The 52,232-nt window shown below is 63.0% G+C and carries 61 protein-coding genes and 1 pseudogene (2 of these 62 running past the window's edge); 14 read left to right on the plus strand and 48 right to left on the minus strand.

Annotation, left to right across the window (positions count from 1 at the left end; genetic code table 11):
* On the minus strand, nucleotides 1-702 hold the 5' portion of the coding sequence (locus NKI29_RS02425) for a TIGR02281 family clan AA aspartic protease (protein ID WP_352448873.1). It extends 3 nt beyond the left edge of the window; the window shows 702 of its 705 coding nt (coding positions 1-702); it begins with the start codon at nucleotides 700-702; the stop codon falls past the left edge of the window.
* 13 nt (nucleotides 703-715) lie between these two features.
* A complete protein-coding gene (locus tag NKI29_RS02430) occupies nucleotides 716-949 on the minus strand; it encodes a DUF1289 domain-containing protein (RefSeq protein WP_031193575.1) in 234 nt (77 codons plus the stop codon).
* Nucleotides 950-1,146: 197 nt separating this feature from the next.
* On the opposite strand from NKI29_RS02430, the gene NKI29_RS02435 reads away from it, so the two are divergent.
* On the plus strand, nucleotides 1,147-2,145 hold the full coding sequence (locus NKI29_RS02435) for a nicotinate-nucleotide--dimethylbenzimidazole phosphoribosyltransferase (protein ID WP_023675001.1): 999 nt from the start codon (nucleotides 1,147-1,149) through the stop codon (nucleotides 2,143-2,145).
* Between the two features lie 4 nt (nucleotides 2,146-2,149).
* Here the strand turns inward: NKI29_RS02435 and NKI29_RS02440 are convergent, their stop codons facing one another.
* Nucleotides 2,150-3,664 carry a sensor histidine kinase gene (locus NKI29_RS02440; RefSeq protein ID WP_352698903.1) on the minus strand — a complete coding sequence of 505 codons (1,515 nt, stop codon included), beginning with the start codon at nucleotides 3,662-3,664 and terminating at the stop codon, nucleotides 2,150-2,152.
* Nucleotides 3,665-3,739: 75 nt separating this feature from the next.
* On the opposite strand from NKI29_RS02440, the gene NKI29_RS02445 reads away from it, so the two are divergent.
* The 4 genes from NKI29_RS02445 to NKI29_RS02460 all read left to right on the plus strand — a co-directional run bounded on the left by NKI29_RS02445 (nucleotide 3,740) and on the right by NKI29_RS02460 (nucleotide 6,340).
* Nucleotides 3,740-4,363: a thermonuclease family protein gene (locus NKI29_RS02445; protein WP_352698901.1), complete on the plus strand. Its 624-nt coding sequence runs from the start codon at nucleotides 3,740-3,742 to the stop codon at nucleotides 4,361-4,363.
* A 41-nt stretch (nucleotides 4,364-4,404) separates the two neighbouring features.
* Nucleotides 4,405-5,016 carry a glutathione S-transferase gene (locus NKI29_RS02450; protein ID WP_352681211.1) on the plus strand — a complete coding sequence of 204 codons (612 nt, stop codon included), beginning with the start codon at nucleotides 4,405-4,407 and terminating at the stop codon, nucleotides 5,014-5,016.
* A gap of 13 nt (nucleotides 5,017-5,029) precedes the next feature.
* Nucleotides 5,030-5,647 carry a uracil-DNA glycosylase family protein gene (locus NKI29_RS02455; protein ID WP_502894617.1) on the plus strand — a complete coding sequence of 206 codons (618 nt, stop codon included), beginning with the start codon at nucleotides 5,030-5,032 and terminating at the stop codon, nucleotides 5,645-5,647.
* Between the two features lie 201 nt (nucleotides 5,648-5,848).
* Entirely contained in the window at nucleotides 5,849-6,340 is a 492-nt protein-coding gene (locus NKI29_RS02460) for an Lrp/AsnC family transcriptional regulator (protein ID WP_023675006.1), read from the plus strand.
* Nucleotides 6,341-6,351: 11 nt separating this feature from the next.
* On the opposite strand, the gene NKI29_RS02465 is transcribed toward NKI29_RS02460, so the two are convergent.
* The 11 genes and pseudogenes from NKI29_RS02465 to NKI29_RS02515 form a co-directional block, all read right to left on the minus strand.
* Nucleotides 6,352-6,924 (minus strand): DUF3299 domain-containing protein, encoded by a 573-nt coding sequence (locus NKI29_RS02465; RefSeq protein ID WP_352568651.1) that lies wholly within the window; start codon nucleotides 6,922-6,924, stop codon nucleotides 6,352-6,354.
* Nucleotides 6,925-6,992: 68 nt separating this feature from the next.
* Nucleotides 6,993-7,574 (minus strand): GNAT family N-acetyltransferase, encoded by a 582-nt coding sequence (locus NKI29_RS02470; RefSeq protein WP_352568650.1) that lies wholly within the window; start codon nucleotides 7,572-7,574, stop codon nucleotides 6,993-6,995.
* Entirely contained in the window at nucleotides 7,534-8,238 is a 705-nt protein-coding gene (locus tag NKI29_RS02475) for a DNA alkylation repair protein (RefSeq protein WP_254817259.1), read from the minus strand. The genes NKI29_RS02470 and NKI29_RS02475 overlap by 41 nt, the downstream gene beginning before the upstream one ends.
* Before the next feature lie 9 nt (nucleotides 8,239-8,247).
* Nucleotides 8,248-9,123 (minus strand): annotated as a pseudogene (locus tag NKI29_RS02480) (NAD(P)-dependent oxidoreductase); the annotation flags it as partial.
* 58 nt (nucleotides 9,124-9,181) lie between these two features.
* Nucleotides 9,182-10,009, minus strand: a complete 828-nt coding sequence (locus NKI29_RS02485) for an ABC transporter permease (RefSeq protein ID WP_023675012.1) — start codon at nucleotides 10,007-10,009, stop codon at nucleotides 9,182-9,184.
* Complete coding sequence (locus NKI29_RS02490) at nucleotides 10,006-10,719, minus strand: ABC transporter permease (RefSeq protein WP_352795456.1); 714 nt, start codon at nucleotides 10,717-10,719, stop codon at nucleotides 10,006-10,008. The genes NKI29_RS02485 and NKI29_RS02490 overlap by 4 nt, the downstream gene beginning before the upstream one ends.
* Nucleotides 10,720-10,837: 118 nt before the next feature.
* Nucleotides 10,838-11,620 (minus strand): ABC transporter substrate-binding protein, encoded by a 783-nt coding sequence (locus NKI29_RS02495; RefSeq protein ID WP_023717637.1) that lies wholly within the window; start codon nucleotides 11,618-11,620, stop codon nucleotides 10,838-10,840.
* Nucleotides 11,621-11,833: 213 nt separating this feature from the next.
* Nucleotides 11,834-12,343 (minus strand): molybdopterin-guanine dinucleotide biosynthesis protein B, encoded by a 510-nt coding sequence (gene mobB, locus NKI29_RS02500; protein ID WP_023675015.1) that lies wholly within the window; start codon nucleotides 12,341-12,343, stop codon nucleotides 11,834-11,836.
* Nucleotides 12,340-12,969: a molybdenum cofactor guanylyltransferase MobA gene (gene mobA / locus NKI29_RS02505; RefSeq protein ID WP_352568647.1), complete on the minus strand. Its 630-nt coding sequence runs from the start codon at nucleotides 12,967-12,969 to the stop codon at nucleotides 12,340-12,342. The genes mobB and mobA overlap by 4 nt, the downstream gene beginning before the upstream one ends.
* Before the next feature lie 58 nt (nucleotides 12,970-13,027).
* On the minus strand, nucleotides 13,028-13,948 hold the full coding sequence (locus NKI29_RS02510; RefSeq protein ID WP_352795458.1) for a DMT family transporter: 921 nt from the start codon (nucleotides 13,946-13,948) through the stop codon (nucleotides 13,028-13,030).
* A 122-nt stretch (nucleotides 13,949-14,070) separates the two neighbouring features.
* Nucleotides 14,071-14,427 carry a hypothetical protein gene (locus NKI29_RS02515; protein WP_023675018.1) on the minus strand — a complete coding sequence of 119 codons (357 nt, stop codon included), beginning with the start codon at nucleotides 14,425-14,427 and terminating at the stop codon, nucleotides 14,071-14,073.
* A gap of 260 nt (nucleotides 14,428-14,687) precedes the next feature.
* Between NKI29_RS02515 and NKI29_RS02520 the strand changes: the two genes are divergently transcribed.
* Nucleotides 14,688-15,353 carry a DUF1579 family protein gene (locus NKI29_RS02520; RefSeq protein WP_352795460.1) on the plus strand — a complete coding sequence of 222 codons (666 nt, stop codon included), beginning with the start codon at nucleotides 14,688-14,690 and terminating at the stop codon, nucleotides 15,351-15,353.
* A gap of 51 nt (nucleotides 15,354-15,404) precedes the next feature.
* Here the strand turns inward: NKI29_RS02520 and NKI29_RS02525 are convergent, their stop codons facing one another.
* Both NKI29_RS02525 and moaA read right to left on the minus strand, forming a co-directional pair.
* The gene (locus NKI29_RS02525; protein ID WP_023675020.1) at nucleotides 15,405-15,878 is read right to left on the minus strand and encodes a hypothetical protein; all 474 of its coding nucleotides are present in this window, start codon (nucleotides 15,876-15,878) and stop codon (nucleotides 15,405-15,407) included.
* A 55-nt stretch (nucleotides 15,879-15,933) separates the two neighbouring features.
* Entirely contained in the window at nucleotides 15,934-16,929 is a 996-nt protein-coding gene (gene moaA, locus NKI29_RS02530) for a GTP 3',8-cyclase MoaA (protein WP_352568644.1), read from the minus strand.
* Nucleotides 16,930-17,128: 199 nt separating this feature from the next.
* Here moaA and NKI29_RS02535 point away from each other — a divergent pair, with 199 nt between their 5' ends.
* A complete protein-coding gene (locus tag NKI29_RS02535) occupies nucleotides 17,129-17,482 on the plus strand; it encodes a gamma-butyrobetaine hydroxylase family protein (protein ID WP_352795462.1) in 354 nt (117 codons plus the stop codon).
* A 23-nt stretch (nucleotides 17,483-17,505) separates the two neighbouring features.
* Here NKI29_RS02535 and NKI29_RS02540 read toward each other — a convergent pair whose 3' ends face one another.
* Nucleotides 17,506-17,934 (minus strand): nuclear transport factor 2 family protein, encoded by a 429-nt coding sequence (locus NKI29_RS02540; RefSeq protein ID WP_352615818.1) that lies wholly within the window; start codon nucleotides 17,932-17,934, stop codon nucleotides 17,506-17,508.
* A 159-nt stretch (nucleotides 17,935-18,093) separates the two neighbouring features.
* Here NKI29_RS02540 and NKI29_RS02545 point away from each other — a divergent pair, with 159 nt between their 5' ends.
* Entirely contained in the window at nucleotides 18,094-18,705 is a 612-nt protein-coding gene (locus tag NKI29_RS02545) for a pyridoxamine 5'-phosphate oxidase family protein (RefSeq protein WP_023675024.1), read from the plus strand.
* 27 nt (nucleotides 18,706-18,732) lie between these two features.
* Here NKI29_RS02545 and NKI29_RS02550 read toward each other — a convergent pair whose 3' ends face one another.
* Nucleotides 18,733-19,185, minus strand: coding sequence for a MarR family winged helix-turn-helix transcriptional regulator (locus NKI29_RS02550; RefSeq protein WP_352795464.1), 453 nt, complete (start codon nucleotides 19,183-19,185; stop codon nucleotides 18,733-18,735).
* A 47-nt stretch (nucleotides 19,186-19,232) separates the two neighbouring features.
* Here NKI29_RS02550 and NKI29_RS02555 point away from each other — a divergent pair, with 47 nt between their 5' ends.
* Nucleotides 19,233-20,141: an alpha/beta hydrolase gene (locus NKI29_RS02555; protein WP_352795465.1), complete on the plus strand. Its 909-nt coding sequence runs from the start codon at nucleotides 19,233-19,235 to the stop codon at nucleotides 20,139-20,141.
* 34 nt (nucleotides 20,142-20,175) lie between these two features.
* Here NKI29_RS02555 and NKI29_RS02560 read toward each other — a convergent pair whose 3' ends face one another.
* A complete protein-coding gene (locus NKI29_RS02560) occupies nucleotides 20,176-20,790 on the minus strand; it encodes a TetR/AcrR family transcriptional regulator (protein WP_352568640.1) in 615 nt (204 codons plus the stop codon).
* A gap of 98 nt (nucleotides 20,791-20,888) precedes the next feature.
* Here NKI29_RS02560 and NKI29_RS02565 point away from each other — a divergent pair, with 98 nt between their 5' ends.
* Both NKI29_RS02565 and NKI29_RS02570 read left to right on the plus strand, forming a co-directional pair.
* Entirely contained in the window at nucleotides 20,889-21,635 is a 747-nt protein-coding gene (locus NKI29_RS02565; protein ID WP_352568639.1) for a 3-oxoacyl-ACP reductase family protein, read from the plus strand.
* A 220-nt stretch (nucleotides 21,636-21,855) separates the two neighbouring features.
* The gene (locus tag NKI29_RS02570) at nucleotides 21,856-23,760 is read left to right on the plus strand and encodes a L,D-transpeptidase family protein (protein ID WP_352568638.1); all 1,905 of its coding nucleotides are present in this window, start codon (nucleotides 21,856-21,858) and stop codon (nucleotides 23,758-23,760) included.
* Nucleotides 23,761-23,771: 11 nt separating this feature from the next.
* Here the strand turns inward: NKI29_RS02570 and NKI29_RS02575 are convergent, their stop codons facing one another.
* Nucleotides 23,772-24,248: a hypothetical protein gene (locus NKI29_RS02575; protein WP_352568637.1), complete on the minus strand. Its 477-nt coding sequence runs from the start codon at nucleotides 24,246-24,248 to the stop codon at nucleotides 23,772-23,774.
* A 125-nt stretch (nucleotides 24,249-24,373) separates the two neighbouring features.
* Nucleotides 24,374-24,625, minus strand: coding sequence for a PepSY domain-containing protein (locus tag NKI29_RS02580; protein ID WP_023675031.1), 252 nt, complete (start codon nucleotides 24,623-24,625; stop codon nucleotides 24,374-24,376).
* Nucleotides 24,626-25,267: 642 nt separating this feature from the next.
* Between NKI29_RS02580 and NKI29_RS02585 the strand changes: the two genes are divergently transcribed.
* Together NKI29_RS02585 and NKI29_RS02590 are read left to right on the plus strand one after the other, a co-directional pair.
* On the plus strand, nucleotides 25,268-25,933 hold the full coding sequence (locus NKI29_RS02585; RefSeq protein ID WP_156948025.1) for a hypothetical protein: 666 nt from the start codon (nucleotides 25,268-25,270) through the stop codon (nucleotides 25,931-25,933).
* A 378-nt stretch (nucleotides 25,934-26,311) separates the two neighbouring features.
* Nucleotides 26,312-26,572 carry a hypothetical protein gene (locus NKI29_RS02590; protein ID WP_502896620.1) on the plus strand — a complete coding sequence of 87 codons (261 nt, stop codon included), beginning with the start codon at nucleotides 26,312-26,314 and terminating at the stop codon, nucleotides 26,570-26,572.
* 82 nt (nucleotides 26,573-26,654) lie between these two features.
* On the opposite strand, the gene NKI29_RS02595 is transcribed toward NKI29_RS02590, so the two are convergent.
* Nucleotides 26,655-27,134, minus strand: a complete 480-nt coding sequence (locus NKI29_RS02595; RefSeq protein ID WP_352795467.1) for a hypothetical protein — start codon at nucleotides 27,132-27,134, stop codon at nucleotides 26,655-26,657.
* Nucleotides 27,135-27,389: 255 nt separating this feature from the next.
* Here NKI29_RS02595 and NKI29_RS02600 point away from each other — a divergent pair, with 255 nt between their 5' ends.
* A complete protein-coding gene (locus NKI29_RS02600; RefSeq protein WP_352795468.1) occupies nucleotides 27,390-27,887 on the plus strand; it encodes an SGNH/GDSL hydrolase family protein in 498 nt (165 codons plus the stop codon).
* On the opposite strand, the gene NKI29_RS02605 is transcribed toward NKI29_RS02600, so the two are convergent.
* From NKI29_RS02605 to NKI29_RS02730, 26 genes are all read right to left on the minus strand, one after another.
* A complete protein-coding gene (locus NKI29_RS02605; RefSeq protein WP_352795470.1) occupies nucleotides 27,884-30,772 on the minus strand; it encodes an SGNH/GDSL hydrolase family protein in 2,889 nt (962 codons plus the stop codon). The genes NKI29_RS02600 and NKI29_RS02605 overlap by 4 nt on opposite strands.
* Nucleotides 30,773-30,789: 17 nt before the next feature.
* Nucleotides 30,790-31,500: a hypothetical protein gene (locus NKI29_RS02610; protein ID WP_352795472.1), complete on the minus strand. Its 711-nt coding sequence runs from the start codon at nucleotides 31,498-31,500 to the stop codon at nucleotides 30,790-30,792.
* 9 nt (nucleotides 31,501-31,509) lie between these two features.
* Nucleotides 31,510-34,221, minus strand: a complete 2,712-nt coding sequence (gene gpJ / locus NKI29_RS02615) for a TipJ family phage tail tip protein (RefSeq protein WP_352795473.1) — start codon at nucleotides 34,219-34,221, stop codon at nucleotides 31,510-31,512.
* On the minus strand, nucleotides 34,218-34,649 hold the full coding sequence (locus NKI29_RS02620) for a C40 family peptidase (RefSeq protein ID WP_352795475.1): 432 nt from the start codon (nucleotides 34,647-34,649) through the stop codon (nucleotides 34,218-34,220). Before NKI29_RS02620 ends, gpJ begins: the two co-directional genes overlap by 4 nt.
* The gene (locus tag NKI29_RS02625) at nucleotides 34,646-35,164 is read right to left on the minus strand and encodes a DUF1833 family protein (protein WP_352795476.1); all 519 of its coding nucleotides are present in this window, start codon (nucleotides 35,162-35,164) and stop codon (nucleotides 34,646-34,648) included. The genes NKI29_RS02620 and NKI29_RS02625 overlap by 4 nt, the downstream gene beginning before the upstream one ends.
* Nucleotides 35,161-35,592 carry a hypothetical protein gene (locus NKI29_RS02630; RefSeq protein WP_352451593.1) on the minus strand — a complete coding sequence of 144 codons (432 nt, stop codon included), beginning with the start codon at nucleotides 35,590-35,592 and terminating at the stop codon, nucleotides 35,161-35,163. The genes NKI29_RS02625 and NKI29_RS02630 overlap by 4 nt, the downstream gene beginning before the upstream one ends.
* A complete protein-coding gene (locus tag NKI29_RS02635; protein ID WP_352795478.1) occupies nucleotides 35,589-39,623 on the minus strand; it encodes a phage tail length tape measure family protein in 4,035 nt (1,344 codons plus the stop codon). Before NKI29_RS02635 ends, NKI29_RS02630 begins: the two co-directional genes overlap by 4 nt.
* Nucleotides 39,620-39,985: a DUF1799 domain-containing protein gene (locus tag NKI29_RS02640; RefSeq protein WP_352571319.1), complete on the minus strand. Its 366-nt coding sequence runs from the start codon at nucleotides 39,983-39,985 to the stop codon at nucleotides 39,620-39,622. The genes NKI29_RS02635 and NKI29_RS02640 overlap by 4 nt, the downstream gene beginning before the upstream one ends.
* Nucleotides 39,986-40,023: 38 nt before the next feature.
* Nucleotides 40,024-40,398 carry a hypothetical protein gene (locus NKI29_RS02645; protein WP_352795480.1) on the minus strand — a complete coding sequence of 125 codons (375 nt, stop codon included), beginning with the start codon at nucleotides 40,396-40,398 and terminating at the stop codon, nucleotides 40,024-40,026.
* Nucleotides 40,399-40,450: 52 nt separating this feature from the next.
* Nucleotides 40,451-41,374 carry a phage tail tube protein gene (locus tag NKI29_RS02650; protein ID WP_352795481.1) on the minus strand — a complete coding sequence of 308 codons (924 nt, stop codon included), beginning with the start codon at nucleotides 41,372-41,374 and terminating at the stop codon, nucleotides 40,451-40,453.
* 3 nt (nucleotides 41,375-41,377) lie between these two features.
* On the minus strand, nucleotides 41,378-41,557 hold the full coding sequence (locus tag NKI29_RS02655) for a hypothetical protein (protein ID WP_352795482.1): 180 nt from the start codon (nucleotides 41,555-41,557) through the stop codon (nucleotides 41,378-41,380).
* Nucleotide 41,558: 1 nt separating this feature from the next.
* A complete protein-coding gene (locus NKI29_RS02660) occupies nucleotides 41,559-41,996 on the minus strand; it encodes a phage tail terminator protein (protein WP_352795483.1) in 438 nt (145 codons plus the stop codon).
* The gene (locus tag NKI29_RS02665) at nucleotides 41,993-42,577 is read right to left on the minus strand and encodes a phage virion morphogenesis protein (protein ID WP_352795484.1); all 585 of its coding nucleotides are present in this window, start codon (nucleotides 42,575-42,577) and stop codon (nucleotides 41,993-41,995) included. The genes NKI29_RS02660 and NKI29_RS02665 overlap by 4 nt, the downstream gene beginning before the upstream one ends.
* A complete protein-coding gene (locus NKI29_RS02670; protein ID WP_352546887.1) occupies nucleotides 42,577-43,005 on the minus strand; it encodes a gp436 family protein in 429 nt (142 codons plus the stop codon). Before NKI29_RS02670 ends, NKI29_RS02665 begins: the two co-directional genes overlap by 1 nt.
* Nucleotides 43,005-43,283 carry a hypothetical protein gene (locus tag NKI29_RS02675; protein WP_352795486.1) on the minus strand — a complete coding sequence of 93 codons (279 nt, stop codon included), beginning with the start codon at nucleotides 43,281-43,283 and terminating at the stop codon, nucleotides 43,005-43,007. The genes NKI29_RS02670 and NKI29_RS02675 overlap by 1 nt, the downstream gene beginning before the upstream one ends.
* A 2-nt stretch (nucleotides 43,284-43,285) precedes the next feature.
* Nucleotides 43,286-43,834 (minus strand): HI1506-related protein, encoded by a 549-nt coding sequence (locus tag NKI29_RS02680; protein WP_352795487.1) that lies wholly within the window; start codon nucleotides 43,832-43,834, stop codon nucleotides 43,286-43,288.
* A gap of 95 nt (nucleotides 43,835-43,929) precedes the next feature.
* Nucleotides 43,930-44,103: a hypothetical protein gene (locus tag NKI29_RS02685; protein WP_352795488.1), complete on the minus strand. Its 174-nt coding sequence runs from the start codon at nucleotides 44,101-44,103 to the stop codon at nucleotides 43,930-43,932.
* 105 nt (nucleotides 44,104-44,208) lie between these two features.
* The gene (locus tag NKI29_RS02690) at nucleotides 44,209-45,102 is read right to left on the minus strand and encodes a Mu-like prophage major head subunit gpT family protein (RefSeq protein ID WP_352795489.1); all 894 of its coding nucleotides are present in this window, start codon (nucleotides 45,100-45,102) and stop codon (nucleotides 44,209-44,211) included.
* Nucleotides 45,103-45,115: 13 nt separating this feature from the next.
* Nucleotides 45,116-45,850: a hypothetical protein gene (locus NKI29_RS02695; RefSeq protein ID WP_352795490.1), complete on the minus strand. Its 735-nt coding sequence runs from the start codon at nucleotides 45,848-45,850 to the stop codon at nucleotides 45,116-45,118.
* Nucleotides 45,850-47,007 (minus strand): phage protease, encoded by a 1,158-nt coding sequence (locus tag NKI29_RS02700; protein WP_352795491.1) that lies wholly within the window; start codon nucleotides 47,005-47,007, stop codon nucleotides 45,850-45,852. The genes NKI29_RS02695 and NKI29_RS02700 overlap by 1 nt, the downstream gene beginning before the upstream one ends.
* Nucleotides 47,008-47,305: 298 nt before the next feature.
* A complete protein-coding gene (locus NKI29_RS02705; RefSeq protein ID WP_352795492.1) occupies nucleotides 47,306-48,106 on the minus strand; it encodes a phage head morphogenesis protein in 801 nt (266 codons plus the stop codon).
* A gap of 4 nt (nucleotides 48,107-48,110) precedes the next feature.
* Nucleotides 48,111-48,263 carry a hypothetical protein gene (locus tag NKI29_RS02710; protein ID WP_352453352.1) on the minus strand — a complete coding sequence of 51 codons (153 nt, stop codon included), beginning with the start codon at nucleotides 48,261-48,263 and terminating at the stop codon, nucleotides 48,111-48,113.
* Between the two features lie 11 nt (nucleotides 48,264-48,274).
* On the minus strand, nucleotides 48,275-49,852 hold the full coding sequence (locus NKI29_RS02715) for a DUF935 domain-containing protein (RefSeq protein ID WP_352795493.1): 1,578 nt from the start codon (nucleotides 49,850-49,852) through the stop codon (nucleotides 48,275-48,277).
* On the minus strand, nucleotides 49,852-51,483 hold the full coding sequence (locus NKI29_RS02720) for a terminase large subunit domain-containing protein (RefSeq protein ID WP_352795494.1): 1,632 nt from the start codon (nucleotides 51,481-51,483) through the stop codon (nucleotides 49,852-49,854). Before NKI29_RS02720 ends, NKI29_RS02715 begins: the two co-directional genes overlap by 1 nt.
* 342 nt (nucleotides 51,484-51,825) lie before the next feature.
* A complete protein-coding gene (locus NKI29_RS02725) occupies nucleotides 51,826-52,140 on the minus strand; it encodes a hypothetical protein (protein ID WP_352516675.1) in 315 nt (104 codons plus the stop codon).
* Nucleotides 52,137-52,232: the end of a hypothetical protein gene (locus NKI29_RS02730; protein WP_352516676.1), read on the minus strand. It continues 99 nt past the right edge of the window; only the last 96 of its 195 coding nucleotides appear in the window; its start codon lies beyond the right edge, outside the window; its stop codon occupies nucleotides 52,137-52,139. Before NKI29_RS02730 ends, NKI29_RS02725 begins: the two co-directional genes overlap by 4 nt.

The raw sequence follows: 52,232 nt of genomic DNA on the forward strand, positions 1-52,232 counted from the left end.
ATCCCGCAAAATCATGCGATCGCCACGGACGTCGAAGCCCGATAGCGAGCCGATGAAATTCATGCCGAGAAGGCTCTGGCCGAGCGTGCCTGGTGCGGCGATCATGATGGGCATGTCCTTGCGCACGATGCCGCCGATCGACAGTTCGTCGGTTCGCACCGCCGCCGCGCGTGTCATGCCGTTGGCGGTAGAGATCGGTATGGTGAAGCGGAGAGCCGCCGAATTGAACCCGACCGCCAGAGCGTCCTCGGCGGTCAGCACGGTGCTGGTCGCGCCGGTATCGACAACCGTCAGGATCGGCGTGCCGTTGATCGTGACGCGCGCTTCGAAATGGCCGCTGCCGGCCTTGTCCAGGGTGACGGTGGCATGGCCTTCTTCCACGCCCAGCGCCAGCGGACTGCCGGGAACAAGGCCGGCGGTGACGCGGCTGGCGAAATCCTGCAACTCATAGCGGTACTGATAGCCGGCGATCAGCGCCAGCACGATGGCACCCCAGGCGCCGAGGCTGCGGGCCATGGTGCCTAACGGCCTGCCCGATCTGAGCAGGCCGGCGCCGACGAGCGCCGCTAAAGCGCCAAGCCAGATCAGCTGGCTGAAATCGTAATTCTCAATGCCGAACGTACTGCCGGCGGAATCGTTGAGCATGAGCAGGAGCACACCCGCCCCGATCGCGACGATCAGAATCCACAACAGTCGGTTCATCTCTGCGGCCGGTTCACGAGAGGGCGTCGCGTTCGCGTGCCATGCGGCTGCGACGGGTTTCCCGGCGGGGGCGTCGCTCGACCGTTTCCAGCCTTGCCGGCAGCTCGGCCATGACGCTGCGGCGGGTTTGCGGGGTCATGTCGATCCAGGCGGCGATTTCCTCGCGCGTGCGCCCGCAACCGAAACAGAAGCCGGTTTTCATATCGATCGAGCAGACCAGGATGCACGGGGATTCAATGGCCGTCATAAGGATTTCCTTGGCTAGCCTCCACATGGTGCAACGACAAAGTCAATGCAAGCCCTCCGGGAAGCGCCGCCAACGAATGCTTTCGCGTCAATACCGCCAAGTTGTACCGGGCCTGGAGGTTGTGCCGGCTTGAGGTTGTGCCGGCTGGCCAAGGCGGCTATGCCGCTCACCAATTCACACGGACGATCGCCATCGACATGACCAGCGCGCTGCCTTTCGACGATTTTCGCGACCTCCTGGTGAGCCTGCCGCCGGGAGATATGGCGGCCAAGGCCCGCGTGCGTCAGTTGTTTGCCAAGGCAGACAAGCCCAAAGGCTCGCTTGGCCGCATCGAGGACATCGCCGCCTGGCTTGCCGGGTGGAGCGGCCGCGCGCCGCCGGCGGTGACGCGGCCATTGGTGGCGATCTTTGCCGGCAATCATGGCGTCACCCGCCACGGCATTTCGCCGCGCCCCGCCGCCGCCACGGCAAATGCAGTCGAGCTCTGCGCCGCCGGCGGTGCAGCAATCAACCAGATCTGCATCGCCAACGATCTCGGCTTGAAGGTGTTCGATCTGGCCCTGCACATTCCGACAGCCGACATTACGGAGGATGCGGCACTGGACGAGCGCGGTTGTGCCGCTACCATGGCCTTCGGCATGGAAGCGATTGCCGGCGGTACCGACCTGCTTTGCCTTGGCGACCTCGGCGTCGGCAATTCGACTGTCGCCGCGGCCCTTTGCACGGCACTGTTCGGCGGCACCAGCGCCGACTGGGTCGGCCCTGGATCAGGGGCGGACGCGGCGATGCAGAGGCGCAAGGCGGAGGTGGTCGATGCCGCGGTCGCGTTTCACGGCGCGAGCCTCAAGGACCCGCTGGAAGCGCTGCGCCGGGTCGGCGGGCGGGAATTCGCCGCGATCTGCGGCGCCATTCTGGCGGCGCGGATGCAGAAGATCCCGGTGCTGCTCGATGGGTTTGCGGTGACTGCGGCCGCTGGTGTCCTACATACCGCCAACCCCGCCGCGCTCGATCATTGTCTCCTCGCAAGCCTGTCGCCAGAGTCTGGTCATGCCAAGGCCGCCGAGCGCCTCGGCCTTCGCCCGCTGCTCGATCTGGGCGTCAGTCAAGGCGAGGGGGTAGGGGCGGCGCTTGCCGCCGGCTTGGTCAAGGCGGCCGCGCTGACCAGCTCCGGCATGGCAGCCGCGGTCCGCGGTTAAGCATTCAGCGCCGGCGCGAGGCAACCGCCTTGGTCGGCAGCGCCGGCAGTTCCTCCATCACCCGGCTCAGCGGGAAGATGGCGATCGCCTCGGTGCCTTCGCGCAGCCTGGAATGGAGCTGGAATTCGCCGCCATGCATGGCCAGCAGGCCTTGCACGATCGGCAGGCCAAGCCCGGTGCCCTGTTCGGCGCTCTTGATGGCGATCGAGCCCTGGCCGAAGGCCGAAAGCACGATCGGAATCTCGTCTTCCGGTATGCCCGGCCCATTGTCCTTGACGGAGAGATATTGCCCGCCGCCCGCCGTCCAGCCGACGCGCACGCGGATTTCGCCGCCGGTGGCGGTGAACTTGATGGCATTGGACAACAGGTTGAGCGCAATCTGCCGCACCGCGCGTTCGTCGGCGAACAAGCGCGGCAAGGCGTTTTCGAAATCCTGGACGATGCGGATGTCCTTGTTGCGCGCCTTCAGCTCCATCATGTGGCAGCAATCCTCGACGACGGAGAGCAGCATCATCGGCTCCTCGTTGAGCTGGTAGCGGCCCGCTTCGATGCGCGACAAATCGAGAATTTCGTTGATCAGGTCGAGCAGATGCTGTCCGGAGTCGTGCACGTCACGGGCATAGTCGCGATAGGTCGGGTTGCTCATCGGGCCGAGCACCTCGTTGGCCATCACTTCGGAAAAGCCGAGAATGGCGTTGAGCGGCGTGCGCAGTTCGTGGCTCATCGAGGCCAGGAAACGCGATTTCGCCAGATTGGCGTCTTCCGCCCGCCGCCGTGCCTCGTCCGACATCGATTTCGCCGTCTCCAGTTCGGCGATCAGCGCATCCTTTTCGGAGCGGAACGACAGCAGCATCAGCGAGGAACGGTTGAGCTGGCGCGCTACATAGGCGAAGAAAGGCAACGAGGCGATCAGCAAGCCTGCCATGATCACTTCGACCGGCATCCATAATTTCGCACTGGCATAAGCATAGATGGCGACCGGGAGGGCGAAGGTCGCCAACAGCGCACCGCGCAGGGACGAGGCCAGGATCGCGGTTGCCGACATGGCGAGCAGCAGCACCACCGCCTTGGCGACCTGGAACTGATCCATTTGGCAAGTTTCGCAGCCGAGCCATGCGAACCAAGCCCAGCCAAGCCCGCACAGAAAATGGCCGATCAGGAAATCCCTATGCGTTTCCAGCGGGTTGAGTTCGGACGCTTGAGTGACGCGTCTGGCCATGAATGCAACGATGGTATAGCAGATGAATGTGAACAGCGCCCAGACGCCGATCTCCTTGCCGATGCCCGCGAACAGGCCTGCCGCGGCCGTTGCCAGAACGAGCAGCGGAATGACGATCACGCCGCCGGTCATCGAAAGCGCGTGGAGCTTCAACAGCTCGCGGTCGAAGTCGGGATTTCCGGCTTGCTGCGAAAGACGGTCGCGCGTCTTGCGCACCGCGCGCGCGACATCGCTGTTGCGATGGCGTTTCCTGCGGTCCACAATAAACTTGTCCGCCGTGGTCGAGCGTTGCAGGGGCATGAAGTCTTCAATTTACGCGGGCAGCAATTTCAAATCGTTAAGCTACGTTCGAATGATTAACCAACGGTTTGCCATATGAGCCGTTCGTGGTCGCGATGGCCGCGCCAGCGATACTATGCGCCACGTCCGCGAAGCCTGTGGCGCCGAGTAATGGACTATGGGCTGACACTCATCGTGCTCGGCCTGGCGATCCTCCTGGCGGCGCGCCTCGACCGGATCGAGACGCGCAAGACGGAGGGCGCGGCCACCGTCAATGACGGCGATAGCATCACCCTCGGCAGCGAGCGTGTCCGCATGCGTGGCATCGACGCGCCGGAATATTCGCAGATCTGTCGCAAGGACGGTGCCGACTATCCTTGCGGCAAGCTCGCGCGGCAGTCCCTGGTGCGGTTGATCGGCGGCAAAGCCGTCTCCTGCAGCGGCTGGCAGCGCGACCGCTACGGCAGGCTGCTCGGCGACTGCAAGGCCGGCGGCAAGGATCTCAACCGCGCGCAGGTCGAGGCCGGCTGGGCGGTCGCCTTTGGCGATTTCGAGACCGAGGAAGCTGCTGCGCGCGCGGGCAAAGCCGGCATCTGGGGCGGAACTTTCGACGAGCCGAAGAACTGGCGCGAGAGCCACGGCCACGAGCTGGTCGAAAGAAAGCACGGCACCTTGGCGTCGATCGGCGATGCCTTGCGTGAAATTATTCGCTTCTGGTGAGTTGTGCCTATAGTTCGTCGGGACGGACGAGGAGGATAGAGATGAAGCTGTTCGACGGCGGGCGCGCGCCCAATCCACGCCGGGTTCGGATTTTTCTGGCCGAAAAGGGACTTCAGGTTCCGCTGGTGCCCGTCGACATGGGCGCGCTGGAGCACAAAGAGCAGCCGGTCAGCTCGCGCAATCCGCTGAAGCGTCTGCCGGTGCTCGAGCTCGATGACGGCACCATCATCACCGAATCCGTCGCAATCTGTCGTTACTTCGAGGAACTGCACCCCAAGCCGGCTTTGTTCGGGGATGGGGCGCTCGGCAAGGCAATCGTCGAGATGTGGCAAAGACGTGTGGAGTTCAATCTGTTCGGCTGCGTCGCCGCGGCGTTCCGGCATATCCACCCCGCAATGAGGGAATGGGAGATCCCGCAAATCCCCGAATGGGGCGAGGCCAACAAGCCGAAGGCGATCGAATTCCTGAGGTTTCTGGACACTGAGCTCACCGGCAGGGAATTCGTCGCCGGCGATGCCTATTCGATCGCCGACATCACCGGGCTGGTCGCCATCGACTTCATGAAGCCGGCTCGCATCAAGGTACCTGAAGAGTGCACCAACGTGCTGCGCTGGTATCGAGAAATCTCCAGCCGGCCGAGTGCCGCCGCCTGACAATGAATTCCGAATGAGCGAAGAGTTGGAAGCCTTGACGGCGCGAGTACGCGCTTGCCGCATCTGCGTCGATAACCCGGCCGGCAGGCCGTTGCCGCACCAGCCGCGTCCGGTGCTCAGGCCATCGTCGAGTGCGCGTATCCTGATCGCCAGCCAGGCGCCGGGTACCAAGGTTCACATTACAGGGATGCCGTTCACCGACGCCTCCGGCGACCGGCTGCGAAGCTGGCTGGGCGTCGGCAGCGAGGAATTTTACGACACGGACAAATTCGCCATCGTGCCGATGGGCTTTTGCTTTCCCGGCCAGGACGCCAAGGGCGCCGACCTGCCGCCGCGCCGCGAATGTGCGCCGGCCTGGCGCACATCGCTGATGGCGCTGATGCCGCAAGTCGATATGGTGCTGACGATCGGCATCTACGCGCAAAGCTGGCATATGGGCGCGGCGCGCCGTCCCTCGCTGACGGAAACGGTCATGGATTGGCGTGCCATCTGGGCGGCGGCAATCGACCCGAAAGTCCTGCCGCTGCCGCACCCGTCCTGGCGCAACACCGGTTGGCTGAAGCGCAATCCATGGTTTGAAATGGATTTGCTGCCCTTCCTGAGATCGGAAATCCGCTATCGCCTCGGCTAGGCATTCAGCAAGAAATCACTCGCTTTCGCACTATGCGGCAGAATTTCTTTCTTGTAATAGGCTCGAGCAAGAGGGATTATGGTAATCCATTCCTCGAAGCGCGTCGCGCATGAGGGGACGCGCGTTAAATTCTTGTTTTTATGCATGTCGTTGTGCCAAGGCCGCTGCGCACTTGGACGACTTGCATCAGGGGAGCACCCAATGGACCGCCTTGATAGAAAAATTCTCCGCCTCCTGCAGGAGGATGCGACGCTTGCAGTCGCCGACGTCGCCAAGAAGGTCGGCCTGTCGACGACGCCGTGCTGGCGGCGCATCCAGAAGCTCGAGGAAGAGGGCGTCATCAAGCGGCGCGTCGCCATCCTCGATCATGAAAAGGTCAATGTGCGGGTCACGGTGTTCGTCTCGATCCGCACCAATTCGCACAGCCATGAATGGCTGCGGCGCTTTTCGGAGGTCATCCAGGAATTCCCGGAAGTGGTCGAATTCTATCGCATGAGCGGCGACGTCGACTATCTCTTGCGCGTCGTGGTGCCCGATATCGCCGCCTACGACGCCTTCTACAAGCGGCTGATCGCCAAGATCGAGATCCGCGACGTGTCGTCTTCCTTCGCCATGGAGCAGATCAAATACACGACCGAGATGCCGCTGGATTACATGATGCTCGACAAGGAATCCGGCGCCAACGCCGCCTGAGATTCGTCTGTTTAGTTCTTCTTTTTGTTCAGGAAAGTCCATGGCGAGTTGACCGGCAGCGTGATCGTGTCCGGCACCGTATCGACGTTGACCACCTCGGCCTTGTGCACGGTGTAACCCGACTGGATGACGCTGACGCCGTCAAGAATGAAAAGCTGGCTCTTCTCCATACCCGGTTGCAAGGCGCCGGTCACCGAAACCGGCTGGTAGGCCTCGGACATCCTGTAAGGGTGTGCAGGCGTGACGAGGACGATCTGGTTGGGCGGCGGCGTCGGCATGTGGCTGCAGGCTCCCGTCCACGGCACCAGCAGGAACTGGTAGACGAGATCGCCGTCGCGATCGACTGGCAGCGCATAGCCCGCGAGCTGCACGATCTTGTCCTGCAGATTGAGAGACAGCGTCTCGCCATGATCGGGCATTTTGGCCGCGATCATCGGCAGTCCGACGCTTTCGGCGGCTGCCTGGGTCGCCGGGCGCAGATCCTTCCAGAAAATATGCATCGTCCCGGCGCAAGCACTGTCTGCCACAATGGACACGAACACCGCGGCCGCCAGGATCGCTCCTGATTTGAGACGGTTGCTCATTGCTGCTCCATTGTTGAGCCTTGATCTGCGGCCTATGCCAGCAAGTAAAGCTGCCGCTGCCCCACAGGTCAACGCTCAAGCCGCATCACATGCCGGCGCGAGCCGGTCATGCCGATCTCGCGAAAGCCGCGGGCGACGAACATGTCGCGAAAACCCATGAAGCTGTAGCTCGGCGAAGCCTGGTCGACGGGATAGGCTTCGATCGTCCTGGCGCCTTTGGCAAAGGCGTGATCGATGGCCGCGTCGAGCAATGCGCTTGCCAGCCCGCCGCCGCGCAGCGCTTTCGGTACATAGAAGCAGACGATCGACCAGATGCCCATCTCGCTATCGTCCTGCTGCCGTGACAGCTTGCGGTAGGTCTCGCGCGGCGCAATCGAGCACCAGCCGACGGTCCGGCCATCGATCTGGGCGACAATGCCGACCGGCGTGCCGGCGTCGATCAGCGTCATCATCGCGCGTTTCTTCTCGTCGTTCTCGACATGCTCGCGGCGGTCGAGATTGCGCCAAGCCATACACCAGCAGTATTTCGGCCCGCCGGGTTGCTCGAACAGGTTTTCGAAATCGGCGCGCGTCGATTGCGTCACCTCCGTGAAGCGCACTTCGCTCAGGTCAAGCTTTTCTGGCGGCGAGCCGCTCGAGCGTCTTGGCATCGGAAAGTTCCTTCACGGCGTCCTTGCCGATCCAGCGTGCGGTCCTGTCTGTCGAGGCCGCCAGTTTTAGCGCCACGGCAAGGGCAGGGCCGTGCAAATTCATCGATCGCTTGCCGATCGAACGAAGCGCCCAGTTCACGGCCTTCTTCACAAAATTGCGGCCGTCGGTCGCATGCGCTTCGATGATCGGCAGGAATTCGAGGAAGGTCGTCTCGGGTTCCTTCTTCCGGTGGACCACCGACCAGGCCATCATCGCAAAAGCCGTGCGTCGAACGAATTCCCGTTCGTCGACCGCGAATTCGGCGATCAATTCCTTCCAGCAATCCGTATCGACAAAGAGATCGGAGACCCCGTCGACGATATCCCACGAGTCGAAAGTCGCCGCCCATCGTCTTGCATCCGCGGCGGAGAACCGCTCCGGATCGGCTGTCACGGAAGCGATGAACTGCGCCTCCATGATGCCTGTCTGCCAAAGCTCGAAGGCACGCTCATGGTTGCGCTTGATTTTCTTGGCAATCTGCCGCTGCACGCCATGCGAGATACCGAGCGCACGTTCGATCTTGATACCGTAGCGCAGCATGCCAAGTCGATTTTCCTCTGAGGCGATCGAGCGCAGATGAGCGACGATTTCATCGGCGCTGGATTGAGGCGAAAGCTCGGCCACAGTGAAATCCTATTTCTCCAGCCGCGCCAGCAGCGAGGACGTGTCCCAGCGCTTGCCGCCCATCGCCTGCACGTCCTTGTAGAACTGGTCGACAAGTGCCGTCACCGGCAGTTTGGCGCCGTTGCGGTCGGCCTCGGCGAGGCAGATGCCAAGATCCTTGCGCATCCAGTCGACGGCGAAGCCGAAATCATATTTGCCGGCATTCATCGTCTTGTGGCGGTTCTCCATCTGCCAGGAACCGGCGGCGCCCTTGGAGATAACCTCGATTACCTTTTCGATGTCGAGCCCAGCCTTCTTGCCGAAATGGATGCCCTCCGCCAGGCCCTGAACGAGGCCGGCGATGCAGATCTGGTTGATCATCTTGGTGAGTTGGCCAGCCCCGGCCGATCCCATCAATCCGACCATGCGGGCATAAGCATCTATGACTGGCCTGGCCCTGTCGAAGGCGTCGGGCTCGCCGCCGACCATCACGGTCAGCATGCCGTTCTCGGCGCCTGCCTGACCGCCGGAGACCGGGGCGTCGAGGAACGCAAACCCGAGCGCTTGCGACTGCTGCGCCAGTTCGCGCGCGACCTCCGCCGATGCCGTGGTGTTGTCGATGAAGATGGCGCCTTTCTTCATGGAATTGAAGGCGCCTCCGGCACCGGTCGTCACCGAGCGCAGATCGTCGTCATTGCCGACGCAGGAAAAGACGAAGTCCTTGCCCGCGGCCGCCTCTGCTGGTGTCGCGGCGAAGCTGCCGCCATGCTGGGCAACCCACTGCTCGGCCTTGGCCCTGGTGCGGTTGTAGACGGTGACGTCGTGACCGCCCTTGTTCTTGAGATGTCCCGCCATCGAATAGCCCATGACGCCAAGACCAAGAAATGCCACCGAAGCCATGTTTTCGAATCCCTTAGAAGCCTGCTTTGCGGTCTTCTTACCGGATCAGGCAAGGCGATGGGAGTCAGCGGTGCAGATGGATGGTGATGCGCCGTTCGATCCACTCGACGCCGTGGCGCAATGTTTCCACGATGATCAGATAGATGATCGCCGCCCAGATATACGACTGGAAGTCGAAGGTGCGCGCATAGGTGAGCCGGGTGATGCCCATCAAATCGTAGACCGTGATGATGGCGACGATTGCCGAGCCCTTGATCATCAGGATGATCTCGTTGCCATACGGGCGCAACGCGACGATCAGCGCCTGCGGCAGGATGATCTTCCACATCGTCTGCAGTTTGTGCAGGCCGAGCGAGGCGGCACCTTCCCACTGGCCCCTTGGCACGCTCTCGATCGCGCCACGCAAAATCTCGGCCTGGTACGCGGCCGTATTCAGCGAAAAGGCGAAGATCGCGCAGTTGAACGCTTCGCGGAAGAAGCCCCACAGTCCGACCATCTCGAGCTCCGGCCGGAAGGAGCCGACCCCATAGTAGACCAGGAAGGTCTGCGCCAACAGCGGCGTGCCGCGAAAGAAATAGACATAGGCATAGGCGAACCCCGAAAGGATCGGGTTCTTCGACATGCGTGCATAGGCGATCGGCACGGACAGGATCGCGCCAAGCACAATCGAGATGGCAACCAGCAACAGGGTGATGCCGAGGCCGGATATGTAGCCGGGTGCATATTTCTGGAAGAACTCCGGGTTCCACGCAGCGACCAGGTAGACGACCATGCCAATGCCGAGAGCGATCCACAGGCCGACTAGGACATGGCCGAGGATGCGTTGGCGCGACCAGCCGCGTGCGGGCGGCGGCGGCCGGTCGACTTTCAGCGTGTCGGTGGCAAGGCTCATCTCTTGACCTCGCTGCCGCCGACCGCTCGTTCGATCGCGTTGATGCCGAAGGAGGAGACGATCGCCAGCAGGAGATAGATGAGGCCGGCGAAACCGTAAAACACGAACGCGTGCTTGGTGACGCGAGCGGCAACCCCGCTCTGCCGGAGGATCTCGTTGAGGCCGACGGCCGAGACGAGCGCGGTGTCCTTGAGCAGGATAAGCCAGAGATTGGCAAGTCCGGGCAACGCGATGCGGATCAACTGCGGCAGCACGATCAGCCGCATCGTCTGGCCGCTGGACAGGCCAACCGAATAGCCTCCCTCATATTGCCCTTTTGGAATCGCGCGGAAGGCGGATAAAAACACCTCGCTGGAATAAGAGGAGAAAATGAAGCACAGCGCGATCATGCCGGCGACGAAGCTGTTGACGTCGGCGGACGTTCCGGGGCTCACCAGCCGGACAATGTACTGCAGGATCAATGGGACGCCGAAGAAGATCAGAAACAGCGTGAGCAGCTCGGGTATTCCGCGAAAAATCGTGGTGTAGATGTTCCCGGCCAGTCTCAGCGACGGCTCTTCCGATTGTTTGGCCAGCGCCACGAAAAAGCCGAGCGTCAGCCCGAAGGGCAGAGTGGCCAGCGCAAGACATACCGTGACAAACACACCCGCGGCGATGTCGTCGAGCCAGCCTTCGGGTCCCCAACTGAGAAGCGTCAGTGCGCTCTGCATCCGCCTGCCTGTTCTCCTTGAGGCTCTTTGAGACCCGTGCCGCGTCACCCCTCGTGCGCGGCATCCTTATAAGAACGGCGGGAATCTCCCGCCGTTCAAGTCCTCGTATGTCGGTCGATCAGGACTCGCCGCCATAAACGTCATATTTGAAGTATTTGTCGTTGATTTCCTTGTACTTTCCGTTTGCTCGGATGGCGTCGATCGCCGCATTGAACTGGTTGACCAGATCGGTCTCGCCCTTGCGCACGGCAATGCCGGCACCCGGACCGTGGATTTCGATGACCGGCTTGATTGTGCCGACCAGCTTGCAGCAGGCGCCGTCCGGCGAATCCAGCCATTGCTGCAGCACGACGATGTCGTCATTGGCGGCATCGAGCCGGCCATTGGCCAGATCGAGCTGGTATTCCTGTGCGGTCGGGTACGGCTTGACGGTGCTGTCGGTATAAGTCTTGGTCGAATAGTTGAAATGCGTGGTGGACGCCTGCACGCCGATCGTCTTGCCGGCCAAATCTTCCTTGGTGACACCCTTGATGTCGGTGTCCTTGGGCGCGGCAATCGCCGGCGGCGTATTGTAATATTTGTGGGTGAAGTCGACCTTCTCGGCGCGTTCCGGCGTGATCGACATCGACGCGACGATGGCGTCGAACTTGCCTGCCTGAAGGGCGGGAATGATGCCGTCCCAGTCCTGCGCGACAAAGGTGCACTTCACCTTCATCTCGTCGCAGAGCGCCTTGGCAATGTCGATATCGAAGCCTACGAGTTGGCCGTCGGCTGTCAGATTGTTGAATGGGGGATAGGCTCCCTCGGTGCCGATCCTCAAGGTCTTTTCCTGGGCCTGGGCAACGCCAAGCGTCAGCAGCGCAGCCGAAGCGGCAAGCGCGATACGCAGTGCAATACGCATAATGGTCCTCTCTGTTGGTCCCGGCCGTCGTTCCCGAACGGCTCTGTGGGCGGTGCTTTTGACCGCCCGCTGATGCGATATTCCCATTCTTTCCCAAGAAAAAGCAACTGCAAAACCGTCGCTTGAGGGAAGGTCATGTTCAGAAAGCGATGACGCTGGGTCAGACGCCTAAATTGGGAAGCAAGTGGGCGGAAACTGTCTTCTGCCGCATTTTCAGCGCGACAGGCTTGTGGCGCGCTCGATGAAGTCAGCTATCGAATTCGTGTCGTCGAGATCGAAGGCCGGCAGGTCTTCGCCGACAATGGGGAAGTCGGAGGCGATGGCGACAATGTGTGGATCGCCTGCCGAGAGCGGTGTCCGGTCCTTGGCCTCGAGCCGTCTCGTCTCGATTTTCTTGTGCGCTTCGCGCTTGTACCCCTCGACCAACACGATGTCGCACGGTGCCAGCCGTGACAGGATCGCGTCTAGTGTCGGCTCGTCCTCGCCGCGCAATTCGTGCATCAGCGCCCAGCGCCTGCCCGACACGACCGCGACCTCCATCGCTCCCGCCTGCCGGTGGCGAAAGCTGTCCGCTCCGGGTTTGTCGATGTCGAAATCATGATGGGCGTGTTTTACCGTCGACACTTTCCAGCCGCGCCGGACGAGTTCCGCCACCAGCTTTTCGGTCAATGTCGTCTTGCCGGAGTTCTTCCAGCCGGTGATGCCGAAGATACGTCTTTTCATGGCTCGATGCTCTGCAACAGATGCGCGGCCTGGGCAAGGTCGTCGGGAGTGTTGATGTTGAAGAACGGATCGATCTCGGCCCCGCCGGATTTCAGGATGGGAAATTCCACCTCGACAAAACCGTGCCGGTCGATGAACGCCGCAACGCGCCGGTTGTCTTCCTCGACGAGAAATTGTCGCAAGGCCTGATCTAACCCTAGCGGCCAGAGTGCAAAGGTCGGATGCCGTTTGCCGCCGGAACAGGCGACCGCAATCGAGGCGGGGCGTTCGTCGGCTGCCGCGAGCAGCCGCTCGACCATATCCCTGGGCAGGAAAGGCGTATCGCCGGCAGCCGTGACCAGCGCCTGGCAGGTCGTGTCGGAAGCCCATTCGAGGCCGGTCAGGATCCCGGCAAGCGGCCCGGCATAACCTTTGACTGTGTCGGCAAGCACCGGAAGCCCCGTCGCGGCAAACCGTGTCGGATCGCCATTGGCGTTTAGCGCAAGCGGTCCGACCTGCGGGCCAAGGCGCGAAACGACACGGTCGAGCAGGGTACCGTCGCCAAGCGCAAGCAGCGTCTTGTCGCCGCCACCCATCCGGCTCGATCGGCCGCCGGCCAGAATGATCCCTGCGATATGTCGGCCCATCGTTTGCTGCCTAGGCCCAAAATCCAGTTTTCAAATCAGACAGTCGTCGACAGTCACTCTATATGCCGTCCGGCGCCATGTCCGGTCCAGTGCTTTCGGCGGCTGTTTTTCGCCGTCCGACGATCCGTTCGCGGTAGAGTGCATAGAGGCCTGACGCGATGATGATCGTGGCACCGAGGATCATCGGCAGATCGGGGACATCGCCGAAGATCGTGAAGCCAAGCAAGATCGACCAGAGCAGGGCGGTGTAGCGAAACGGCGCGATGAAGGAGATATCGCCCACCCGCATCGCCGTGATGATGAAGTGATAGCCGATGAGCACGAGCACCGCCGCCAGCGCCAGGAACGCCGTGCTTTGTCCTGTCATCGGTGTCCAGCCGCCCATCGGCGAAAGCAATGCCGCGCCCAGAACTGTCATGGCAAGGGCGGTGGCGGTCGACACCAGCAATGTCGGAATTGCCTGCGGGATCCGCTTGGTAGCGAGATCGCGCACCGCGCAGCATGCGACGCTGGCCAGCGCCAGCAGAGAAAAGACGCTGAACCCTTCGAAGCCCGGCCGCACGATGATCAGCACGCCGACAAAACCGACGGCAATAGCCAGCCAGCGCCGCCAGCCGACGCCCTCGTTGAACACAAGCGCGGCGCCCATCGTCACCGCCAGCGGCAGCGCCTGCAGTACGGCGGAGACATTGGCGATCGGAAGATGCGCCAGAGCAACCAAGAACGACACGGTGGCGCCGGCCTCGCCGGCGACGCGCAGCGCAACGGTCGGCTGCAGCATCGAACCTGGCCGGGCAAGCGCGCCCCGTTGCCACGCAAGCAGGCCAACGAAAAGCGAAGCGAAGGCGCCGCGGATCAGCATGACCTGCGCCATGTTCATCGATTCCGATGAGAATTTGGTGATCGCGTCGTTGAGAGTGAAACCAGCCATGGCCACCATCATGAACAACGCGCCGCGGAGGTTTGGCGAAAGAGGCAAGGCGATTACCGGGTGAGTCCTGCAGCAAGCGTCTAGCAGGCACCCACAAGACAGCAACGTCAAAGGGCTGGGCCACAGCCTTTCTGTGGCCCGTGACATCTGCCGCGCAAGAGCGGCAGGGCTTATTTGGGCGTCAGTACCTCGGTGCCGTTGCCTTCCTTGCCGGCAATCGTCCACAGGCCATGCAGCGAGCCGTCTTCCTGCACCTTGTAGACGACTAGACCGACCGCCTTGCCCATGACATAGCCGGCGGAGAAGGCATCGTCGTTGCGCATGCAGATACCGTCCGAGGACGAGCCGCCTGTCTCCCAATGGATCGTGCAGGTCGTCTCGCTGGTCAGCGTGATCGTGGCGTCGCCACCATAGGACGACCCATCGAAATTGGTGCCGGCCACGGCATAGGTGCCGCCGATCGACTGAGCCGCCGCGGGCAGGGCCGCGAGGCTGAGCAATGCAAGAGAAAGAATGAGTTTGCGCATATCGTATTCCCCCACTGGGCGAAGAACCGCTCCAGAGCAGAGGCTAGGCCCGAATGGGCTTGCGGTAAATCCGGTGACCGTTTGCGGACAAGACCTTTTCTGGGTGTGACCCAAAAAAGGTGCCGTTCTAAAGGATGGGTTCGGAGGGCAAATTTATCACGCTGCGGCTCGAGGAAAATTTTTCGACAAGATCAAATTTGCTCGGCAAGATTCACCAAATTGGTCATTGTAAGCTTCTGATCGTGTTGGGGAGGTAGTCCATGACGAATGCACGAGGCTATGCGGACAGGCTTGGCGCAGACGGCAGGCGGCACGTTTTTTCGGCCTTCCGGTTCTCTTCTGCCCTGGCGGTTATCCTCATGGCGATAGCGCCTGCGTTCGCCGAGAACGGCGCTTCGGCGTCGGCAGTCGAACGGATGTCCACGCCGGGTCACGAAGCGGATGAGCTCGCTCGCCGCGTCGGGAAATGGTCCGTCGTCAACACGATCTGGCCAACGCCCGGCGCCCAGCCGATCGTCATGACCGGGCTGGTGGCCGAGCGCACGATGATCGGTTCCTTCATGCAGGAGGTGATGCGCCCGGCGCCCGGGTCGAAAATGCCGGACTTCCAGCGGATAGCCTATTTGAGCTATGACCGGGTGGAGGGCCGCTGGAAGTATGTCTCCATGGACACCCGTTTCCCGGCAGGGATCATGCCTGCCTGGAGTTTTGGTGGCGAGGAGGACGGCAAGATTTCACTGCTGTTCCAGCCGCTTGGTTTCGTCGGCTTCGGCCCGGAGGTCGAAGGGCGGTTCACGGCCTCCGATTTCGTCATTTCCAGGGACGGCGACAATCACGAAGTGGCCGAGCAACATTTCCTCCAGGCCAATGGCAGCGGCAAAAAATGGCTTGCCGTACGATATGACTACACGCGCCAACAACCGTGACTCGCTAGCAAAAACAATAGGCTGCCAATAAGTTCTGACGTCGCCGGATGCTCACGGTCCCCTGAGGCTGCCGGCGATCGCATCGACGAGCGGGTCGTATTTCGATTTCAGGGCTGGCGGGTAGTCGATCCAGACCGTGCGGATGACACCGTCTTTTCCGAACAGGCGGCGTTCATAGAAGATGTTCCCGCCTTTGATGCCCGACAGCACCGCCCAGTCCTTGCCGGTCTTGCTGTAGGTGATCCTGTAGCCAGGTTCCTTGCTGGCCCTCTCGGCGGAGACGAAGGCTGTCGGGGTGTCATCATCGATGTTGAGGATACCCGAACAGATCAGGCTGGCGCCATCGGCAGTGAGCCATTGTTGTCCATCGCCATTGTCCGGCTCAGGCTGGCGAAGAGTGAAGATTTCATCCGGAAAGGTGCAGATGGTACCGAAGCGCTCGTTCGTGTAGGTAAATGGCGCGGCAACTGCCGTGGTCCCCGCCATCACTCCGAAAAACGTCAGGACTGCAAAAAACCGCTGCACGCCTTGCCTCGCGCCGATACCAAGGCGATTATTCTTGCACGAAATCGGCGAAAAATCAGCCGCCGGTGACGCTCATATGCCGCGACACCGACGGACGGTTGGTGCGGCGATCGATGATGAAGTCGTGGCCTTTGGGCTTGCGGCCGATTGCTTCGTCGATGGCATCGGCGACCAGCTCGTTGCCTTCCGACGCACGCAGCGGCGCGCGCAGGTCGGCCGCATCTTCCTGGCCGAGGCACATGTAAAGGGTGCCGGTGCAGGTCAGCCGGACCCGGTTGCAGCTTTCGCAGAAATTATGCGTCATCGGCGTGATGAAGCCCAGCCGTCCGCCGGTCTCGGCGACTTGGACATAGCGGGCCGGGCCACCGGTCTTGTAGGGAATATCGCTCAGCGTGAACTGGCGCTCGAGTGCTGCGCGCAGCAGCGACAGCGGCAAATACTGGTCGGTGCGGTCGGCGTCGATCTCGCCCATGGGCATGGTTTCGATGACCGTCAGATCCATGCCGCGGCCATGCGCCCAGCGCAGCATTTCCGGCAATTCGGCGTCATTGAAGTCCTTCAACGCCACGGCGTTGAGCTTTACCTTTAGCCCGGCCGCCTGCGCGGCGTCGATGCCGTCCATGACCTTGTCCAGATTGCCCCAGCGGGTGATCTGGCGGAATTTGTCGGCATCGAGGGTATCGAGCGAGACGTTAATGCGCTTGACACCGCAGTCGGCGAGCTCGGCGGCAAAGCGGGAAAGCTGCGATCCGTTGGTGGTCAGCGTCAGCTCTTCCAGTGCACCACTCTCGAGATGCCGTGAAAGCTGGCGTACCAGGTGCATGATGTTCTTGCGTACCAGCGGCTCACCGCCGGTGAGGCGGAGCTTGCGCACACCCTTTTCGATGAAGACCGTGCAGAGCCGGTCGAGCTCTTCCAGCGACAGCAGGTCCTTCTTCGGCAGGAACGTCATGTCCTCGGCCATGCAATAGGTGCAGCGGAAATCGCAGCGGTCGGTGACCGACACGCGCAGGTAGGTGATCGTGCGACCGAAAGGATCGATCATATCCATGCTTGTGCGCTTCCCGTGGCCGTGAACGGCTTCGTTATATATGGCTATGTGATACGAGCCAACGTGGCATTCAAGATAGAAGCTCGCGATCTTCGGTAACATTCCGACGCCGACAGGTTATGTCGGAACTTTCCATGCGGCCTTTTCCCTTGACGCGAAGCGGCGTAGGGAAGGGCAGTTCTCCGCAGGATCCACCACCATGACAGCGCCAAAAGAACTCAGGGTCTCGAAGGACCGCAAGCTGCTTTCCGTCACCTTTCCGGGCCATCAGCCGTTCGAATTGTCGGCCGAGCTGCTGCGTGTCGCCTCGCCATCGGCCGAGGTGCAGGGCCATTCGCCCGAACAGCGCGTCACCGTTCCCGGCAAGCGCAATGTAGCGATTCTGAAGATCGAGCCGGTCGGCAATTATGCCGTGCGCATCACCTTCGACGATTTCCACGACACCGGCATCTTCACTTGGAATTACCTGCATACGCTGGGTCATAAGAAGGATGCACGCTGGGCCGCCTATCTCGCCGAACTGGAAGAGAAGGGGCTGAGCCGCGACCGTTGAATGGATCCCGCAGGACTCTCAGGTCAACGCAGGATCGCCAGTATCTCGCTGGTGTCGTGATAAAACGGCGTGCCTTCGATCAGCCGGTCATCCTTGAAGCGCAAGACTTCGGCAAACGGCTGTTTGATGGTTGCACCATTGGCCCGCGATGTGAGCGAAAGCGAGCAGCTCATGAACACCGTGTCATCGTTTTGGGCGACCTGAAGGTCCTCCACCGCCACGTCGCTCCAGATTTCCCGCATTTTGCGGAAAAGGGCGCCAACGCCGTCGAGGCCGCTCCAGTCACCGGCATAGGGCAGGGAGCGCGGCTCATGCACGACAATCTCGGCATGAAATGCGCCGGCAAGCACATCGAGGCTGTCCGGCCCTGATTGCAGGAAACGCATTTCAACATTGAACATGTTTTCAATAAGTTCCATGGCGGTGCGTCGCCGGTCGAGCGGTTTATCCATTTTTGACCTCCGTATCCGTTGGCACGATCATGCAGGTAAAGCGGTTTGCCCTTGTTTGCGTTGCCTCGACACCCGTTTCCTGATGACCGGCAAACGGGCACTTGTCGTGAAAACGTCATCCATATGGAGTAGCGCCGGCAAAGCTTTGGAGACGAAAACATGTCCATGATCACCAGCATCGAACAGCTTGAAGCGCTCTATGGCCTGCCCGGCGAGGCGTCGGTGGTCAAGGAACTCGACCAGCTGATTCGCGAATACGCAGCTATCATCGAGGCTTCGCCGTTTGCCGCGCTCGCAACCTGCGGGCCAGAAGGGCTGGACTGCTCGCCGCGCGGCGATCTCGCCGGCTTCGTCCGCATCCACGATCCGAAAACGCTGATGATGCCGGACCGGCGCGGCAACAACCGTGCCGATTCGCTAAGGAACATCCTTCGCGATCCGCGCGTCGCGCTTCTGTTCCTCGTGCCGGGTTCCGGCACGACGCTGCGCGTCAATGGCCGCGCCCACATCACCACCGACACCGGGCTCTGCGCCTCGTTCGCCGTCGAGGGCAAGCCGGCGCGCTCGGTGACGATCATCGAGATCGATGCGGTTTATTTCCAGTGCGCCCGCGCCATCCACCGATCGGAACTGTGGAATCCGGCAAGGCATGTCGACCCGAGATCGCTGCCGACTCCCGGCCAAATCCTGGAAATCACCAGCCGCAAGAACATTGACGGCGAGGTCTACGACAAGGAATGGCCCGAGCGCGCGAAAAAATCGATGTGGTGAAGCATTTGGTGGTGGAGCACTGGGCTGTCAGGCGGTCTTCAAAACCTCGGCAATCCTACGCATCTGTTCGCCGATCATGTCACATTGTTCCGGCGTCGACTGGCTCATCGCCTTCTCGATCAGCGCCATATGGACCTTCAGCGCCTGCATCAGCAGTGCCTCGCCGGCGTCTGTCAAGGTCAGCCTCAGCACGCGCTTGTCCTTCTCGTCGCCCTCGCGGCGCAGCAGGCCACGGGTCTCCAGCTGAGGCAAAAGCATGGTGATGTTGGAGCGGCCGACCAGCAGCCGACGAGCAAGGTCGTGCTGCGACATGCCGGGATGACGGTAGAGGTTCATCAGCACGTCGAGCTGCGCCGGCTTCAGGTCGAGCGGCGCAAGCTTCACCGCCAGGGTGCGTTCCACCACATGGCAGGCGCGCGCCACCGCGACCCAGTTGCGAAAACGCGGGTTGTCCCAGGGCAGGTCTTGCTTAATGTTCATGTTTGAACTATTATGTTCATGCTTGAACCAATGAATGGATCGCCACTATGGCATCATTTGGACTGAAGGTCATCCGCGGCACGTTCGGCGTGGCTGAGCATGTGGCACCGCGACTCACCGGGCGTGCTGCATTCGAGCTGTTCTGCCGCACGCCGCACGAGAAGAGCTTGAGCAAAGGCGAGCGCCGCGCAATTGATCGCGCCGCCGATTTCATGCCCCAGGCACGCCATCACCGGCTAAAGACCAGAACCGGCTGCGTCATGGTGCATGAATTCCGGCCCGAGCCGGGCAGGGCGACTGCCGGCACCGTGCTCGTCATCCATGGTTGGCGTTCGCGCACCGAATACATGCGCACGCTGATCGAAGCCTATCGCGATGCCGGCTACAAGGTGGTCTCGCTTGATCTGCCGGGCCACGGCCAGTCGCAGGGCCGCCGGCTTACCCTGGTCAGTGCGGTCGATGCGGCACGGGTTGCCGGCGAATGGTTCGGCCCGTTCGCGGCCATTGTCGGCCATTCCTTTGGTGGTGCCGTTGCCGCCAACGCCGTCGCCGGTTCGATCAGGAACATCCCGCGATTGGCGGCCGGGCGGCTGGTGCTTATCGCCGCGCCGAGCTCCCTGCCGGCAATCTTTGCTGATTTCAGTCGCATGCTGAATGTCGGCTCGCGCTCGCAGGCCGCCATGGCCGACCGGGTCGAGCGCATCGCCGGCCGGCCGTTGCACGAGTTCACCGGTGACCGCCAGCTCGCAAGCACGCCGCTGCCGACGCTGGTGATCCACGCGCCGGACGACCGCGAAGTGTCCGCCGAGCATGCAAGGCTCTACACGCGCGCCGGAGACCATGTGCGGCTTTACTGGGCCGACGGGCTCGGCCACCGCCGCATTCTCGCCGACAGGGGTGTGGTGGAGCGTGCCGTTGGCTTCGTTGCCGGCAGGCTGGAGCCGTCTCTGCAGTGACCTGAATATCGTTCTTGTCAGCCGGTTTCGACCGTCATGCCGCCCCGGTGCTGGCCATCGCTATCCAAGCCGCCATTGCCCCGTCCACCGTCGCCAGAAGAGCCGAGCGCGACGCGCCGTCGCGCGCCTGGATCGACATGCCGTGCTGCACGGTCGCGTAGAAGGTCGCGGCCGTACCGCAGTCGAAATCGGCCGGCAACTCTCCCTCGGCCACGCCACGCTCAAGGCGTCTCAGCAAGGCTTCGCGGTTTTCGGCGCGGCGACGGCGCAGATCATCGCAGATGGCGCCGCGGCTTGAGTCCTGGTGCAATGCGCCGAGCGCGATCAGGCAGCCTTGCGGGCGACCGGTCTGTGAATAGGCCCTGGCCGTCTGCCGCAGGAACCGCTCGACCGCCTGACGCGCGGTCGGCGCCTTTTCCAGCGCGGACCAGATCTCGGTTCCCTCGACCCGCGTGTAAAGCTCGGTTGCCTCGAGAAACAGCGCTTCCTTGCTGCCGAAGGCGGCATAGAGGCTGGGTGAGTTGATGCACATTGCAGCGGTCAGGTCGCTTATCGACGCGCCCTCATAACCCTTGGCCCAAAACACTTCCATTGCGCGCCGCAAGGCGGCGGCTCGATCGAAGGTGCGGGGGCGGCCTCGTTCCGGCATGGCATCCTTTCTGTATTGATCGATACATAATTCCGTTGACGTGGTTCAGCAAGACTGGCAGATATTTATGTATCAATCACTACAAAATGGAGAAGCAGATGTCATCCAGAAGCTTGAACGGCAAGGCCGCCCTCGTCACCGGCGGCAGCCGCGGCATTGGTGCGGCGATCGCAAGAAGGCTCGCGGCCGACGGCGCAGGCGTGGCGATCACCTATGTGAATGGCGAGAAAGGGGCGCGTGCGGTGGTCAGGGAAATCGAGGCGGCCGGCGGCCGGGCCTTTGCCATCAAGGCCGACAATCGCGATGCTGGGGCGATCGAGGCGGCAGTCGATGAGGCAGCAAAAGCCTTCGGACGGCTCGACATCCTGGTCAATAGCGCCGGCGTCTGGCGCGCTGCGCCGATCGATGTCCTGTCGCTTGCCGATTTCGATGAGACAATGGAGGTCAACCTCAGGGCCCCGTTCGTCGCCGCCAAGGCGGCAGCAGCGCATATGGGCGAGGGTGGCCGGATCATCTCGATCGGCAGCAATCTGGCCGAGCGTGCCACGGACGCCGGCCTGAGCGCCTATTCGGCCAGCAAGGCTGCCTTGGTTGGCCTGACCAAGGCCTTTGCACGCGATCTCGGTCCGCGCGGCATCACCGCCAATGTCGTCCATCCGGGGTCGACGGATACCGACATGAATCCGGCAGGCGGCCCGCACGCCGAGCATCAGCGTCAGAAGATGGCGATGCCTCGCTTCGGCACGGCCGACGAGATCGCCGGCATGGTTGCGTGGCTTGCCGGCCCCGAAGGGCGCTTCGTGACAGGCGCGGCATTGACCATCGACGGCGGCGCCAACGCTTGAGGTTTGGCTCACGGGCACTACCATTGGTCGGGAGCGACGGCGGATTCGCTCCCCCCGTCACGACGTTGTGAAACCGTTCTGCAACAGACGTTCCGAAATTTATGAAAGCTTAACGAAATCAGTATGAATCAGTGTAGTCACGCCTTACATCCGCCATGGGGTGGGCGAGACCGTGAAAGCGGTGCGGAACGGGATCCGGTTCAACCGGAGCGGGTGATCCATGAAATTCCTTGGAAACAAAGCAACCGTGCTGCCGTTTGCGCTGGCCGCGGCAATGCTGGCCTTCGCGGCGCCGAAGGCTGAAGCGCAAGGGTTCTTCGACATGCTTTTCGGCGGCGGCGTCAAACACGCACCGCCGAAAGGTAACTTTCCGCCGCCACCGTCAAAATACAAGCCGAAGCCCAGGGCGCCGGCCGCTTCCGGTGGTGGGGGCGGTGGTGGTGCGCAAATCAGCGGCCCGTCCTATTATACCTACAAGAGCGATCCGCTGGTGCGCGTCGATTTTTCGGCACTGTCGGCAGCGCCTGAACCGGCAACGCCTCAGGACGCTGCTTTCGAGCCGGCGGCCACCGGGGCTGCATTCCGCGAAGCCATTGCCGGCCTCGACGGCTATGACCTCTACGCCGAGAAGGACATCGCCAAGGCGCTGATCGCCTATTACTCGGCCAATCCGGATTTCATCTGGGTGACGGGAATCAGTCCCAGCAGCCGCGCCCAGGATGCGGTGCGGGTGCTGGGCGAGGCCGCGAGCTACGGCCTGACGCCCGCCGACTACACCGTCGAAGTTCCGGCAGCAGGCACATCGGTGGGCAATGCCGATGAACGCCTGAAAGAGCTGGTCCGCTTCGAGATGGCGCTGTCGGCGCGTGTCCTGCGCTACGCCCGTGACGCACAAAGCGGCCGCGTCGATCCCAACCGCATGACCGGCTACTACGATTTTCCGCCGAAGCCGCTCGACATGGAAGGGGTGCTGAAGACGCTGGCCCATACCCAGCAAGTGCGCACTTATCTCCAGTCACGGCATCCACAGAATTCCGAGTATCAGGCGCTGCGCGTCGAACTGGAAGCGCTCCAGGCCAGCGCCGAAGACGAAATCACCATCGATCCCAATCTGCTGTTGAAGCCGGGGCAGACCAGCCCCGAGCTGCCGAAGCTTTTGACAAAGATCGCGCGCAATCTCGATGACGAGATGGGCGGCGCCTATGGCGAGGTCCTGGCGAGGCTCGCTACCAGCGAGGTCTACGATCCGGAGCTGGTGCCGGTGATCAAGGCGGTGCAGAAACGGGCCGGCATGAAAGGCGACGGCGTCATCGGCCCGCGTACCGTTGCATCGTTGGCCGGAACGTCCAAGGCCGACAAAATTCAGAAGGTTCGGGTTGCGCTCGAAGAGTTGCGCTGGTTGCCTTCCGACCTTGGCAGCCCGCGCGTCTTCATCAACCAGCCGGCTTTCACCGCGAGCTATATCGATGACGGCGAGGAGAAGCTGAAGACCCGCGCCGTGGTTGGCAGGCCCACCAACCAGACTGCTTTCTTCTATGACCAGATAGAGCAGGTCGACTTCCATCCCTACTGGGGCGTGCCGCAGTCGATCCTGGTCAACGAGATGCTGCCGCGGCTGCGCCGGGATCCTGGCTATCTCGATCGCGCCGGCTACGAGGTGGTCAATGCCCGCGGCAAGCGCATTCCCTCGTCCTCGGTCAATTGGGGCGCCTACGGCGCAAAGATACCCTACGGCGTGCGCCAGCTGCCGAGCGAGGCCAATGCGCTGGGCGAGCTGAAGATACTGTTCCCCAACAAGCATGCCATCTACATGCACGATACGCCGCAGAAGTCGTTTTTCCAGCGCGACATGCGCGCGCTCAGCCATGGCTGCGTTCGCTTGCAGGATCCGCGCGGCATGGCCGCTGCCGTGCTCGGCACCTCGGTCGACTACATCGAGGACAAACTGAAACACGGCCATTCGACCGAAGACGTGACACGCAATATCCCGGTCTATGTCGCCTATTTCACCGCATGGCCGGACCTGTCAGGCAAGGTCGAATACTTCAACGACGTCTACGGCCGCGATACAAGGCTGCAGCAGGCGCTCGACAGCACGGAAGCGGTGCGTTCGCCGGCAAGCTGACGAATGCGGTTCTAGCGCTGAAACAGTGGACGCCGGAAACCGGCATCGCGTCCGGCGATGAGCCAATAGACCAGGCCCGCGACAACGCCTGCGGCGGCAATGATGCCGATATCGGCCCAGCGCTCCGGGTTCGTGTCATCCGGTACATTGGGCCAGATCAAGGCGAAGCCGCCAACCGCGGCCGCCGCGCCGAAGACCATGTGCAGCCAAAAACTGCGCAGCGAGAAAAACTCGGCAATCAGTGCGAAGATCAGCGTCTGCAGGCCGGTCAGCACGATCGTCAGAAAATAGATGAACATGCCGAGCGGCGGCAACAGCAGCACCGCAACGGGGGTGACACCCATGACGTCGAAATAATTCGGCGCATTTGGCAGCGAACTCAGCCCGCCATAGATCGCCGCCACCGCGATCAGCCCAACCAGTACCGCTATGAAATAACCCGCGAGCATCATCAGAAAGCGCTTCAATACGTGCTTTACCGTCGCCATGCCCACCCCCGCGCGCAATGATAGCACCGCAGTCAGCCATCAAAGTCATATCTGCGCAAGTGCATGCCCAAGGCCGGGTGCCTCCGGGCGCGCCTTTTTCGAATGCTAACCTTTGCAGGCAGCGACTATTTCGGCGCGGCTGTCACCGGATCGTAGGTGATTTCGACTTTCGCCTTGTCGCTCGTGTAATAAATGACGGTGTAGCCATCGCTGTCCCAATCGATTTCCTTGATGTAGCGGAAGTCGTCGCGCTGCTCGACCTTGGCGATGATTTCCGACAGCTTCTTGGCATTCTGCGGCGGCACCGGATTTTCGTCCGCGGCAAAGGCCGATCCGCCGACAAGCAGCACGGCGGCCGCCAAAACAAGTCTGGACATGGCTTTCCCTCACATCTCGATCAGCAGAAACTCGTTTCTATGTAGGTTTGTTCCGGGATAGCGACCGTTGCGCTACAAGGAGGCGCCGGCCGTGCCTGACTTATGGCTGCCGAAAGAACACGGCGAATGCTTAAAATCATGATGCGTCGCCTCAACATCGCGGCCGTAATAGTGCCGGTGGTCATTCGGGTTTTACATGCAAATGCGTCATGCCATCATATTTGTACTTTTCATATTTTCCATTCCGGCCATTTCGATGCCTGTCCAGAAAGCCGAGGCGCCAGAACCTGAACGCTATACGGTCTATTGCGCCGACGACCGCATCGAGGTTTCGTTCTGGGATATCGAGCAGATGAGGTGCGGGCCGGCTCCAACGTTTGCCAGTTCCAAAGCTATACGAGCTACAGCAGCGCCTTGAATTTCGCCCAAAGAATTTTGGCGGCGAGGGGGCGACCTGCAGCTGCTAGTGGTAAAAATCTGACGCTTGGTGCCCGATGCGGATTATCTGTTCCGACCCTTTCCGGTCGTACAGACGTGGCAATGCTACGGCGTCAGTTGACCCGTTCCGATCATTGGCCATCTTGCAACCGTTTGAAATCTGGCGCTAGATGGGACATGGGACCATTACTGTGCGAGGTCTCTATGGCAAACACAGAAGAAGGAACGCGCGTAGCAGGAGTTTGGCTTGCGATCGCCTCTATCCTGCTGGCAGGCGCGCTGGTCGGCCATGGTCCGATCGATCCCGATATGGGTCGCCAGATGGGAGTCATCACCGACGACCCTGTCCGATGGGCGATCATCCATTGGGTTTCCGCGGTAGCGCTATCACTGTTCGTCCTGACAGGTCTGATCGTGCTGGCGGCCAGATCGCGCCTCACCGAGGCGTGGTGGACGTTGTCTGCCTGGGGTGTGCTGACTGTCGGCGCGCTCTGGACCATGACGACCGCGGTGGCCGAGGCCACAGTGGTCTCCGCCGCTGCTGCCGCCGGGGACACGGCAACTTTCGAGGCCTGGTGGGCATTTTCCGAAGGAAAGGCTAACGGCTTCATGTTTTTGGCGTTGGCCGTTGCCGTGATCGCTGGCAACGAGGCGCAGACCACTCACCGAGCCACGCCGGTCTGGGCATCGTACATCGCAGTCGTGGCCGGAATTGGAGCCTTCCTCGGTTGGCCCCTGGGCATGTGGCTCGGAGTCACCCTGGGCAGCTTCGTCTGGGTCGTGGCATCACTGGTGATGTCCCTGTGGACACTTTGGTTCGGGTTGGGTTTAGCGCGGACCGTGATCGGGCTGCGGCCTCACAATGGGTGACATCGAGTCCGTAGCGGGAGCGTAGCGAGCGACCGCTTGATGACCGCGACGGGCGCTCCAGCCGCTCCGAGGCGGCGGGGATTGCTTCGCGCCGCTGAAAACGGCCTCGACGCGCGAGTTTGCCGAATGGGCAATATGCTTGCAGTAGGCGCGATAAAGCCGCTTCAGCAGCCGGAGCGAAAGTGTAGCGCGCAAAATCACTTGGCACCTCCGCGCAACTTCAGTTGGCACCAAATCGCGCGCTTTCAACGGCTGTTAAAGGTGGTTCCAGCGCCGGCCTCTTGACGAGACCGCAGGCAGCGCGAGAATTCCTGGGCATGGAAACCCCTAGCGAGCGCGCCGGCCTCCAGCCGGTGCGCATGGAGCAATCCGAAAGGCATGTTCGTTATGAAGCATGGAATGTTTGAAGAAGTTCCGTGGTCTGACTCCATCACGGTTTACGACAAGGAGCATTTCACCATCTACCTGCAGATCCTGGACGCCTGCGCTGACAATGCCAGCGAAGAGGAGATGGCCAAGCTCATTCTCGGCATCGACCCCGTCCTTGAACCGGTCCGCGCTCGCAAGGCTCTTCGCAGCCATATCGACCGGGCGAACTGGATGGTCACGACTGGTTACAAGGAATTGTTCGCCAGCTGACCCATCGCGAAGAGGCGGACATTCTCAGGCCGGATCATAGGCCCGCTTCTCGGGAACCAAGCCGAGCACCTGTCACGCGTTTTTACGCACCCGCAAGCGAAGCAAATCCCTGTCTCGCTCGCACTCTATCGAGCCACTCATACTCCAGCGCGAGACTCTCGTGTGCGTGCTCCAACTCGCGCCTCGAAATATCCATCGATTTCGATCGTCTGAGATGGGTCTCGACTGCCAGCGGGAGCCCCGTCGCGGCCGCCAGCCGCGAAAGTCCGTCGTTGAGCCTTTCGGTCCAGAGCACATGGCCGACCCGCGCCAGGCGCGTTTCGGCCTCTTTAAGATCGAGCGCCGTCGAGAACATATAGAGCTGGGCCAGTCGGTGCTTATCCGGGACGCGGTCGACGAAGGCTTTGAACGACCCGCTCGCCCAAGGTGCCTCTTTCTCCATGATTGGGTGGTCGCTGCGATCGTCGATCATCTCGCGCAGCATCTGGTAGTGCGATGTCAAGCGAGCTACCGGATCGCGGAAGCAGGTGATCAGCACCGCATCCACCGGCAGCGACAGCATCTCCAAAGGTTTCTTCGTGGACCAACTCACAACCTATCTCATCACATCTGCGTGATCTAGCCGCGCCAAATTATATCGGCTAATCAGAAAGCGGGTTTGGGGAGTGGGCAAATGGGGCTCGTTAAGATCAAGGGCATCCTTTCCATGTGGAAAGGACGCGTTATCCCGAGGAATGGTGTTCCGTGGTCAGATCACTGGACCGTTCGGACGGCTGCGATCGCGGCGCATTTGCGATGGATAGGTCCAAACAGCCTTATGCTTGTCGGAGACTCGCTCTTCGAGCTGGTTCCGCCACATCCGCTTGAAGGTCTCAGCGTAGTGAATGCCGGCTTTGGCGGTGCGACCGCAGCGAACGTCTATGCTTCCGTGGCGTCTTGCGTGGTCTTGTCGGCCCTAAAGGAAAATCCGCCGGCAAAGGCGGTTATCCAAGTGGGAACGAACGACAGCAAGACAGGCGCCAATCCGGTTTCGGTCGCCGAAAAGACGATGGCAATCTGCTTATTGCTTCGGAGCATCGGCACCGAACCCATCGTGTTCGCGATCCCGCCGATCGAAGAAAAGAAAACCGCCTTTAGGTCGGCTTCTGTGGCCAGCGCCATCAATGATGCGACACGCCAGGCGTGTCTCAGAAGCGGCGTTCCTTTTATCGACCCTTACGTCGCAATTCGCGGCTCGAACGACGTGACCGAGGATGGCATCCACCTGGCCCGCGGCGCGGTTGTCGCGCTGGTCGACGCCATCCGCGCCGCCTAGACGGTCACCAGCGGAGCAACGGCCGCCGCCCACTCGGCCGAGCCGGTATCGTTCGGGTGAATGCCGTCAGTGACCGACCCGGTGCCGTTGGTGGTCAGCGTCAGACCATCAATATAGAAGATGTTGGCGTCGCCGGCAGCCGTTAGTTCGCTCACGGCGTCGAGTTCCTGTTGCCGATAATCGGCGATCTTCAGGGTGAGCGCGTCATTAGCTGCCGAAATCCAGTTCGACGACACAACGTAGATTTTCACTGTCGGCTTGATCGCCCGAACGTTGGCTATCAGTGTCTTCAAAGCAGCCTTGAAGGTAGCGAGAGAGGTCTGCGCCGTGCGATTGTTGAAATCAAACGTGACGAAGGCGACATCGGGATTGGCGTTGCCGAGATCGGTTCCCCACGCGGAATTCACTAGGGAAGAACCATAGCCGAGATTGATGTGCTGCCAGCCCTTGGCGCGGCAGAGTATCTCCATCCACGTTTTATCGGTGCTGGTGGCATTGAACCCCTGGAGACGGCTGTCGCCAAGGAACACGGCCCGCGGCAGGGTCGATCGCGGCGTCGGCAAGGTGACCGGCGCACCGTAGGTCGTAATGCCGAGATGCGCGATCGATGCCGAGTAGGGCATGACGATCTCGATCAGGCGATCCGCATTCGACGCAAAATCCAGCCTGACGAAGAACTTGCCGAGCGCCTGCGCCGAGGTGAAGTACGTGTTATGCACCCCGTCGACGAGTACCTCTCCCTTGCCATTATAGCTGCCGGTGACGAGATTGAGGTTCTGGAAGTGCAGGACGACAGAGGTTGCCCGCGTCTTGAAGCGGCGGCGCCATCCCGGATTGGCATTCTGGTACCCGCCGAAGGAGATCGGCCTGACGCCGCTGACCTGAGACGATGTTGCGGTGAGCGTTGCCGCGTAGTCGCTGTCCTCGATATTAGAGTTGTTGGGCACGACATCGACAAGGGGCTCCGCGCCGGCAATGCCAAAGTTCGACAAGGCGGTGAGCTCTGATGCATCCTGTGTTCTAAGCCGGAGGGTTATTCTTGCGATTGTGCCGCCGAACGGAGATGTTCCAGAGAGGCCGCCGCCGATGCGCAAGGTGGCGAGACCCGCTGGAACGGTCACCACGCTGTCCTGCGCCCCGACCGAACCGTCGAGCGCAGCCTGGGCATAGTTCGCGCCCCACGATCCCGCCATCCGCGTCGTCTTGTCCACGACGGTTATTCCCGGCAGGATGTTGGCGGCAGTAGCCCCGGCGGTCGTCAGCGCGAGTTGCCCGCCCCCGAGCGAGGACATCGCCATCACGATCTTGTTGTTGTTGGTGCCGTCATCGATCTGCACCATGGTACGCGAGACATTGTCCGGAGCCTGAGTGCGTCCCTCGACGAACAGCGAACCGAGGGCCACGTTGAAGGGTATGCCGGAGAGCGCCAGGAACGCTATGTCTGCCCCCCTGGAGAAGAACGCGGTGGTCGTCACCATCGGGCTGCTTCTGTAGTTGCCGTTCTCGTTCTGGACGAGATCGATGGCAAAGCTGTCGCCACTGGTGCCGATCCTGAAGCCGACATTCGGGTTTGGCAGCGTCTGGGACGGAATGCTCATCCGGTTCCAGTTGGCATCGGCAGGAGTCACATCGGTCCACGTCGTGCCGCCGTCCATCGTCATGGAGATCGGCCCAGTGCCAACCAGGCGCTTGATATAAGCCGTCTGGAAATAGGCCGCCGAAGCGATGGCGATGGCCTGCAAGGCCGTCCCGTTGGCCGCTGTGGCGGTGATCGACGAGGCCGAAGCGGCGATACCGTCAAGGCCAACCTGGTCGAGCGCCGCCGTGATGTTGGACTTCGTCCAGGCAGCATTCGTCAGGTCGCGGTTCCACAGCACGCGATTGGCGCGCGCCGGTTCGATAAGCAGGCCTCTCGGCGCAAGCGACTTGTAGTCGTAGGTGAAGCGGGGAATGTTCACGCCCGCTTGCTTCAGCAGCCCCAGCTTGTCGAAGTACCACCCCGCCGTCGTGCGCGTCGTGGACAGCTTTGCCGTTAGACTGCCGAAGAACCGCTTGGCGGGTGCAGCAGCGTCCTTAATCAGTATGCTCGGGATAGGAGTGTCGAGAGCAATCGCCACGCCGCTGTCGTCGTACTGCAACGTCTGCGATAGGTCATTGAGGGTGGCGAGCTGGAGCGCGTCGAGGCGATCGTTGAGAGCCACGTAGGGTCCGCGCGCGGTCTGCACCTCGGCCGCGTAACCCGGCTCGATGCCCTCCGGTGAGAAGTTGAGCGCCGTCGTGCCAAGCGTAATGCCTGCCGCAGCCATCGCCAGCGTCCAGCGCTCTCCGGTGCCGACTGTGCCGCTCTGCACGACGAAGCCGATATGCGCCAACTCTGCCGCGCTATCGGCGAAGATCGCACGGGACGCGGCGCCAGCCGCCACTACGGTGTAAAGCCCATTCTCGGCCGGCAGCGTCTGCGAGCCAAGGAAGACGTGATCTCCGGTCACCAGAGCGACGCCGTTGAGTACCGCGGCGTTGATCAGGCCGCTTGCGAGGTTGACGTTGGCGGTCGAGCGAACCTTGACGATCTGGGTAGTCCAAATAACTCCGGCTGTTGCAATATCCTCGACAGCATCGACACGGCCGGTCAGGTCTTCGACCTCCTCCGGCAGCGAAGCTACTGCGTCGACGCGTATGTTGAGCGCGACATCCGCGGCTGCCCGCGCCGTCGCCTCGGCGGCGAGCGCATCCGCTATCGGCCCGTCGGCTGCGATCTGCTCCGCGTGGTCGGCCATCGACTGTCGTGCCGAGCGCCGAATGCCGTCGATCGTGGCATTGCCGGTCACCTCGTCCAGAGCGGCGACCAGCGGGAGATCGGTACTGTATATTCCTGTTTCAGCCATTCCAAAATTCCCTGTTCTTAAGGCGCGACGTAGCCGCCGCAGTTGAAGTAGACTTGGGCGCCGGCGGTCACGTTGGCGACGTTCAGCGCCGTGTTGACGGTCGACGACAGCGGCGATCGGAATTCGATGTCCAGGCGCCCGCCGGCGGCCTTGAGAAAACCGCGATAGAGGACAGTCGCGGCGCCGTCCTTGACCAGAATTTCGGTGTCGACCGTGGCGTGGGCATTCACGGCAGTCAGCCAGGTCATGTGGTTGCGTTGGCCCGCCACCGCTGCCTTCACCGGGACATCTGCGGTCCCGGTCTCTCCACCGGCAGCCGCGGGGTAGCGCCAAGTGGCGGCCGGGTTCAGCGCGGTCAGGTTCTGGGCGATGCGCTGCAGCCGGCCGTTTAGGCCAGACGAGGCGGTATCGCTGGCCGGCGCCGCCTCGATGAGCGAGCCGAGCAGCGCATCGTCGTCGGTCGACAGCGTGACGCTGAGGCTGTTGGCGGCGCTCTTTGCGCCAAGCGTCGACGGCAGCTTGACCGACAGCAGCCGCTTGACCAACGCGATCAAGGAGAACGTGCCGGCGTCGGAGGTGGCGGCGGCATCGGCCTTCCCGCCTAGCGCCTCATCCATGCCGTCGCGCACGCCGTGCATGGGATGGTGCTTGCCGGCGACGAGTTCACTATCGATCGCGACGGGATCGCCGGTGACGCTGTCGGTTGTGTTGATCTGGCTGGCGGCCATTTGTGTCCTCTAAAGCACGAGCAAAAGGGTTGAGTTCGCCGCGAGTGGCGGCACGAAGTCGTCGGCGCCGATGGTGACGGAGATGATGTCGGTCAGGTCGCTTTCGACGCCGGCGATGCTAACCGCCCAGGCCTGCAGCTCCACTTCGTCGCCGAATAAATAGCCGGTCACGTCGAAGGCGCCCTCGGCCGGCGTGCAGGACAGAGGTGGCTGCCACGCCAGATCGCCCGAGAGCCTGGTCTGCAGCTTGAAGGCGGCGACGGCGATCGCGTTCGCCGTGCCACCGCTGACCATAACCCTCAGACCGTTGGCGTCGCCGGTCTCGACCGTGCCAGTTTCGATGCCCGTGAACTTCGGTACCGCCGGTGGGATTAGGGACAGGTCGATCTCGGCGCCGACGCGGCCGCTCCAGGCCGGCGGCACTTCGGCGTCGGTCAGCTCGTCGATGATCGATGCTGCCGGTAGCATCGCCAGCACGGTCGAATTGTTCTTGCCGCGCGTGATGCCGGCAATGATAAGCGGGATGCTGTCGAGCGCGGCCGGGCCGAAGTGAATGATATCGCCAGCCTTGGGCCTCTCGCCGCTGCCGGTGAGCCGCACGGCCGCGCTCTCGCCGGCGACGGTGGCGATGGTCCGTACCACGCTGGTGCCGATCGTGTCGTCGGCGTCGAACTGGCGAAAGCGAATGGCGTAGCTCTCGCCGGCGACCATCGTGAAGACGCCGTCGGCCTCGACAAGATCGCCGCGTACTGCCTTGACGCGCGCCGAATGCATGGCGCGCTTCAGCACGTCGCGCGAGGCCACCACCAGGTCGCCGGTGGTGGCGGTGCGTGCAGTGCCTTGCTGCACCGCCGAGTAGCTGACGGCGCGGTTCATGATCTCGTATTGCCGGCGGCGGGCCTCGCGCCAGATCTCGTCCGGGTTGGTCTTGCCGGGCAGTTTCAGCTCCTCGGTGATGTCGATCGGGCCGACATAGCCGGGCCACGGCACCAGGCGCTCGCCCTGTTGATAATCGTTGGTCTCGTCGATGAACGGCACGCGCAGCGCATGTGGCGGCTCGAAATAGGAGGGCGACCAGCGGAAGTCTGATGAATTCCTTGGGTTCACGTGGTCGACCACCAGCTCGCGCGGCCGATCAATGACGACGGTCCATTTGCGGCCGTCCCATTTGACGGCGGCCCGCCCCGCGGCGCCGATCGCCGCCAGCGTCTCGCCCAGCGTGCTCTCGAAATCGTGGATGCGGTTATATTTCAGGCCCTTGAGCACGCAGAAGACGTGCCAGTCCTGGAAGGCCGGGAAATCGATCTCCTCGTCCGGAGTGGGCCGGTACAGCCCTGGGCCGCGCAAGGCGAACAGCGCCAGCGACGCTGGGCTTTGAGTGGCCCTGTCGATCCATGTGCCGCTTTCGACGTCCCAGTCCGGCGCGATCCGCTTGTCGATCGTGTTGAAAGTGTCGAGCGTCCCGTTGAGCTGCGCTGTCGCCTTGATCCGGAGAGCAGTCAGCGCCACCGATTTCCTGAAGTTGAACGGGTATTCCGGCCGGAAACTCTGCAGGACCACCCAAGTGCAGTTCAATACAAATTGCGAACCGTTGCCCGGCTCGACCTCCGAGTCAGTCAGCCGCTCGTATTCGATCTCATAGGCACCCCGTATGGGGTAGTCGATGCGGTCGGCGCGATAGAAGCCCACCTTTTTTGTGTTGCGGATGGAGAGATCTGGCAGGTCGGTCCAGGCTGCGGTACCGGCCAGCCGGTAGCGTCGCTTGAACACCACTTCCACTGAAAACTCCTCGCCCTCGTCATCGATCTTGATCAGGCCGGCGGGAAACGACAGGATCGAGATCGACCAGGCGGTATCGCGAGCGGTGAAGCGGCTGACCGGCTTGGCTTCGGACGGCTCACCCTTGATGATCTTGCCGTAGTCGTTGTGCTTCAACGGCCGTTCCAGATCGGTGCCGATGCGCTCCTCGAGCACCTGGTTGGTGTAGAGCGACAGCGGTGCGTCATCGGCATAGCCGAGCCGCGTCTCGATCTCGACCTCGTCGAATTTCGTCAGCAGCGTGTCGCCGAGCTTCTCCTCGGAGATCTCCAGCGGCCCGTAACCGTGCAGGAAGACGGCGCGATCGTAGAGCCAATCGCCGACCACCTCGATATAGGACATCGCCCCGAACGGCGGCGCATAACGGTGCGTGCCCATGACCATCGGCACCGGCGCGTCGGGCGTGAACTGGTTCTGCCATCCGGCGATCGCATAGGTCGGTTTTTCCTCCCCCGGGGGTTTGGGCAGCGGCAGCAGCGCATTGATCAGCAAGCCGCCGAGCGCCGTCAGTCCCACTGTGAGGGCGGTCTTTGCCACGTTGGCAAGCAATTCCGAGCCAAACAGCGTGGCGCCGGCGGGGAAGAAAAACCCGGCGACGGCGATCGCCGCCACCGAGACGAGGATCTGCAGCACTGACCGAAACGAGTCACCGCCGGGAACGACGCGGATGACCACATGGACGCCGGCATGCGGCCGCGCCCGGTGCCACCGGGCGCGTGGCACCACCTGCATGCCGTCACCCTTGACCAGCGCGACACGGGTGCGCTCCAGCACCGGGTGACTGGCGCCAGGCAGTGCCATCGCCACCATTTCGGCAATCGTCATGCCGGCCGGCAGCGTCAGCTCGATGCGGGCGCGGTCGGGCTGGAATGCGATGGGCGCGGCCGTGACATGGACGCTCATGCGCCCCTCCAGCGATAGATGCCGGTGAGCTTGCCTGCCCAGGGCGAGCCGTCGTCGAAGCGCTCGATCTTGGAGCAGTCCTGCTCGACCATGTGCATCATCAAGCCCGGCCGCAGGAAAAGCCCGCAATGGGCATCGAGGCGGCCGCGCCGGAACCAGAGGATGTCGAGCGGCTGCGGCGTCTCAATCTTCAACCAGAGCGGCGATTGCGTTTCGCGAGCGACTATGGCGGCGACTTCGCGCTGCTCGGCCGAGCTGGGATAAAGGCCGGCATAGGACGGCAGCTCGTTGCCGGCATGCTCGGCATGGGCGAGGCGGACAAAGCCCCAACAGTCGCAACCGGTCCAGTCGCGGCCCTTGTCGGCGAAGGGCAGGCCGATAAAGCCTTGCGTCCAGCTGAGATCGCCCTGGGTTACCATCAAGGTCATTTGTGCAGCCCCGGAAAACGTTCCTTCGTCATGCGGTCGGCCGGATAGGGCTCCTCGGTGATCGGCTCCATGGAGAATTTGAGGCTGACCTGGCCGCTGTCGCCGTCTGCGCCGGTCATCAGCATGCCGATCCATTCGGCCTCGACATTGTCCGGGCTCGACGCCAGCACGATCGCCATGTGGCAGGTCGCCTGCACGGTGGTCGACGTCAAAATATCGGCGATGTCGCTGTCGAGGATCTCGAGCACCAGCGAGGCCTGCGCCGGAGCGTCGTCTTCCTCGTCGGGGACGAGCGCGTCGAGCATGATGAACAGGAACGGCGAATCATCTTCGGTGCGCCAGGTCGAGCGGGTGCCGTACATCAGCGGCTCGACCGAGACCCGGTCGGCGTTGTCGGAGGAGAGCCGCACGGGCGTGTCGAGCAGCGGGTGCTCGATGATGACCAGCACAACCTCCAGCTCGTCGGTCGCGACCTGGTCGAGAGCCAGACGGGCGTTGAGCGAGACCCGCCTCATGGCATCACCGCAACGTCGAAGCTGACGCGCCACTGGATGCCCGTAGGGGAGCTTGGGGCGCGCGCCGGCAGCTGCTGGCCGATCAGGCACAGCCAGGTCTCTGCTATCAGGATCGGTGTCCCGTCCTCGGTGGTGATCGGCGTGCCGTCATCGGTCAGCAGCGGCAGGCCGTCCGTGTCCCACGCCGGCATCAGGAAGGGCTGCGTGCCCTGCTTGATCTCCTCGTTGTACCAGCGGTCGAAGCGGGCAAGCTGCGCCCTGGTCAGCACGGTCGAGAAGGCAACGGTGTCAGCGACTGCCGAGAAGCGGCGCCGCACGTTTGGCGGGCCGGCGTCTTCGGCCCTGCGGGTGCGGCCATCGCCGCGCGTCACCTGGTAGGGTGCCCGTTCCGGTCTGGGCAATTCAGGGGGATACCAGACCAGGCTCATCGCCGTTTCACCGGCTGCCTGGCGCCGCGACCCGCGAGCGTCTTATTGAAGGAGCTGCCGCGCCGGTTTGCGGCGGCGGTCAGCTTTTCTTCGATGATGATGTCCTCGCGGCGGCCGCCCTTGCCGTCCTCGGTTTCCTCCTCGCGCACGCTCACGCCGGCATAGTCGTGATAGTGCCGCTCAACACGGGTCGGCTGGGCCGACTGCGATGACCAGCCGCCCATCGAGGGAGAGCCGGAGCTACCGGCGCCGGGCATGGCATAACCGCCCTCGTAGTAGCCGCGGCCCGATTTGGCTGTGCGCCGCAGGCTGTCCAGGAACGGCACGCCGAGCGCTCGCACCACCGGGGCATCCATGACGTACTCCTGCTCATGGACCAAGCCGGCGACCCTGCGCGGGTCGTTGCCGCCGGTCGCGCCGCCCACATCGTAGAGACCGCCGGCGCCCGACTGGATCGCCGACCAGGCTGCCGGTGACCTGAAGAAGCCACTGATCATCGACCAGATGCTGGAAAATCCAGACAGACCGCCGCCCGCCGGCGCCGCCGGGAACTGGCTGAGCGCATTGCCGAGCTGGCCAAGCCCGCCGCCGAAACTATTTAGGCCCTTTGCGGCAAGGCCGGTGCTTTCGGTCAGCCGCGTGATCGCTGCCGTGGCTTTGTTGCCTGCGCTCTCCACACCGGGGAAAAGCGCGCGTTGATTATCGTTGAGGCCGTTGCGCCAGGAGCCGCCAGCCATCCCGAGCCGGCCACCGCCGAGATCGAAATGCATCTCGTCCATGGCGCCGTATTTGCCCCTCTGGCCGCCGAAATATCCGCCCCACCGGAAACGGTCGGTCAACTCCGGATATTTCTCCAACTGCACCTGGCGCGCCGTCTGGGCGAACTTCTCGTACGTCGCGAAGGTGCTTGGGTCCTGATAGTTGCCCAGCTTCTTGCCGGTGAGGAGATCGGTCAGCCTGACATCGGTCGCGAGGCCCTGACCGTGAAAACGTGGGTCGCCTGGCCGCAAGCCTGAGATCGCATCGACCTGGTAGCCGCCGAACCGCTTCGCGGCGCTGTCGAGAATGTCCATCAGCCGGGCGTCGACGCCCGACTTGAAGTTTCCGACCGTGCGAAGCGAGCTTCCGGCGACATCTGACAACGTGGAAGTCGGCGCCCCGCTGCCGCGCATTCCCGATGACGGATCGGCCGAATTGCTGTTGGCGGGTGAGAAGAACCGCTTGATGCTGTCGAAGATGCCGCCAGTGCCGCCGCTGACGCCCAAGGCACCGTTGATGTTCACGACGCCGGCCTGCACATCCATGGCGCCAACAGACTGCCCGCCTGCCGGCTGCGGACCGCCGAGCAGCGTGCCGATGAAGCCGCCAATCCCGCCGATGCTGTCCAGCGTCGGCAGGCCCTTGTCATAGACCGCGTTGGCCAGCGGGTTCTTGATCGCAAGCTGGGCGAGCTGCTTCAGCACGTCGTCGGCCGCGCTCTTCAGCACGCTGTCGATATCGGTAAAGCCGCCGAGAGCGCTGTCGACGATGCCGCCGATCGCGTCGACGCCGGTCTCGCGCACGTCCTCCCAGAGCTGCTTCTGCTGCTTCAGCAGCTCGTTCATGCGGATCATCGCCGCCGCCTCGGAATTGAGGTCCACCGCCAGCCCGGCGCCCTTCAGCCGGTCGGCGACGGTCGCCTCGATCGGCGAGCGGCCGAGCTGGTCGCGCTCGAACTGCAGGTCTCGGCTTAGGTTGGCGCGGGATCTGGCTTCGGCCAGCGCGGCCAGCTCCGCCGCGTTGGCGCGCATCGCCTCGGCTTCCTTGCCGTAAAGGTCGATACCGAGCTGTCGGATCTGCTGCTCCACCTGCAGGCTGGCGATGACACGGTCATGGGCGGCGGTGCTCGCTCCGACTAGGGCAAGCTCGGCGCGCTGGGTCTCGATGTTCTGACCCTGCCCAACGATCGTTGTGCGCGCCGACTGGATGGCGCTAAGCCGGCCATATTCGGCGGCCTTTTCCTTGATGCGTCGGATCTCGGCTTCGTCGGCCGGGACATTGTTGCGGGCGGCTTCCTCGCGGACCGCCTGTTCGAGCTGAAAGGCCATGCGCAGCGCTGCCGTCTCGGCCGCCGTCCTGCCGACCAGGCCGATTTCGAGCTGCTGGGAGGCTATCGTCTGGTCGAGCGACCGCAGACGCTGCTTCTGGGCTTCGTCCAGCGTCTGCTGGGCTCTGGCGTAGGCCAGCGCCGCCGCCGTGTCGCCGCGATAGTCACGGACACCCTTGCCCTCGTTTGGGTCGAATGGCCTCGCGTCCTCGGTTGCGCGAGCGGCCCTTGCTTGTTCTTCCGGCGATCTGGCATAGAGCGACCGGAACGCCGTCTCGCGGTCGCGCTGCAGCTGAACAAGTGCCGCCCGGTTGCCGGCAAGCCATTTTGTCAGGTTGGCGCCTTCATCGCCCCGGCCGACAGTGACGCCCTGGAACGTTGCTATCGCCGCGCTCGACCCGCGCAGATGAAGCTCAAGGGCCGCCGCCTGGTTGGCGCTGTCCTGAAGCTCCTGCGCGAAGTCGTGCGCGGCCTTGCTCAGGCTGGGATCGATCCGCAGTTCGCCGAGCCGCTTCTGGACGCCGGCGGCGTCAATCTGGCCGGCCTGCATTTCCGCCGCCAGCTGCCGGAAGGCGACCACACCGGCTTGGCCGAGCTTCGCGAAATCCGCGCCGGCGGGGTCCGAAGGCGAGATCGTCGTCGCGATCGACATCTGACGGCGGATATTGTTGAGCGTGGCGACAAGCGTGTTCTTCTCGTCTTCCGCCTGTTTGATGGCGTCGGCCTGTGCCACCGACAGCGGCACTTTCGACGCCTGGTCCTCGTAGGCCTTGGCCGCCGCCGCAGCGAGCGGATAGGCGGCGGCGATCTCGTCGATTATCTTTTTGTGGGTTTTCAGAACGGCGTCGACCGACTGGATGTTTGTCCGCGTCGACAGCGCATAGGCGATGGCGGCGGCGCCGGCGGCAACTAGGCCGGTGGTCACCAGGCCGACGCTGGGCACAAAACCGAGGAAGGACGCGGCCGCCGATGCGAGCGAGCCCCTGATCGCGGTCAGCGAGCCGCGGAGCCCTTTCGGGCCACTCTCCAGCGCGTCATAGACCTGACCGGCCTGCGACGCGAAGATCATCATCGCCGGTGCGCCGAGCGCCCACATCGTGACGACATCGTTGCCCTGCCGCGACAGGTTGAGCAGCTGCGAGGAAGTCAGGCGTGCCGCGCCCGCAACGGAGCCCAGCCCCGTCACTATCTGGCCCGATGCTCGGCCGAGCATCGTATAACGATCGTTCAGATGCGTGAGCGCCAGATCGTATTCCTTGGCGCTGGTGAAGGCGCCGACCCTGTGCGCGTTGTTCAGCTCTGTCAGCTCGGCCTCGTATTGCTTTGAGGCGGCATAGAGCGGGTTGAAGCGGGCCCGCAGCCGGTCCAGTTCGTCGCCATAGGCAGCGATGTCGGAACCGCGATCGGGCACAATGGTGACCCGGTTGACCATGGATTGCGCAGCATTTTTCTGGGCTGCGGCCAAGCCGGTCAAGGCGCTGATCTGGCTGTTGAGGGCGACCGTCTCTCGCAAACGTGCGTCGATCGCCAAGGAGCCGCTGATCGCACCAGTGCGCTCAGCCTGGTTGATTGCCTCGACTGCCGTCCGATACCGCGTCTGCGCCGCAAACAATGGATCGTAAGTGGCTTTGATCCGGTCAAGCGCCGCGCCATAGGCCGCTATGTCGGTGGCGCGTTGCCGATAGGTTGCGTCGTCGGTCGGTCCCTTCATGCCGGCATAGGCCGCCACGATCCCCTGGATGCGCTTCTGCACCGCCTCCTGGCCTGTCAAGGCTTCAGTCACCCGACGTGACGATGCCGCCGCCTGGTCGTTGGCGGCGGTGAGCGCCGCCGAGGTGCGGGCCGCCTCGACGCCGACCGTGCGGACCGCCGCTGCCGTGGCGCCGGCCGCCGCAGTCGCACCGGCAGCGTCGCCGCTGATGACGAGGGCGAGATTGAGGCTCACTCGCGCACCTCGTTCATGATTTCGCGCGCGGCGATCTCCATGTCGCGCAGATCATTGAGCAGCCGGCCGTCCGGATAGCGCTTCTTCTCACGCTTCGGCCGCGCCCGCAGCAGTACAGCGGCCGCCGCATAGTCGATGCCGAGCCAGTAGAGCAGGCCCTGCATGCCGCGCGCGACGACGCGCCACTGTGTCTCGCAGCCGAGAAACAGCACCACCGATGGCATGTTGATGTCCCACACTTCGAACACGTCGCTTTCTTCGTCGTCTGTCGGTTCGGGCAGGTTCTCGGGCGGAACGCCCAACGCTTCGGCATCCTGCCGCGCCTGGTGGTCGGGCCGCGTAGGGCGGGTCGGGTCGGTCAAGCCTTCCCGTGCCAGCGCCCAGGCGCGCGCGGCCTCTGTCAGTTTCCCTTTCGGGCCGCCGGGCTGGCGAGCGAATTGGCGTAGGCGCTGTAGAGCGCGACCCGATACCAGGTCTGCTGCAGCGCCTGGCGAAAGACCTCTTCGGAATATTCGACTTCGTTGCCGTCCTCGTCGATCACGTCGCGCCAGCCGCGGGTGGCCTGGATCAGCAGATCATGCTCACGCGTCTTGCGCTCTTCTTGTGTCGGCAGCGCCTCGATTTCCTTGCCGAGCGCGATTGCAGCATCTTCGTCGACGCCGGCGAACTGATGCGTGTAGCTCATGGTCTTCCACTTGCCGGGATTTGCCGGATCGGGAAGCTCGATCTTTATCGGCCACCAGTAGAGATATTCCTTGGCGAGAATGAATTTCATGGGGCACTTTCCTGAGGTTTGAACGGCGGTTTTAGAGACGTTGAAGCCGCCTTTATTTGACGGTGATCTTCAGCTCGGTGGAGCCGAGGCTGGTCAGCATCAGCGGCAGCGAATAGTTGCGGATGTTGTCGCTCTGGCCCTCTGCCGGCCGGCCGATCTGCACCTTGTCGCTGTCGATCGCCACCGTGTTGCCGCCCACCGTGCCGTGGGTAAGCGCCAGCGCGGCCTTGGTGTGGGCGCGGGCGATCGAGAACCAATCCTTGGTGGCAAGCGATGTCGCCTTGACGACGGCGGTACCAGTCACTGAACGGTCGGTGATCTCGATGCTCTCCTCGCCAATCAGGTGGCGCGGCACGACCTGCGAGCCGGTGTCGATGTTGAGGCTCTCGGCGATCGCGGTCCAGCCATGCAGCGCCATCATCGTGTTGGCCTTGGAGACCACCACCGGGTCGATCCACATCGTCTTGGTGACGACGGGCAAGGCTTCGTCGGTGATGGTCCCGACCAGGCCTTTCATCGAGAATTGGAAGCGCGGGATGCGCTTGGGTGTGAAGCCGAGCGAGACGCTGCCGCGCATGCCGAGCAGCACATGCTTGACGCCGTCGGAGTTGTAATAGAGCCCGCTGCTCTCGAAGGCGTCGTGGATCAGATCATACTGGACGTCGACGCCGGCCGAGATCACCTGGGCAAAGCCGCAGGAGCGCAGCAGCGGGCCATAGGCCGGTGCCGTGCCGAGGGCGCCGGCGCCGGCGATCTCGACCGAGAAATTGAACTGGCCATAGTCGCCGGTCAGCAAGACGCCCTGGTGGCCGAGGAACGGCTGCATCAGATTGCGCGCCTCCTCGTCACCGGCGAGCGGCGTGAAGGCCGCGTCGGAGAGCTGGATGTAATTGGCAGCACCGGTCGGTACCGCATCAACTCCATAGGTGGCATCCATCTTGATGAGGGCGGACAGCTTCTTCCAGCGACGGATCATGGTCTATTTCCCCTTCCTGGGCGCGCCGGTTTCGGCCGCCAATGGTTCGTCCGTGCCCGCCGGTACCGGCTCGGCCTCCGTGCCGGGCGGCGGCGCGGGCTCAGTGCCCTCGATCCGCTCCAGCCTTCCATCCTTGTGCCGGTTGTACGCACCGCCGGCGATCGGCGTTTCGATCTTTGCCATGTCAGCTTTTCTCCACGAGGTAGTAGCCGGCGCCGAACAGCTCGCGCTGCCAGACGTGGCCGTTCTTGGCTTTGAGAAGGTTCGACGAGATGTGCTCGACAACGTCGGCATTGTTGACGCTGGTCGGCTCGAAACCGATCAAGGCGCCGCGTACCGCGTCCTTGAGGATTTCGATGTCGTCGGCAGCGGCCCCGCCGGTGCCATCGGAGACGTTGCGGGTGACGATAATGACAGCGACATCAGCCTCGGTGCGCTGCAGTACGTTGCCCGTCATGCGCTCGTTTTCACCGCTGTGCTCTTCCTCGACCAGGACGAAGGCCGCGGGCGTCGTCTTCGGTTCGCCACTGAGCGAGGCCCAGGCGGCGGCGCCTGCGATCAGCCGAAAGAGCGGCGGGTCGATATCGCGCAGGCGCTGCTGGAATTCTGCGGACAGCGTCATGGCCGGGCTCCGCCATCGGCTTCGGCGCGAAAGGCGTCCTCGGCTATACGCAGGATCTCGGCCTGGCCCTCCTCGTCGACATAGAGATAGGGCCGCGCCGGGATGGTGATCGAGTGCGCGCCGATCGAGACGCGGACCGTTTCCTTGCGCTTGCGCGAGGCCTTGACGAAGCGCCGGCCGCGATTTGTCTTGCCGAAATGCAGATCCTGCTCGCGCGCCGGGATCTTCACCTCGCCGCCGAGCTGCTGGATAGCGGCATAGAGCAGGTTCGTTCCGACCGCCGCTTCGGTTTCCGTCGCCTCGCCGGTGATGGAGCTGTAGAGCCGGTTCGTGACGCGCAGCATGTGGCCATAGCCGCGCTGGCCGCGCCCGATGCGCTTGGCGGCCGTGCGCGGGCTGAGCCGCTGCCACTTACCGGCCGGGCCGGTCTCGCGCTCGAAATGCCGCTGAGTCGAGGTGACCAGGTATGCGGCGATCGCCGACATGATCGTCCTGGGATGTTCGGCCAGGCGCTCGATGCGATCGAGTGTCGCCAGCACGGCCTGGTCGACGAGGCGGATCTGGATGCCTTCGGTCGCCATCAGAAGCCCCGCAGCTTGTCGCGGGTGAACACGCGGTTCGGCGCACTGGTCTTGATGGCGCTGCCGCCGGCCTGTTCGGGCGTCTCGCCTTCCTCCTCGATCAGGACGAGACCCTTCGAGACATCCTTCAGCCAGGAGATCGCGTTGGCGAAGTTGCGCGAGACGATGCTCTCCTTGTCGGCCGCCTCGCCATGCAGATAGTAGCGCGCCAGATCCGCGGCGACCTTGACCAGGACTGGCGGCACGACGCTGAGCGGCAGCTTGAACTGCTTGCCGATATAGCCGTCGATTACGCCGTCAGCGTCCGCCAGTGCGCGGCCGACCACGACATCGTCGATTGTCGATGGCGGCATGTTGGTCCGGTCCGTGAGCTGGATCAGCTCGGTGGAGCCGAAGCGGTCGACCAGATCCTGCTGGACGGCGTACATCAGGCACCCACCACGAAAAGCCAGATGAAGAAGGCGAGCCAGACAAGCAGGGAGCCGGCGCTGGCGAAGACGAACCTCACGAGCGCAAAGAAGGCTGCGCTGAAGTCGCAATCAAGCAGGGAGCCGGCGCTGGCGAAGGCGAACCTCACGAGCGCAAAGAAGGCTGCGCTGAAGTCGTAATCGCCATGGCTTTGTTCGGTCGGCCACATCAATGCGGCCGCCCAGATCGCGACCGTAAGCGCGATCGGTATCCACCAGATGGATAGGTAGATGTTCACGGTCAGATGAACTCCACAACTAGGTTCGGCTCGGCGAAGAGCGCCTCCAGCGGCTCCGGGCTACGGAAACCATCGAGTTGGTGTTCAACCGGTGTTTTGGAATGGGCGATGCCAGCGCGCCGGAAGCCATCGGTTTTCGATCGGATGCGCACTGCGGTCGGCGCCGGCGCTCCGCTGGCCTCCCATGCGTCGATCGCGGTGGACAGGCAGGGGAAGCGGGCGCGGAACTCAGCTTCACCACCATCAAGCCAAATCGCGGACGCGTTCACCGTGAGCGACCCTGCGGAGCCGGCCGTATTGCCGGCTCCGCCCTGGTCATCGCTCTCCGGGGGTATGCTTGAAATGGTCCCCGTCGCTGCCCCCAGCGACGGGGCGGCCGGTGCCACCTCTAGGGCGACATCAGCCGCAGGCGAAGCATTCACCGCGACATGCTGATCTGCGATTACTGGCTTCGCTGCTTCGGAATTGATGGTGTCAGCGCTGCTCGAGATCGGCGGCACTGCGGAGAAAACCGTTTCACGTTTGGCTATGATTTTCGGAGCTTTCGCCATCGTTCAATCCTTTTCGGGTCTTTGAAAAGGAGCCTTCGCGGGCTGCTTTTCGAAAACCCGCCGGCCGAAGCCGGCAGGGCGAATTCGGCAGCGTCCTATCCGGCGTTGGAATCGACTGGGACTTCCGTAATAGAAAAGGTGCTGCTTGCCGGGTGGGGCAGAAAGAACGACCGCTCCTCGCCAGGGTTGATTTCGACCGGTTCGCGGTCGTCCTGCTTGACGGTGGCGCGGAAGTTGCCGTTCACGTGGACTTTAACTGTCGTGGTCATAGGGGTTCCTCTTGGGTCTTGCGGAAGAAGCCGGGCTTCGGCTGCTTCCGAAAAACCCGCCGGCACCGAAGTGCCGGCAGGCAAAGTGCGCAGCTCCGGCTGTGATCAGCCGAGCTGCGGAACCACGACCACTTCGGAGGCCTTGAACCAGATGTTGCTGTCGCCGCCGTTGATCAGCTGCGCCTCAACCACCTGCTTTGCATCGGCCTCCAACGCCTGAGGAACGATGAGCTTGGCCGGACGGATGTTGATGATCTGGCCGTTCTTCTTGCGGATCGAACCCAACGCATCGCGGGCCGCCTTGAAGTTGGCCGGCGTAAGTGTGGCCTTAGACATATGGGCGAGCTGCCAGAGGCCGAAGCCGGCGTTGCATCGCCCGTCGACGCCGTAGAGATACTGGCCCTTCATGAAGACGTTCGTATCGGTCTCCTTGTCCATCGGGACAAGCTTGAAGGGCTTGCGCTTCTGGAACACCATCGGCTGGATAACCCTGGTGTCGTCGACCAGGTACCAGGCCGGGCCGGCGCCAGCGGTGAAGTTCGAAACAGAGGTCTCGCCGCCGTTTTCGTCGAAGCCGGGGTGATCGGTGTCGAAGAAATTCTGGCCGTCATAGCAAAGTGTCGCGTCGCCCGCCTTCCAGAGCGGCCAGACGAGCTGGTCGGGAAACTCGGCCGCGTCCTGACCCATTTGGGCAGAGATGGTCGTGTAAAAGCCGAACTGATCGTCCTCGATCGAGGCGCGCTTGACGCCGACGGTGCCCTCGAACTCCTTGTTGCGGATGATGTAGGTCGAGGCCGACAGATCATGAATGAGGCGGTCGCCGACCCATTCGCGGATGCCGGGCAGATCGTCCATGCGCGGATATTCGTTCATGGCGGTGCTCGAAGGCACGTCCATGGCGACCGTCCGGTATTGTGTCGGGGTGGTTGCGAGCCGCGCATTGAACGCGGTGCTGAGCCCCGTGTAGACGCTGCGCAGCGTGGAAGCATTAATGTCCATCTGAAGCTTTCTCCTACTGCGCGATCTCGGCGACGACGGTCGCCGGAGTTGCGGTTGCGTTGGTTCCGCCGACCGTGAAGCTGATCACGTCGCCGGGGTTGACCTCGTTGAGGGCGGTCGGCACCACCGTGTCCACGTCGCCCGCGGCCGAGCCGGCCTGGGTGATGGTGATAACGCCGGTGGTCACCGGAACGCCGTTGATGGCGCAGGTGATGGTGGCGTCGCCGGTGGTCAGGATGCCGTCGGTGACGCTGCGCAGCCGGGTGATGCGGCCCTTGACGGAAGCGATCGTCCTGGTGACGCCGGCGCCGACCAGCGTGGCGATGCGGGCGGCCAGCGGGATCATGACCTTTTCAGCGGCCGGGATGTCGATCCAGGTGCGGCCGTCGCTGATGCCGGCGACGGTGCCGACGAGCAGCCGGGCACCGGAGCCATCGAAGCTGAGCGTCTGATCGTCGACGGCGTAGACCGGCCGGCCGATGTCGACCTCGTCGGCGACGAAGATGAAGCCGAAGCAGCCGCGAAGCGCCTCGACGTTCAGGTCGCCGTCCGCACCGTCGCGGTTATCGACGTTGCCTTCGGCCAGGCCGACGATGGAAACCGCGTTGGCGGTGCCCGCCGGGACTGCCATGCCGGTTGCCAGGAGGGCAACGATCGACTTGCGGAAGATGCGGACACCCGACTTGGCCGGGTAGCCGAAGCGGTCGCCGGAGCGAGCCGGGATTTCGAGATCCTTGGACGCGACCATCAGACGGTTTCCTTGTTGAGCTTGAGGGTCTCGGCGAATTTCTTCGGATCGAGGCCCATGGCGTTGCAGACGGCGAGATCGCTATCCGAAAGCTCGGCGTTTTCGGCGTCCGGCTTCTTGGCCGTGCGGATCTGCGAGGCCGTCATCACCGGCGCGTTGCCGACGAAGGTGTCGAAAGCCTTGAGATCGGCCTTGGCGTAGCCGAGCGCCCAATCCTTCTGCGCCGGCGCGATCTTGCCGGCCTCGATCGCGCTGTTGACCGCCTCGGTCGCTTTGTCGGCGGTCAGATCCTCGCGCAGCTTCTTCAGATCGCCCTGCAAGTCGGTGACGATTGCGATCGGCACGAACTTGGTCGGATCGACCTTGCCGGCGATCGCCGACTGGACGGCCGTGACGATGTCGTCGGCCTTGGCGTCGGCAGTGAGGCCGGCGGCGGTGGCGAGGCGGGTGCGATCGGCGACGATGGAATTGATCGCCGTCAGGATCTCCGCCGGCTTGGCGGTTTCGGTCAGGCCAGCAGCCTTGGCAATTGCCGTGCTGCTGGTCAGATGGGCGTTGATGGCGGCGACAATGCCGTCTTCGGTCGTGCCCTTGGCGAGGCCAAGCGCAGTCAGGATCTTGTCCATGCTGTCTCCGGTGGGGTTGTCGAGAGGGAAGAGGGCACTCGCCGCGACCGCGACGAGATCGAGGTTCGGCGTGTTGGTCAGGCCGGCCATGCGGATGGCGAGCACCCGGCCGGTGGTCTTTTCGTGGAAGAAGACGGGCGACAGGTATCGGTACTCACTGGCCTTGATCGCGGTGGCCGCAGCCGCAGTCCATTCGACGCGGCCCCAAATGCCGTCGTCGCGTGCCTGCAGCTCCTTGATCCAGCCGGCGGCTTTCGCCGTTCCGCCGACACCCGGCACGGCGCCAAAGACGGCCTGGTGGTCATAGTCGATGACGAGGTCGGTCGAGCCGGCGTAGCGCTGTGTGTTGGCGACGATGGTTTCCATGGATGCCTTGTCGCCGGTCACCCACGGACCCTGGCCGGTGCGCCCGGAAAAAGTTCCGGCCGGCGTCAGCTGCACCCACGAACCATTCGCATCCGCCGGCGTCAGCGCCGTGGAATGCGAAGCGACCAGGGCGGCCGAAAGAAGTGCGGCAAGTGCGTTTTGCATCGCCGGACATTGGCCCGGCCGACGCCGTCAAATCATGCCCGCCGTGGCGGGCGGTGGTCGAAGCTTGGGGGATCGAACTGGCGGGACCGATCGTGACAGGTCCGCCGCCGAATTCGCAAGGCAACGGTAGCCGAGCGAGGGGCAACCGGCAAGGCTGCGTTACGATCACCTCGCGCAGGAGTCAGATAGCCCCTAAAATCGGTTTTGAACGGGTCTACAGCGGCAAACGGCGCTTCGCGCACCAGTGCCACGCCCCACGGGCCTCCTGTGCGGCTGTGCGGCGATCCTGTGGGGACGGTCAGGACGAAGGGAGAAGCCAGTCGGACGCCCCGGACTTTCGCGCCAGATCCTGCTCGACGACAGAGAGGTAGCCCGCCTTTCCGGGATTGTAAGCCCAGCCCGGATCGATGCCATCCGGAACGGTCGTGACCTCGCCGGTGCGGTTGTTGACGAACTTGCGTATCGTGCCGGACACCGGCTCGAACTTCAGGATCTCGCCCTCTCGCTGCAGCCGGTCGATGTCACGCTGCGAGAGGCTCTGCAGCGTGCAATGGCAGTTCCACCCGTTGGGGCATGCATGGGTGTTCCACCAGGGATGGTCGACCGGCAGCACCGTGTTGTGCCAGAGCGCATGAAGCGGGCGCGGGTGCTCCTGGCCTTCCAGATGGACATAGCGCAGGAACGGCCGTGTGGCCTTGTTGCGCTCGAACGACGACCAATGGCCGGCGGCATAGCTCACCCGCATGTTGACGTCGAAGATGGTTGTGAGCCGCCTGACGCTGCCGAGCTGCGACCAGCGGATTTCGCCGGAGAGCGGATCAAAGGCAGGCTGCTGACCCCACCAACCCTTTGTCTGAAGCAGCGGCGTCAGCTCGGCGCCGAACTGGGCAAAGGTCTTGCCCTGCGAAAGGGCGACCAGCAATGCCTGGTAGATGTCGCCCAGGATGTCGAAGCCGGCCGACTTCGCCACCGTGAAGCTGCGGGCATGCACGTCCTGCCAAGTGTCCAGCCAGGAGAATTCGGGATCGAGGCGCTGGCCGCGCGCAAACAGCGCCGCGATCGCATCGGCCGGCGGCAGTGGCTTCAGATCTGCGGTCACAGGCTCAACCGATCCTGCCCGACCACCATAGCGCCGCGAGCATCCAGATCACGATCATGGCGGCACTGTATGCCATGCCGTGCCCATTTCGGCGTTTGGAGTTGATGAAGAAGCCGAGCAGGGCGAGGAACGAACAGAGCGCGAAGAAATAGACCATCGGAGTTCCCTTCAGAGCGTGTCGTCAACTTGGCCTGCGAGCAGGGCTGCAAATGCCGATCGGGCGAGCAGCTCGGTCAACGCGGCGGCATCGAGCCCGGCAAAGCGCTTTGAAAGCAGCGCCTTCACATCGGCTACGGAGCTGGCGGCTGCGATCTCCGCGTCGAGACCGGCGACGATCGGCGAGACCAGCGGCTCCCAATCGGCCAGCATGGCGTCCGTCGAGCGCTCGATCGCATCGCGGGTGCCGGTGCCCGCGGTGGAGTGGACCGTCTGTTCGGTCTCGCCCGGTTTCAGTGGCGGGGGCGGGTTGTCATCAGGCGGGTCAGTTGGGGCCGGACCTTTCGGTGGCACGAGCAGTTCTTCGCCCTTGGCGGGGTCTGGAAGGCCGATACGGTCGCGCATCGTCGACATCCCGACCTTCAAGCCCAGGGGAACAAGTTTGGTCACATTGTCGACCAACGATTTGATGTCGACCTGCTCCGGCCGGCCGATCAAGATCCTTGGGTACTTTTTTTGCGGCCCGAAATTCAGATCGACCGTCGGCCGGGTGAGGTCACGGTTCAGCGTGGCTGCGATCTGGCGGCCGTCAGCTTTCTCGATATCCTCACGCACGCCGTCATGGGTTTTGCCGACTGCATAGCCGCCAGCGATTGCATCCGTTGTTCCCGTCTGTCCGAGCACCACCTTGGACGTCTGCTGGTCGAGCCAGTCGGCGCGCTCCTTATAGAGCCCATGCGACCCCGAAATGTCGGCCTTGATGAACTCGACTGCCATCGACGCGGGGACTATGGCGGCATAGTCGACGCCGATGTTGCTCACCGCATCGAGCAGGATTTGCTTGTCCTTCTCGGACGCGCCGGCGTCATATTTTCCCAGGCGGAGCGGCTGGCCATAGGCTTCGCAGAAGATTGCCCAATCCTTGATGGTGAAGCTCTTGAACAGGAAGGTCCAGGCGACGGCACGCGCGATGCCGCCCCGGATCGGCAGGCCGGATTTAACCTTCGCCGAGTGATAGATCCACTGGTAGGGATTCAGCGGCACATTCTGGCCGCCGTCGCGCAGCAATGGCGTTTCCCCATCAATCTGGTCAAAGACGAACCAGCGCGGGTCGCGCCACGCCAGTCGCTTCGGCCGCCACTGTCCTTCGGACGTGTCCCAAATGATCTCGGTACAGGAGAAGCCCTTTCCGACCGCGTCGAGAATATCGAACAGCTCGTCCTCGAAGCCGTCGCGCTCGATGACTTCACGCACCAGGTCGGCATGCTCGACACTGGCGGCATCCTCGCCGGCCGCTTCAACGGTGATCTCTAGGCCGGAAACCTGCCGCTTGCGCACGCCAAGCACGCCGGCATAGTGTGGATCGCGCTCCTCCATATCTTCAGCCAGGGCGAGGTAGCTCTCGGGATCGTTGTCGATCGACGCCCGCAAGATACCGGCCAGCCGGCCGGGGGTGAGGCCAGCCGCCGGGTGAAGAGCATCGTGGCGCCGAACGCCGCTGCCAGTCGGAGCCGCCTGCTCGACCTTCAGGGCGGCTTTGGCGATCGGGCGGCCGTAGCGGTCGACGATCCCTTTGAATTCTTCAGCCATCAGAAAATCCCACGGTTGCGGCGGGCGGATGCCATACGGAAGCTGCCCTCGATGTCATCGGACCGGTTCCGCCACGCGCCCTCCGAACTTTCTTCAAAGCGGCTCTTGGCGATCGCTGCCGGCTGATAGGCATATTCGTGCCACTGCATGCGGCTGGCGAAATACGCCAGGACGAGTGCGACCGCGAAATCGCCGTGCCGCTTGGCGCCGGCCATGCCGACCCGCTCCGGCGGGATCGACGGTATGCCGCGGATGATCTTGACCAGGCGAAGATCCACCGCATGCTCGGCGTCCCTGGTCAGCGCGATGTTGGCGTCTTCAAAGGCGGTTTTAAGCGGCGGGAAATTCTCGTTGTACCAGTTCTGGCTGAGCGTCACCGACCAGACCAGGCCGCCGGGTGTCTCCTCGGTGTGCAGGCCGAACGCCCGGCCGAGATCCTCGGCAAGGTTCATGCCGACGCCGGTCGCGTCCACTGCTGCCCCGCAGAGCCGCGGCGCCCGCTTCAGCATCAGGGTGGCGATTTCCTTCTGCTCCTGGAACGGCACGTTGCGCAGCTCGACAGTCAGGGCCGACTGGCGGCGAAGCACCTTGTCGATCGACAGCAGCGACATGATCGCCGGGTCGGCCTTTCGGGCCGGGTCATAGCCGAAGGCGTGCTGGCGGTTTTCGTCGAGACCGTCGAGGGCTTCCTTAATCGCGTCCAGGTGCGGCGCCATGAGGTGCCGGCGCTGCAGCTCGGGCCGATGCAGGAAGTCGAGCGGCAGATCGATGCGGATGATCGGCGCCTCTTCCGGCGTCAGCGTCATGCGCGCTTCGATCAGCGGGCTGGTCAGCCAGGCGCCCGAGCCCATCGAAGGAACGCAGAAAAGCTCTTCGTCGGCGCCGTCACCATAGAAGTCGATGATGTCCTGGCGCCATTGCGCCTCGGCTTCCGGCGACCACTCGCGGCTGGTGACGAGGCAGATGCGCTCGTAAAGCCCTTCCAGCAGCGCCTGGTCGAAATCGATCTTGAGATGGCTGTACTTCGATCGGCCGCCTAGGATGTCCTGGACCTGGACGTTGAATTCATTGTCGGCACCGTTGTGGGTCGAGCAGACCACGACCTGGCCGCCCCACATCAAATTGGCCAGCGCCGCCTTCAGCAGCTCCTTCAGGCTGTCGACGAACGCCGCCTCGTCGATGATGACCAGACCCTGTTTTCCGCGAAGAGTGCGCGGCGCCGAGGACAATGCCAGGATCTCGAAGCCGGATGCGAACTGGATACGGAAGGCCTTGATTTGCCGGGTTTCGTCCGGATGGGCGGGGTCCGTGTCATCAAATAGGAATTCTTCCTGGGCGACAGCAGCATGCGCGAATGCCCGCGCCCACATGGCGCAGGCGTCGATGAACTCGCGCGTCATCTCCTGCGAATAAGAAATGTACATGGCGTCCATGCCGCCGGCATCCTTGGCCCGGCCGGCGCGCAGCACGGCATAGGAGGCCAGTGCCCAGGTCTCGCCGATACGGCGGCTCTTCTCGATGAACAACACCCTTACAGCGGTGCTTTCGAGCAGCGAGACCGTGCGGCCCTGATAGCCGAGTAGCACCTTCGGCAGGCCGACGCTTTCGATGACATGGTTCAGGTTCGCCATGCTCTCGCGGCGAACCTTCTCCCATTCCTGTTTGGAGATAGGGCCGGTCATATTCCGGCGGCCCTTTCGATCGCCGCCCGCTTGCACCGATCCCAGGCGCGGCCGCAAAGCCGATGGAGCTTCACCGCCTGGAGTCGCGGCGGCGATCCGGGCGGATAGGTCCAGAACCCATTATCCCCGTACAAGCGACGATAGCGTCGATAGAGCTTGGATTTGCGCCGCCGCAGGTGAACGGAAATCGCGATCCAGTGAGGCCCGCAGATCCACTCACGGCAATCGGCCTTGCGCGTTCGCCGGCAGAACGGAACCAGGCAATGCAATCGGACTGACATCAGTTCGCCCTCACACCACGGTCTCCGGCCAAATGATGGTCACCGCTCCATGGATTGTTCGGCGCGCTATGACCTGGTCGAGTATTTCCCCATCAGGCAGCACGACATTCGCCAGGAGCGGCAGCCCGTTTTCGCCGAGCACTTCGACCCGGACGTATCCATACCCATCGGTGCCGGAAAACGCCTCACAGATGTTCCGATCGCAGACCTTGCCATCAAGGATGACGATCGGCAGCGTCTTCGATCGGTTGCGCCAGAAATCGACATCGTTGCGATTGCCGGAAACCCGCGTGGCGCGCCGAGCCGGGAGTGTGACGGTGATCATGCGCCAGTCGCCTTCTCAAAGGCCTTGGCCACCTTATGAATGCAGGCGTCTAGCCGGCGGATGTATTCGTCGACACCGATCCATGCCGGCAG

The organism is Mesorhizobium sp. M0678, assembly GCF_040320505.1.
GTDB lineage: Bacteria > Pseudomonadota > Alphaproteobacteria > Rhizobiales > Rhizobiaceae > Mesorhizobium.

Excerpts from the sequence above, each read along its gene's own strand:
- NKI29_RS02565 (WP_352568639.1), top strand. The coding sequence starts at position 20,889 with ATGTCATCCAGAAGCTTGAACGGCAAGGCCGCCCTCGTCACCGGCGGC.
- NKI29_RS02535 (WP_352795462.1), top strand. The coding sequence starts at position 17,129 with ATGACAGCGCCAAAAGAACTCAGGGTCTCGAAGGACCGCAAGCTGCTT.
- NKI29_RS02485 (WP_023675012.1), bottom strand. The coding sequence starts at position 10,009 with ATGAGCCTTGCCACCGACACGCTGAAAGTCGACCGGCCGCCGCCGCCC.
- NKI29_RS02680 (WP_352795487.1), bottom strand. The coding sequence starts at position 43,834 with ATGGCGAAAGCTCCGAAAATCATAGCCAAACGTGAAACGGTTTTCTCC.
- NKI29_RS02445 (WP_352698901.1), top strand. The coding sequence starts at position 3,740 with ATGAGCCGTTCGTGGTCGCGATGGCCGCGCCAGCGATACTATGCGCCA.
- NKI29_RS02605 (WP_352795470.1), bottom strand. The coding sequence starts at position 30,772 with ATGGCTGAAACAGGAATATACAGTACCGATCTCCCGCTGGTCGCCGCT.
- NKI29_RS02655 (WP_352795482.1), bottom strand. The coding sequence starts at position 41,557 with ATGGCAAAGATCGAAACGCCGATCGCCGGCGGTGCGTACAACCGGCAC.
- NKI29_RS02670 (WP_352546887.1), bottom strand. The coding sequence starts at position 43,005 with ATGTACGCCGTCCAGCAGGATCTGGTCGACCGCTTCGGCTCCACCGAG.
- NKI29_RS02645 (WP_352795480.1), bottom strand. The coding sequence starts at position 40,398 with ATGAAATTCATTCTCGCCAAGGAATATCTCTACTGGTGGCCGATAAAG.
- NKI29_RS02590 (WP_502896620.1), top strand. The coding sequence starts at position 26,312 with ATGTTCGTTATGAAGCATGGAATGTTTGAAGAAGTTCCGTGGTCTGAC.
- NKI29_RS02620 (WP_352795475.1), bottom strand. The coding sequence starts at position 34,649 with ATGACCTTGATGGTAACCCAGGGCGATCTCAGCTGGACGCAAGGCTTT.
- NKI29_RS02700 (WP_352795491.1), bottom strand. The coding sequence starts at position 47,007 with ATGCAAAACGCACTTGCCGCACTTCTTTCGGCCGCCCTGGTCGCTTCG.
- NKI29_RS02555 (WP_352795465.1), top strand. The coding sequence starts at position 19,233 with ATGGCATCATTTGGACTGAAGGTCATCCGCGGCACGTTCGGCGTGGCT.
- mobB (WP_023675015.1), bottom strand. The coding sequence starts at position 12,343 with ATGAAAAGACGTATCTTCGGCATCACCGGCTGGAAGAACTCCGGCAAG.
- NKI29_RS02575 (WP_352568637.1), bottom strand. The coding sequence starts at position 24,248 with ATGGCGACGGTAAAGCACGTATTGAAGCGCTTTCTGATGATGCTCGCG.
- NKI29_RS02520 (WP_352795460.1), top strand. The coding sequence starts at position 14,688 with ATGACGAATGCACGAGGCTATGCGGACAGGCTTGGCGCAGACGGCAGG.
- NKI29_RS02715 (WP_352795493.1), bottom strand. The coding sequence starts at position 49,852 with ATGGCTGAAGAATTCAAAGGGATCGTCGACCGCTACGGCCGCCCGATC.
- NKI29_RS02695 (WP_352795490.1), bottom strand. The coding sequence starts at position 45,850 with ATGGTCGCGTCCAAGGATCTCGAAATCCCGGCTCGCTCCGGCGACCGC.
- NKI29_RS02720 (WP_352795494.1), bottom strand. The coding sequence starts at position 51,483 with ATGGCGAACCTGAACCATGTCATCGAAAGCGTCGGCCTGCCGAAGGTG.
- NKI29_RS02630 (WP_352451593.1), bottom strand. The coding sequence starts at position 35,592 with ATGAGCCTGGTCTGGTATCCCCCTGAATTGCCCAGACCGGAACGGGCA.
- NKI29_RS02460 (WP_023675006.1), top strand. The coding sequence starts at position 5,849 with ATGGACCGCCTTGATAGAAAAATTCTCCGCCTCCTGCAGGAGGATGCG.
- NKI29_RS02725 (WP_352516675.1), bottom strand. The coding sequence starts at position 52,140 with ATGATCACCGTCACACTCCCGGCTCGGCGCGCCACGCGGGTTTCCGGC.
- NKI29_RS02650 (WP_352795481.1), bottom strand. The coding sequence starts at position 41,374 with ATGATCCGTCGCTGGAAGAAGCTGTCCGCCCTCATCAAGATGGATGCC.
- gpJ (WP_352795473.1), bottom strand. The coding sequence starts at position 34,221 with ATGAGCGTCCATGTCACGGCCGCGCCCATCGCATTCCAGCCCGACCGC.
- NKI29_RS02585 (WP_156948025.1), top strand. The coding sequence starts at position 25,268 with ATGGCAAACACAGAAGAAGGAACGCGCGTAGCAGGAGTTTGGCTTGCG.
- NKI29_RS02660 (WP_352795483.1), bottom strand. The coding sequence starts at position 41,996 with ATGACGCTGTCCGCAGAATTCCAGCAGCGCCTGCGCGATATCGACCCG.
- NKI29_RS02490 (WP_352795456.1), bottom strand. The coding sequence starts at position 10,719 with ATGCAGAGCGCACTGACGCTTCTCAGTTGGGGACCCGAAGGCTGGCTC.
- NKI29_RS02450 (WP_352681211.1), top strand. The coding sequence starts at position 4,405 with ATGAAGCTGTTCGACGGCGGGCGCGCGCCCAATCCACGCCGGGTTCGG.
- NKI29_RS02455 (WP_502894617.1), top strand. The coding sequence starts at position 5,030 with ATGAGCGAAGAGTTGGAAGCCTTGACGGCGCGAGTACGCGCTTGCCGC.
- NKI29_RS02610 (WP_352795472.1), bottom strand. The coding sequence starts at position 31,500 with ATGGCCGCCAGCCAGATCAACACAACCGACAGCGTCACCGGCGATCCC.
- NKI29_RS02685 (WP_352795488.1), bottom strand. The coding sequence starts at position 44,103 with ATGACCACGACAGTTAAAGTCCACGTGAACGGCAACTTCCGCGCCACC.
- NKI29_RS02665 (WP_352795484.1), bottom strand. The coding sequence starts at position 42,577 with ATGGCGACCGAAGGCATCCAGATCCGCCTCGTCGACCAGGCCGTGCTG.
- NKI29_RS02625 (WP_352795476.1), bottom strand. The coding sequence starts at position 35,164 with ATGAGGCGGGTCTCGCTCAACGCCCGTCTGGCTCTCGACCAGGTCGCG.
- NKI29_RS02440 (WP_352698903.1), bottom strand. The coding sequence starts at position 3,664 with ATGCCCCTGCAACGCTCGACCACGGCGGACAAGTTTATTGTGGACCGC.
- NKI29_RS02435 (WP_023675001.1), top strand. The coding sequence starts at position 1,147 with ATGACCAGCGCGCTGCCTTTCGACGATTTTCGCGACCTCCTGGTGAGC.
- moaA (WP_352568644.1), bottom strand. The coding sequence starts at position 16,929 with ATGGATATGATCGATCCTTTCGGTCGCACGATCACCTACCTGCGCGTG.
- NKI29_RS02710 (WP_352453352.1), bottom strand. The coding sequence starts at position 48,263 with ATGGTCTATTTCTTCGCGCTCTGTTCGTTCCTCGCCCTGCTCGGCTTC.
- NKI29_RS02550 (WP_352795464.1), bottom strand. The coding sequence starts at position 19,185 with ATGAACATTAAGCAAGACCTGCCCTGGGACAACCCGCGTTTTCGCAAC.
- NKI29_RS02430 (WP_031193575.1), bottom strand. The coding sequence starts at position 949 with ATGACGGCCATTGAATCCCCGTGCATCCTGGTCTGCTCGATCGATATG.
- NKI29_RS02495 (WP_023717637.1), bottom strand. The coding sequence starts at position 11,620 with ATGCGTATTGCACTGCGTATCGCGCTTGCCGCTTCGGCTGCGCTGCTG.
- mobA (WP_352568647.1), bottom strand. The coding sequence starts at position 12,969 with ATGGGCCGACATATCGCAGGGATCATTCTGGCCGGCGGCCGATCGAGC.
- NKI29_RS02600 (WP_352795468.1), top strand. The coding sequence starts at position 27,390 with ATGCTTGTCGGAGACTCGCTCTTCGAGCTGGTTCCGCCACATCCGCTT.
- NKI29_RS02470 (WP_352568650.1), bottom strand. The coding sequence starts at position 7,574 with ATGCCAAGACGCTCGAGCGGCTCGCCGCCAGAAAAGCTTGACCTGAGC.
- NKI29_RS02570 (WP_352568638.1), top strand. The coding sequence starts at position 21,856 with ATGAAATTCCTTGGAAACAAAGCAACCGTGCTGCCGTTTGCGCTGGCC.
- NKI29_RS02540 (WP_352615818.1), bottom strand. The coding sequence starts at position 17,934 with ATGGATAAACCGCTCGACCGGCGACGCACCGCCATGGAACTTATTGAA.
- NKI29_RS02515 (WP_023675018.1), bottom strand. The coding sequence starts at position 14,427 with ATGCGCAAACTCATTCTTTCTCTTGCATTGCTCAGCCTCGCGGCCCTG.
- NKI29_RS02560 (WP_352568640.1), bottom strand. The coding sequence starts at position 20,790 with ATGCCGGAACGAGGCCGCCCCCGCACCTTCGATCGAGCCGCCGCCTTG.
- NKI29_RS02595 (WP_352795467.1), bottom strand. The coding sequence starts at position 27,134 with ATGCTGTCGCTGCCGGTGGATGCGGTGCTGATCACCTGCTTCCGCGAT.
- NKI29_RS02545 (WP_023675024.1), top strand. The coding sequence starts at position 18,094 with ATGTCCATGATCACCAGCATCGAACAGCTTGAAGCGCTCTATGGCCTG.
- NKI29_RS02465 (WP_352568651.1), bottom strand. The coding sequence starts at position 6,924 with ATGAGCAACCGTCTCAAATCAGGAGCGATCCTGGCGGCCGCGGTGTTC.
- NKI29_RS02580 (WP_023675031.1), bottom strand. The coding sequence starts at position 24,625 with ATGTCCAGACTTGTTTTGGCGGCCGCCGTGCTGCTTGTCGGCGGATCG.
- NKI29_RS02690 (WP_352795489.1), bottom strand. The coding sequence starts at position 45,102 with ATGGACATTAATGCTTCCACGCTGCGCAGCGTCTACACGGGGCTCAGC.